General features: G+C 39.5%; 52 protein-coding genes and 1 riboswitch (1 of these 53 cut by a window edge). Of the genes, 27 read left to right on the top strand and 25 right to left on the bottom strand.

Going from position 1 to position 57,671, the window contains the following annotated elements:
* From HLV59_RS03100 to HLV59_RS03090, 3 genes are all read left to right on the top strand, one after another.
* On the top strand, window positions 1–784 hold the 3' portion of the coding sequence (locus HLV59_RS03100; protein WP_031949252.1) for an amino acid permease. It extends 677 nt beyond the left edge of the window; the window shows 784 of its 1,461 coding nt (coding positions 678–1,461); its start codon lies off the left edge, out of view; it ends in the stop codon at window positions 782–784.
* 265 nt (window positions 785–1,049) lie between these two features.
* Window positions 1,050–2,255 (top strand): RtcB family protein, encoded by a 1,206-nt coding sequence (locus HLV59_RS03095; protein WP_171429319.1) that lies wholly within the window; start codon window positions 1,050–1,052, stop codon window positions 2,253–2,255.
* 3 nt (window positions 2,256–2,258) lie between these two features.
* Window positions 2,259–2,417 (top strand): hypothetical protein, encoded by a 159-nt coding sequence (locus tag HLV59_RS03090; protein ID WP_057104707.1) that lies wholly within the window; start codon window positions 2,259–2,261, stop codon window positions 2,415–2,417.
* A 124-nt stretch (window positions 2,418–2,541) separates the two neighbouring features.
* On the opposite strand, the gene omp38 is transcribed toward HLV59_RS03090, so the two are convergent.
* Entirely contained in the window at window positions 2,542–3,600 is a 1,059-nt protein-coding gene (gene omp38 / locus HLV59_RS03085) for an outer membrane protein Omp38 (RefSeq protein WP_080027740.1), read from the bottom strand.
* A 379-nt stretch (window positions 3,601–3,979) separates the two neighbouring features.
* On the opposite strand from omp38, the gene HLV59_RS03080 reads away from it, so the two are divergent.
* From HLV59_RS03080 to HLV59_RS03070, 3 genes are all read left to right on the top strand, one after another.
* Window positions 3,980–4,495, top strand: a complete 516-nt coding sequence (locus HLV59_RS03080; RefSeq protein ID WP_031949256.1) for a GspH/FimT family pseudopilin — start codon at window positions 3,980–3,982, stop codon at window positions 4,493–4,495.
* Window positions 4,496–4,603: 108 nt separating this feature from the next.
* Window positions 4,604–5,779: a thiolase family protein gene (locus tag HLV59_RS03075; RefSeq protein WP_171429318.1), complete on the top strand. Its 1,176-nt coding sequence runs from the start codon at window positions 4,604–4,606 to the stop codon at window positions 5,777–5,779.
* Window positions 5,780–5,910: 131 nt separating this feature from the next.
* Window positions 5,911–6,354 (top strand): VOC family protein, encoded by a 444-nt coding sequence (locus HLV59_RS03070; RefSeq protein ID WP_171429317.1) that lies wholly within the window; start codon window positions 5,911–5,913, stop codon window positions 6,352–6,354.
* Between the two features lie 54 nt (window positions 6,355–6,408).
* On the opposite strand, the gene HLV59_RS03065 is transcribed toward HLV59_RS03070, so the two are convergent.
* From HLV59_RS03065 to HLV59_RS03040, 6 genes are all read right to left on the bottom strand, one after another.
* Complete coding sequence (locus HLV59_RS03065) at window positions 6,409–6,762, bottom strand: DMT family transporter (RefSeq protein WP_171429316.1); 354 nt, start codon at window positions 6,760–6,762, stop codon at window positions 6,409–6,411.
* Window positions 6,763–6,845: 83 nt separating this feature from the next.
* Window positions 6,846–7,331, bottom strand: a complete 486-nt coding sequence (locus tag HLV59_RS03060; RefSeq protein ID WP_171429315.1) for a DUF934 domain-containing protein — start codon at window positions 7,329–7,331, stop codon at window positions 6,846–6,848.
* Window positions 7,324–8,967, bottom strand: a complete 1,644-nt coding sequence (locus HLV59_RS03055; protein WP_057105102.1) for a nitrite/sulfite reductase — start codon at window positions 8,965–8,967, stop codon at window positions 7,324–7,326. Before HLV59_RS03055 ends, HLV59_RS03060 begins: the two co-directional genes overlap by 8 nt.
* 165 nt (window positions 8,968–9,132) lie before the next feature.
* Window positions 9,133–11,538: a glucose/quinate/shikimate family membrane-bound PQQ-dependent dehydrogenase gene (locus HLV59_RS03050; RefSeq protein ID WP_171429314.1), complete on the bottom strand. Its 2,406-nt coding sequence runs from the start codon at window positions 11,536–11,538 to the stop codon at window positions 9,133–9,135.
* Window positions 11,539–11,712: 174 nt separating this feature from the next.
* Window positions 11,713–12,945 carry a carbohydrate porin gene (locus HLV59_RS03045; protein ID WP_081033641.1) on the bottom strand — a complete coding sequence of 411 codons (1,233 nt, stop codon included), beginning with the start codon at window positions 12,943–12,945 and terminating at the stop codon, window positions 11,713–11,715.
* A gap of 155 nt (window positions 12,946–13,100) precedes the next feature.
* The gene (locus HLV59_RS03040; protein WP_016143440.1) at window positions 13,101–14,219 is read right to left on the bottom strand and encodes a CaiB/BaiF CoA transferase family protein; all 1,119 of its coding nucleotides are present in this window, start codon (window positions 14,217–14,219) and stop codon (window positions 13,101–13,103) included.
* Between the two features lie 210 nt (window positions 14,220–14,429).
* On the opposite strand from HLV59_RS03040, the gene HLV59_RS03035 reads away from it, so the two are divergent.
* The 5 genes from HLV59_RS03035 to HLV59_RS03015 all read left to right on the top strand — a co-directional run bounded on the left by HLV59_RS03035 (window position 14,430) and on the right by HLV59_RS03015 (window position 20,267).
* Window positions 14,430–15,440, top strand: a complete 1,011-nt coding sequence (locus HLV59_RS03035; RefSeq protein WP_002116561.1) for an AraC family transcriptional regulator — start codon at window positions 14,430–14,432, stop codon at window positions 15,438–15,440.
* 171 nt (window positions 15,441–15,611) lie between these two features.
* Window positions 15,612–16,817, top strand: a complete 1,206-nt coding sequence (locus HLV59_RS03030) for an acetyl-CoA C-acetyltransferase (RefSeq protein ID WP_171429313.1) — start codon at window positions 15,612–15,614, stop codon at window positions 16,815–16,817.
* Between the two features lie 18 nt (window positions 16,818–16,835).
* Window positions 16,836–18,971: a 3-hydroxyacyl-CoA dehydrogenase NAD-binding domain-containing protein gene (locus tag HLV59_RS03025; protein ID WP_171429312.1), complete on the top strand. Its 2,136-nt coding sequence runs from the start codon at window positions 16,836–16,838 to the stop codon at window positions 18,969–18,971.
* Between the two features lie 165 nt (window positions 18,972–19,136).
* Window positions 19,137–19,391, top strand: coding sequence for a hypothetical protein (locus tag HLV59_RS03020; RefSeq protein ID WP_004789195.1), 255 nt, complete (start codon window positions 19,137–19,139; stop codon window positions 19,389–19,391).
* A 15-nt stretch (window positions 19,392–19,406) separates the two neighbouring features.
* Window positions 19,407–20,267 carry a patatin-like phospholipase family protein gene (locus HLV59_RS03015; protein WP_171429311.1) on the top strand — a complete coding sequence of 287 codons (861 nt, stop codon included), beginning with the start codon at window positions 19,407–19,409 and terminating at the stop codon, window positions 20,265–20,267.
* Between the two features lie 30 nt (window positions 20,268–20,297).
* Here HLV59_RS03015 and HLV59_RS03010 read toward each other — a convergent pair whose 3' ends face one another.
* Together HLV59_RS03010 and HLV59_RS03005 are read right to left on the bottom strand one after the other, a co-directional pair.
* Complete coding sequence (locus HLV59_RS03010; RefSeq protein ID WP_171429310.1) at window positions 20,298–20,717, bottom strand: GNAT family N-acetyltransferase; 420 nt, start codon at window positions 20,715–20,717, stop codon at window positions 20,298–20,300.
* 12 nt (window positions 20,718–20,729) lie between these two features.
* Entirely contained in the window at window positions 20,730–21,941 is a 1,212-nt protein-coding gene (locus HLV59_RS03005) for a class I SAM-dependent methyltransferase (protein WP_171429309.1), read from the bottom strand.
* A 128-nt stretch (window positions 21,942–22,069) separates the two neighbouring features.
* Here HLV59_RS03005 and trhA point away from each other — a divergent pair, with 128 nt between their 5' ends.
* Both trhA and HLV59_RS02995 read left to right on the top strand, forming a co-directional pair.
* Complete coding sequence (gene trhA, locus HLV59_RS03000; RefSeq protein ID WP_016802594.1) at window positions 22,070–22,711, top strand: PAQR family membrane homeostasis protein TrhA; 642 nt, start codon at window positions 22,070–22,072, stop codon at window positions 22,709–22,711.
* 132 nt (window positions 22,712–22,843) lie between these two features.
* Entirely contained in the window at window positions 22,844–24,154 is a 1,311-nt protein-coding gene (locus tag HLV59_RS02995; protein WP_016143091.1) for an MFS transporter, read from the top strand.
* A 66-nt stretch (window positions 24,155–24,220) separates the two neighbouring features.
* Here HLV59_RS02995 and HLV59_RS02990 read toward each other — a convergent pair whose 3' ends face one another.
* Entirely contained in the window at window positions 24,221–24,664 is a 444-nt protein-coding gene (locus HLV59_RS02990; RefSeq protein WP_064786025.1) for a hypothetical protein, read from the bottom strand.
* Window positions 24,665–24,796: 132 nt separating this feature from the next.
* Window positions 24,797–27,517, bottom strand: a complete 2,721-nt coding sequence (secA, locus tag HLV59_RS02985; protein WP_171429308.1) for a preprotein translocase subunit SecA — start codon at window positions 27,515–27,517, stop codon at window positions 24,797–24,799.
* Window positions 27,518–27,923: 406 nt separating this feature from the next.
* Here secA and HLV59_RS02980 point away from each other — a divergent pair, with 406 nt between their 5' ends.
* From HLV59_RS02980 to HLV59_RS02970, 3 genes are all read left to right on the top strand, one after another.
* Entirely contained in the window at window positions 27,924–28,565 is a 642-nt protein-coding gene (locus HLV59_RS02980) for a peroxiredoxin (RefSeq protein WP_171429307.1), read from the top strand.
* Between the two features lie 184 nt (window positions 28,566–28,749).
* On the top strand, window positions 28,750–29,562 hold the full coding sequence (locus HLV59_RS02975; RefSeq protein WP_216606771.1) for an MBL fold metallo-hydrolase: 813 nt from the start codon (window positions 28,750–28,752) through the stop codon (window positions 29,560–29,562).
* A complete protein-coding gene (locus tag HLV59_RS02970) occupies window positions 29,559–30,140 on the top strand; it encodes a dual specificity protein phosphatase family protein (RefSeq protein WP_016143450.1) in 582 nt (193 codons plus the stop codon). The genes HLV59_RS02975 and HLV59_RS02970 overlap by 4 nt, the downstream gene beginning before the upstream one ends.
* A 145-nt stretch (window positions 30,141–30,285) precedes the next feature.
* Here HLV59_RS02970 and HLV59_RS02965 read toward each other — a convergent pair whose 3' ends face one another.
* The 6 genes from HLV59_RS02965 to HLV59_RS02940 form a co-directional block, all read right to left on the bottom strand.
* Entirely contained in the window at window positions 30,286–31,215 is a 930-nt protein-coding gene (locus HLV59_RS02965) for a DUF6929 family protein (protein WP_171429305.1), read from the bottom strand.
* Between the two features lie 89 nt (window positions 31,216–31,304).
* Window positions 31,305–32,363, bottom strand: coding sequence for an SPOR domain-containing protein (locus HLV59_RS02960; RefSeq protein ID WP_171429304.1), 1,059 nt, complete (start codon window positions 32,361–32,363; stop codon window positions 31,305–31,307).
* Window positions 32,354–33,640 carry a bifunctional tetrahydrofolate synthase/dihydrofolate synthase gene (gene folC, locus HLV59_RS02955; protein ID WP_171429303.1) on the bottom strand — a complete coding sequence of 429 codons (1,287 nt, stop codon included), beginning with the start codon at window positions 33,638–33,640 and terminating at the stop codon, window positions 32,354–32,356. Before folC ends, HLV59_RS02960 begins: the two co-directional genes overlap by 10 nt.
* Window positions 33,637–34,533, bottom strand: a complete 897-nt coding sequence (gene accD / locus HLV59_RS02950; RefSeq protein WP_016143083.1) for an acetyl-CoA carboxylase, carboxyltransferase subunit beta — start codon at window positions 34,531–34,533, stop codon at window positions 33,637–33,639. Before accD ends, folC begins: the two co-directional genes overlap by 4 nt.
* Window positions 34,530–35,333, bottom strand: coding sequence for a tryptophan synthase subunit alpha (trpA, locus tag HLV59_RS02945; protein WP_002116163.1), 804 nt, complete (start codon window positions 35,331–35,333; stop codon window positions 34,530–34,532). Before trpA ends, accD begins: the two co-directional genes overlap by 4 nt.
* Before the next feature lie 246 nt (window positions 35,334–35,579).
* Window positions 35,580–36,629: an AraC family transcriptional regulator gene (locus HLV59_RS02940; RefSeq protein ID WP_171429302.1), complete on the bottom strand. Its 1,050-nt coding sequence runs from the start codon at window positions 36,627–36,629 to the stop codon at window positions 35,580–35,582.
* A gap of 121 nt (window positions 36,630–36,750) precedes the next feature.
* On the opposite strand from HLV59_RS02940, the gene HLV59_RS02935 reads away from it, so the two are divergent.
* On the top strand, window positions 36,751–37,626 hold the full coding sequence (locus tag HLV59_RS02935) for a metal-dependent hydrolase (protein ID WP_216606753.1): 876 nt from the start codon (window positions 36,751–36,753) through the stop codon (window positions 37,624–37,626).
* Between the two features lie 8 nt (window positions 37,627–37,634).
* On the opposite strand, the gene HLV59_RS02930 is transcribed toward HLV59_RS02935, so the two are convergent.
* From HLV59_RS02930 to HLV59_RS02915, 4 genes are read right to left on the bottom strand one after another with little or no spacing between them, the layout of a single operon-like run.
* Window positions 37,635–38,630, bottom strand: a complete 996-nt coding sequence (locus tag HLV59_RS02930) for a DUF2804 domain-containing protein (RefSeq protein WP_125699713.1) — start codon at window positions 38,628–38,630, stop codon at window positions 37,635–37,637.
* A 37-nt stretch (window positions 38,631–38,667) separates the two neighbouring features.
* Window positions 38,668–39,180 (bottom strand): DUF1543 domain-containing protein, encoded by a 513-nt coding sequence (locus HLV59_RS02925; protein WP_031949277.1) that lies wholly within the window; start codon window positions 39,178–39,180, stop codon window positions 38,668–38,670.
* A gap of 12 nt (window positions 39,181–39,192) precedes the next feature.
* Window positions 39,193–40,422, bottom strand: a complete 1,230-nt coding sequence (trpB, locus tag HLV59_RS02920; RefSeq protein ID WP_002116129.1) for a tryptophan synthase subunit beta — start codon at window positions 40,420–40,422, stop codon at window positions 39,193–39,195.
* On the bottom strand, window positions 40,397–41,065 hold the full coding sequence (locus tag HLV59_RS02915; RefSeq protein WP_171429301.1) for a phosphoribosylanthranilate isomerase: 669 nt from the start codon (window positions 41,063–41,065) through the stop codon (window positions 40,397–40,399). Before HLV59_RS02915 ends, trpB begins: the two co-directional genes overlap by 26 nt.
* Before the next feature lie 126 nt (window positions 41,066–41,191).
* Window positions 41,192–41,398, top strand: a riboswitch (cobalamin riboswitch).
* 24 nt (window positions 41,399–41,422) lie between these two features.
* Here HLV59_RS02915 and HLV59_RS02910 point away from each other — a divergent pair.
* The 3 genes from HLV59_RS02910 (at window position 41,423) to HLV59_RS02900 (ending at window position 44,733) form a co-directional block, all read left to right on the top strand.
* Window positions 41,423–43,273 carry a TonB-dependent receptor plug domain-containing protein gene (locus tag HLV59_RS02910; RefSeq protein ID WP_171429300.1) on the top strand — a complete coding sequence of 617 codons (1,851 nt, stop codon included), beginning with the start codon at window positions 41,423–41,425 and terminating at the stop codon, window positions 43,271–43,273.
* A gap of 93 nt (window positions 43,274–43,366) precedes the next feature.
* A complete protein-coding gene (locus tag HLV59_RS02905) occupies window positions 43,367–43,945 on the top strand; it encodes a cob(I)yrinic acid a,c-diamide adenosyltransferase (RefSeq protein WP_171429299.1) in 579 nt (192 codons plus the stop codon).
* A gap of 74 nt (window positions 43,946–44,019) precedes the next feature.
* Window positions 44,020–44,733, top strand: a complete 714-nt coding sequence (locus HLV59_RS02900) for a glycerophosphodiester phosphodiesterase (RefSeq protein ID WP_171429298.1) — start codon at window positions 44,020–44,022, stop codon at window positions 44,731–44,733.
* 27 nt (window positions 44,734–44,760) lie between these two features.
* Here HLV59_RS02900 and HLV59_RS02895 read toward each other — a convergent pair whose 3' ends face one another.
* Window positions 44,761–45,294, bottom strand: a complete 534-nt coding sequence (locus HLV59_RS02895; protein WP_031949283.1) for an META domain-containing protein — start codon at window positions 45,292–45,294, stop codon at window positions 44,761–44,763.
* A gap of 208 nt (window positions 45,295–45,502) precedes the next feature.
* Here HLV59_RS02895 and HLV59_RS02890 point away from each other — a divergent pair, with 208 nt between their 5' ends.
* The 3 genes from HLV59_RS02890 (at window position 45,503) to HLV59_RS02880 (ending at window position 48,864) form a co-directional block, all read left to right on the top strand.
* Window positions 45,503–46,675: an acyl-CoA desaturase gene (locus HLV59_RS02890; RefSeq protein ID WP_057106957.1), complete on the top strand. Its 1,173-nt coding sequence runs from the start codon at window positions 45,503–45,505 to the stop codon at window positions 46,673–46,675.
* A 99-nt stretch (window positions 46,676–46,774) separates the two neighbouring features.
* On the top strand, window positions 46,775–48,217 hold the full coding sequence (locus tag HLV59_RS02885; RefSeq protein ID WP_081172773.1) for a protein adenylyltransferase SelO: 1,443 nt from the start codon (window positions 46,775–46,777) through the stop codon (window positions 48,215–48,217).
* A gap of 65 nt (window positions 48,218–48,282) precedes the next feature.
* Entirely contained in the window at window positions 48,283–48,864 is a 582-nt protein-coding gene (locus HLV59_RS02880; RefSeq protein WP_061874093.1) for a L,D-transpeptidase family protein, read from the top strand.
* A gap of 69 nt (window positions 48,865–48,933) precedes the next feature.
* Here the strand turns inward: HLV59_RS02880 and HLV59_RS02875 are convergent, their stop codons facing one another.
* Both HLV59_RS02875 and baeS read right to left on the bottom strand, forming a co-directional pair.
* Window positions 48,934–49,620 (bottom strand): response regulator, encoded by a 687-nt coding sequence (locus HLV59_RS02875; protein WP_031949287.1) that lies wholly within the window; start codon window positions 49,618–49,620, stop codon window positions 48,934–48,936.
* A gap of 21 nt (window positions 49,621–49,641) precedes the next feature.
* Window positions 49,642–51,300, bottom strand: coding sequence for a sensor histidine kinase efflux regulator BaeS (gene baeS / locus HLV59_RS02870; protein WP_171429297.1), 1,659 nt, complete (start codon window positions 51,298–51,300; stop codon window positions 49,642–49,644).
* 132 nt (window positions 51,301–51,432) lie between these two features.
* On the opposite strand from baeS, the gene HLV59_RS02865 reads away from it, so the two are divergent.
* The 3 genes from HLV59_RS02865 (at window position 51,433) to HLV59_RS02855 (ending at window position 55,851) form a co-directional block, all read left to right on the top strand.
* Window positions 51,433–51,810, top strand: a complete 378-nt coding sequence (locus HLV59_RS02865; RefSeq protein ID WP_171429296.1) for a hypothetical protein — start codon at window positions 51,433–51,435, stop codon at window positions 51,808–51,810.
* Window positions 51,811–52,099: 289 nt separating this feature from the next.
* On the top strand, window positions 52,100–53,902 hold the full coding sequence (locus HLV59_RS02860) for an acyl-CoA dehydrogenase C-terminal domain-containing protein (RefSeq protein WP_171429295.1): 1,803 nt from the start codon (window positions 52,100–52,102) through the stop codon (window positions 53,900–53,902).
* A gap of 167 nt (window positions 53,903–54,069) precedes the next feature.
* The gene (locus tag HLV59_RS02855) at window positions 54,070–55,851 is read left to right on the top strand and encodes an acyl-CoA dehydrogenase C-terminal domain-containing protein (RefSeq protein WP_171429294.1); all 1,782 of its coding nucleotides are present in this window, start codon (window positions 54,070–54,072) and stop codon (window positions 55,849–55,851) included.
* A 73-nt stretch (window positions 55,852–55,924) separates the two neighbouring features.
* Here HLV59_RS02855 and HLV59_RS02850 read toward each other — a convergent pair whose 3' ends face one another.
* On the bottom strand, window positions 55,925–56,803 hold the full coding sequence (locus tag HLV59_RS02850; protein ID WP_171430568.1) for a LysR substrate-binding domain-containing protein: 879 nt from the start codon (window positions 56,801–56,803) through the stop codon (window positions 55,925–55,927).
* A gap of 123 nt (window positions 56,804–56,926) precedes the next feature.
* On the opposite strand from HLV59_RS02850, the gene HLV59_RS02845 reads away from it, so the two are divergent.
* Complete coding sequence (locus HLV59_RS02845) at window positions 56,927–57,637, top strand: glutathione S-transferase family protein (RefSeq protein ID WP_171429293.1); 711 nt, start codon at window positions 56,927–56,929, stop codon at window positions 57,635–57,637.
* Window positions 57,638–57,671: the final 34 nt, after the last annotated feature.

The following is a 57,671-nucleotide window of genomic DNA, read 5'->3' as shown; positions in this document are numbered from 1 at the left end:
CGAATCAAAAGATCCAAAGAAGACGATTCCACTGGCAATCAAACAGATTTTCTGGCGAATCTTATTATTTTACATCCTATGTATTTTCATTATCGGTACTCTAATCGCCTATGATGATCCGAATTTACTACAAGCAGCTGCCACTGAAGATATCGCACTATCTCCTTTTACGTTGCTCTATGAAAGAGTAGGTTTTGCTTTTGCTGCGGGTTTAATGAATGCCGTCATTCTTACTGCTATTTTATCAGCAGGTAATTCAGGCATGTATTCTTCAACTCGTATGTTATTTAAAATGGCTCAAGAAGGCCGTGCACCAAAGTGGTTTGCAAAACTCGATGGTCGTGGCGTTCCAATGAATGCATTATATGCTACAACACTGATTGCCGCGTTTTGTTTCTTGACGACATTTATTGGGGAAAAGCAAGTATTTAACTGGCTACTCAATATGTCTGGTATGTGCGGTTTTATTGTTTGGTTGGGAATTGCGATTTCACACTATCGTTTCCGTAAAGGATATATTGCTCAAGGCTATAAATTAGAAGATTTAGCATATCGTGCCAAATTTTTCCCATTTGCCCCTTGGTTTGCATTTATTCTCTGTTCAATCATTATCTTAGGGCAAAACTATCAAGCTATTTTAGGCGGAAAAATTGATTGGTTAGGTCTACTTTCAACTTATATTAGCTTGCCATTGTTCTTGATTATTTGGTTAGGCTATAAGTGGAAAAATAAAACCAAATTGATTTCTTACGATCAAATGAACGTTAAACCTGAGCAAGATTAAAACTGATCATTAAAGGTAAATCAAAGATCAAAAGCTTGATCTTTGATTTAAAAAGCGTAAAATGCCGTTCAGATTTTCAACGGCACTTTTAAATAAGGAGGACATCATGCCAGTAGTACAAGGTAAAACAGATTAAATCATTTGGCACGATGTCAGCTCACGGACAAGTGTACAAATTCATACCACTTGTCCGAATGCTTAAATTTAGAACCTAGCATTCGCTAGGTTTTTTTATGCCTGCTCGGACAAAAATAAGAGAAAAATTATGGGCATACAAAAAATATTAAACACGGAGGCACTCTATGGTGTCCCTGTTAAAATTTTCACTCAAGACATAGATAGTGAAAGTATAGAACAACTAAAAAAAATGGCTCAGCTGCAATTCATCTATTCTCACATTGCAGTTATGCCTGATGTGCATGTGGGCAAAGGTGCTACTGTAGGTAGTGTTATTCCTACTAAACACGCCATTATTCCTGCTGCTGTAGGAGTTGACATTGGATGTGGAATGAATGCAATTCGCTTGAGTTTAAAGGCTTCACAACTACCTGATAACTTAAGTCGTTTGCGTGATGCGATCGAACGTAAAGTACCGGTTGGCTTTGCTTTGCATAAACAAGTCAAAGCGAAAGCTTCTAGCATTATTCCACTTGAAAAACGCTTAGAACCAATTATCAAAAAGCATCCTGGTCTTGTCCGAATGCTTCGGCAATTTGATGCAACATGGCAAAAACAACTTGGGACCTTAGGTGGTGGTAATCACTTTATAGAGTTATGTATTGATGAGAATCAAGATGTATGGGTAATGTTACATTCAGGCAGCAGAGGGCTTGGTAATGTTATTGGTACTTACTTTATTGAGTTAGCCAAAAAAGAAGCGCAGCATCACTTTGGCCATGTACCTGATAAAGACTTAAGTTATTTTGCTGAAGGCTCAAAAAGTTTTGATGATTATGTAGAAGCTGTAGAGTGGGCACAAGAATATGCTTTTGAAAATCGCAAAGAGATGATGCGATTAATTTTAGAAGCGATCCGCCCTCTTCTACCTTCTTTTCAAATGACAAAAGAAGCGATTAATTGTCATCATAATTATGTAAGCCGTGAAACACATTTTGGCGAAAATCTATTGATTACCCGAAAAGGTGCAATTAGAGCAGGCTTAGATGAGCTAGGTATTATTCCAGGTTCAATGGGCGCACGATCTTATATTGTTAAAGGCAAAGCAAATCCTGAATCATTTTGTTCTTGTTCTCATGGCGCCGGTCGCAAGATGAGCAGAAGTAAAGCAAAAGTTCTTTTTAATCAGCAAGATCTTATTGAACAAACTCAAGGTATTGAATGCCGTAAAGACAGTGGTGTTGTCGATGAAATCCCAAGCGCTTATAAAGACATTGATGAAGTCATGGCAAACCAGTCAGATCTCATCGAAGTCATCCATACCCTCAAACAAGTTTTATGTATTAAAGGTTAAACTATGAAAATTAAAGAAATGCCAAAGATCAAAGTCCGTAATCAAGTAGCTCTATCACCTTTACTTCACAAAGGTGGGATGCACGAAACGGAAAAACCTCGTGCCCAACATCGTAGAGATAGGCAAGATACTAAACAGCAATTAAAAAAAGGTGTTTGGTAAATATTTTAGCTAATGATTGAAAAAGATTATGAATTAGGAGATTTAAAAATGATTAAATATTTCAAAAACTGCCATAAAAAAAGCGACTCTAACGAGTCGCTTTTTTACTGTTCAAGAACTCAAATTATTGAGCTGCTGCAGGAGCTGCCGCTTCTTGACCAGGTTGAACAACTACAGTACGGCTACCAGTGATTGTCGCGAATACACGACGGTTCATAGCACGACCTTCTTTAGTTTTGTTATCAGCAATCGGTTGATCCCAAGCGAAACCTTGAGTAGACAAACGAGATGCATCAACGTTGTATTCGTTTACAAGAGCTGATTTAACAGAGTTAGCACGAGCTAAAGATAAACGTTCGTTCAACTTACGTGGACCAGTGTTATCTGTGTGACCTTCGATACGTGCAGTAGCGTTAGGGTATTCAGTTAACTTCTCAGCAACTTTAGCGATTTCTGGCTTGTATTGGTCTTTGATGTTTGATTTGTTAGTATCAAAGAACACACGAAGTTCCATGTTAAGATCTTCAGTTAACTCTTGTGGTTGTGGAGCAACTGGAGTTGGTTCAACTGGAGCAACTTCTACTACAGGAGCAGCAGGCTTCAAGTGACCACCAAGAACTACGTTTAAACCAGCAAGAGCTGTATAGTTCCAGAATTTTTCGTCAAAGTTATAAGTACCACGAGCTTCTGTACGAAGAGATAAAGCATCGTTTAAGCGCCAAAAAGCACCGAAACCAGCATTACCTAAAGTACCTTCTTCACCATCACGGTAAGCTAAACGAGCATCATCAAATTCATATTTGTAGTGACCAGCACCTAACAATACGTATGGCTTGATTTTGCTATCGTAGTTTTTAGTGATTAGATCAGAAGTAACATAGAAGTTACCGTTGATTTGTTTTTGTTTGTATTCACCGTAATTAGTGTCTACATCACCTTTTACTTGGCTATATTCAGCTTCGAAACCTAACCATGGTGTTAACTCAATACCAAGAGCTGCACCAACGAATAAATCGTCTTGTAATTCAGGTCCGTTAGTTAACTCACCATCTTTACCGCCATTGTTGTGTTGGCTGTCTTGGAAAGTGTAACCAAGCAATAATGGAGTAACAGTTACGCCAGCATTAGCAGCAGCTAATGGAGCAGCGACAAGCATAGCAAGTGCAATACGACTCAATTTCATGGATATCCTCCAGAGATAACAATTGTTGTTCAAGCTCAGCCTAAATTTATTGGCCCCTGAGATATTTTCACCCCAGTATTATTTTTAAGCTATTCACATTTGAATCATACAAACACTTGATAGACTTTCCAAGTGCTTGATAATTTTAATCAAGTAAATTATTGACAAAATTACTTACAATTTCCGTTGTAATTCGGTAATTTTTCACTCAACCAGCAAATATGAACAACTTCTTTCTTTCGCTTACGGTGATTTTACCAGTATTCTAGCATCCTGATAACCTTTATTTAATTTTGTGTTTCCTCACTACAAAAATCATTATAAATCATTGATAGAAAGCATAAAATCAAAATATTTCTTTATATATTAAGGAATTTTAATGTTTAAATCTCTCGGTTTTACGCTATTAGAACTCACTATAACGCTCGCAATTCTTATGATTATGATCACTATAGCGCTTCCTTTATATCATCAATTTATGGCTTCTGTAGAATTAAAAAATTCATCTCGACTACTCACAATTCATATACAAAAAGCCAAATACGACGCAATTCTACGACATAAGAGCGTCGTACTATGCCCAAGTGTTGATTTGTCTATATGTAATAGTAATTGGGATACAAGCCTTATCAGCTTTGTAGACACAAATCATAACCTACAGAGAGAAAGCTATGAGGAGATTTTAAGCAATATTGAACTTGACCATCACTATGGTTCTTTAAAATTTCAAAAGTTTGGAAAAAAACTAAATAGTATTGTATTTCAGGGCGACACTGGCCTTCCACGCGAATCTAATGGCACTTTTACTTATTGTTCTTATAACCAAGATAAAAACTTTAAATTAATCCTCAGCAAAATGGGACACACCCGTTTTGAAGACCTTAAAAATTGTTAGAACTCTACAGTCTAATGCAGAAGATATCTCTCTTTGATTTTTGCAATATACTGCCTAGGTTTTAAACATTTCTTATTTTGAGATTAAGAACAATCGGAGATTACAACAATGACTGACATCGTAATTGTGAATGGTGCTCGTACTGCCATGGGTGGTTTTCAAGGATCATTATCAGGACTTACAGCACCTGAATTAGGTGCTGTAACGATTAAAGAAGCAATCGCACGAGCAGGTTTACAACCTACTGATGTCGAAGAAGTCATTATGGGTTGTGTCCTTCCTGCTGGTTTAAAACAAGGTCCAGCACGTCAAGCGATGCGCAAAGCTGGCTTACCAGACTCTACAGGTGCAGTAACGATTAACAAGCTTTGTGGTTCTGGCATGAAAGCTGTTATGCAAGCCGCTGATATGATTAAAGCAGGTAGTGCTGAAGTTGTTGTTGCTGGCGGCATGGAGTCTATGACAAATGCACCTTATGTTTTACCAAAAGCACGAGCTGGCTACCGCATGGGACATGGTGAAATTAAAGATCATATGTTCTTTGATGGACTTGAAGATGCAGAAACCGGCCGTTTAATGGGTTCGTTTGCTCAAGATATGGCAAATACTCGTGGCTATACACGTGAACAAATGGATGACTTTGCGATTCGCTCTTTGAAACGTGCTCAAACAGCAATTACTGAAGGCTATTTCAAAGATGAAATCGTTCCAGTTACCGTACCTAGTCGTAAAGGTGATGTCGTTGTTGATCAAGATGAACAACCTTTAAATGCCAAGATTGACAAAATTCCTTCTCTTAAACCAGCTTTTGCAAAAGACGGTACAATTACCGCAGCGAATGCAAGCTCTATTTCGGATGGCGCGTCTGCATTAGTATTAACTTCAAGTGATGTTGCTACGCAACGCGGCTTACAACCGCTTGCAAAAATTATCGCGACAGCTTCAAACTCTCAGCATCCTTCAGAATTTACGATCGCTCCAGTTGGTGCTATCGAAAAAGTGCTTAAAAAAGCGGGATGGAATGCTCAAGACGTCGATCTTTGGGAAATTAACGAAGCTTTTGCTATGGTTACTATGTGTCCAATTGATGATTTCAAACTTAATGCAGAGAAAGTAAATATCAATGGTGGTGCTTGTGCTCTAGGTCACCCTGTAGGTTCTACGGGTTCTCGTATTATTCTTACTCTTATTCATGCGCTGAAACGTACTGGCGGTAAAAAAGGTATTGCTGCACTCTGTATTGGTGGTGGTGAGGCAACAGCCGTTGCAATTGAACTCATTTAATCCAAATTCATTATTTTAAAATCCCACTTCGGTGGGATTTTTTTTATGAAAAAACTACAAAAAATGACCCACAAAATCACTTTTAAGTTTTAACTTATTCCTTTAAACGAAAACAACAATGGACAATAACAATGCAACTCAATCACTATCTCAATTTCCAAGGTCAGGCAGAGCAAGCCTTTAATTTTTATAAATCAGTATTTGGCGGTGAATTCGCCATGTTGAGCCGTTATGGAGATATGCCCGCGCCTGAAGGTGTGACATTATCGGAAGCCGACAAAAATCTGGTTCTTCATGTTTCTCTACCAATTAATGAGTACACTGTGCTTATGGCTTCAGATACAAATGATCAGTTCTGTGTCCCTAACAGTGTTTTTACCCAAGGAAATAATCACTATATCTCGATCAATCTTGAAAAAGATGAGCAAGAAAAAGCAAAACAACTTTTTGATGCCCTATCTGTTAATGGTCAAATTGAAATGCCTCTAGAAAAAACTTTCTGGGGTGCACTGTACGGCGCTTTTACCGATCAGTTCGGTATAAAGTGGATGGTTAACTGTCAACTTGATACTTAATGTTTTCAATATCTAACTACCCTTATAGAGATACTTAGTATTTCTATAAGGGCTTTAAACATCGATATTGGAATATTGCGCAATAATCATTAAACCAACCGTAATAAAGCCGATTCCTATCCACCCAGCAATATCAATATTTTGACCAAGAAAAATCTTTGCTAAAAAAGCCGTCGCTAATACACCTATTCCAGACCAAAGCACATACAAGATTCCAGCTTGCATATACTTCAAAGCAATAGCAGCACATGCAAAAGAAATAATATACAAAACCAGAGCAATGCCCTGAGCTGTTTTATTGACTAAACCATCCCCCTTAGCAGAATAAAATGTTGAAAGAACATCTGTTGCTATAGCAAACAGTAACCACCAAGCACCGGGATTTATTTTTGAAATTAAACCTAACATTATTATTCTTCAGTTGAATCATGTGAAAATTATTCATAAAAAAAGCTGAACCGGAGTTCAGCCTTCTATATTTTAAAACTATATTAAGCACCAGTTTGATAACTTGCTTGCTGTACGGCCGTTGAAGCTTGATATGGGTTGGTAAAGTCTTGCAAACCAGCTGCCGCTTCTTGCACATCTTTACCTTCTTTAATCACAAAACTATCAAAACCTGAACGTTTTAAGTAATTTAAGACATCCTTAAATACATCGCCAGTTGCACGCAATTCACCTTTGAAACGTTGGCGACGTAATAGTGCAGCGAACGAATAACCACGCCCATCACCAAAACCTGCAAACTCAATGAAAATTGCATCAAGTTCATTTAATGGAAATGCGTGCTCTTCAGGTGAATCATTCACAGTCACATACAAAGCTTTTTTGCCTTGAATATTAGCTAATTGATCGAGTTGAGCTGTTGTTATAACAACGTCACCTTGTGGAACAACACCATCTTCAGCAATGATTTGATAAGTATTATCTGCAATCGTGCCATCTTTATAAAGCACTGGTAGAGCTGTATTAAGCATATGCACGCTCCTTAAATGGTTGAATTCCTACACGGCGATATGTATCAACAAAACGCTCACCTTCAGTACGTAGATCAAGGTAAGTATTCAATACTTCTTCGATGACATCAGGCACAGCATCTGCTGCAAATGATGGCCCTAAGATATCACCGATTGATGCATCATGGTCTGAATTACCACCTAATGTAATTTGGTAAAACTCAGCACCTTTTTTATCTACACCTAAAATACCGATGTTACCAACGTGGTGGTGACCACAAGCATTCATACAACCAGAAATATTTAGATCTAAATGACCAAGATCATAGACTTTGTCTAAGTCATCAAAACGACGTGTAATTGCTTCAGCAATTGGAATTGATTTCGCATTTGCAAGTGAACAGAAATCACCGCCCGGGCAACTAATGATATCGGTAATAAAACCAATATGTGCACGCGCCATATTTTGTTGTTCAAGCGCTTGCCATACATCGAACAAATCTTTTTGAGGCACATCTGCCAAAGCAATGTTTTGTTCATGAGTGGTGCGAAGTTCACCGAAAGTATATTTATCAGCAAGATCTGCAATAAAGTTCATTTCTTCAGTGGTCATATCACCCGGTGCGATACCTGCACGTTTTAGAGAAATCGTAACAATTCGATAGCCCTTTACTTTATGTGCATGCGTGTTGATATTGAACCATTGTTTGAATTTTGGATGCTCAGCAAATAAAGCTGTGAAGTCTTCATCTTCTAAATCTTGATAATCAAACGGAGTGAATTCTTCATCCAGTTTTTTCAAGATTTCTGGCTGAATTTTCAATGCTTCACGTGTATGTTCGAATTCAGCTTCAACTTTCTGTGCAAACACTTCAGGAGTTAATGCTTTAACAAGAATTTTGATACGCGCTTTATATTTGTTATCACGACGGCCATGCAAGTTATAAACACGGAGAACTGCTTCTAAGTAAGCAATTAAATCTTCACGTGGTAAAAACTCGCGAATGACACTACCAATGATTGGGGTACGGCCTAAACCACCACCCGCCATAATTTTATAGCCGATTTCACCCGCTTCATTACGTACGATATAAACACCAATATCGTGGAATGCAGTCGCCGCACGATCTTTTTCTTCAAGTGCAGAAACAGCAATTTTGAACTTACGTGGTAAGAATGCAAACTCTGGGTGGAATGTACTCCACTGACGAATCAATTCACATGTTGGACGTGGGTCTGCAATTTCACCTGCAACCACACCTGCATATTGGTCAGTCGTTGTGTTACGAATACAGTTACCACTGGTTTGAATGGCATGCATTTGCACCGTTGCAAGTTCAGCTAAAATTTCTGGTACATCTTCAAGAGCTGGCCAGTTTAACTGAATGTTCTGACGTGTAGATACGTGTGCATAGCCACGGTCATAAGCAGTTGAAACTTCAGCAACTTTACGTAATTGTTTAGAATTCATTAAGCCATACGGCACAGCAATACGCAGCATAGGCGCATAGCGTTGCACATATAAACCATTTTGCAAACGTAATGGACGATATTCGTCTTCAGAAAGTTTGCCAGCTAAATAGCGTTCTGTTTGATCACGGAACTGAGCAACTCGTTCATTAACCAGTTGCTGGTCGAAATCGGTATATAAATACATGGCGTATGGCTAGTAGATTCATTATTAAGGCGGATAGCATAGCGAGCTTTTATTCATCAATAAAATGCTTTTTTTGCATATTTAATAACGGTTTTATTGATAAGCTTTAATATAAATCGACATAAAAAAGCCCGGATAAATCCAGGCCCTTTCTATAAATGCTTTTTATTTGTTATCTGGTAAGGCATAAGCCACTAAATAGTCGCCCATTTTCGTACCAAATGAACCATGACCACCAGCCATGATCACAACATATTGCTTACCATTGATTTCATAAGTCATTGGTGTCGCTTGTCCACCTGCTGGTAAACGCGCTTCCCAAAGTTTTTCACCATTAGTAACGTTAAACGCACGAATGTAATTATCTTGAGTTGCACCAACAAACATGACATTACCTGCAGTAGAAATTGAACCACCTAAGCCAGGCACACCAATTTTCACGGCTGGTAACTGGAACAAGTTCGGTAAGCTGTCACGAATTGTACCAATACGTTTTTTCCATACCACTTCATGAGTTTTCAAATCAACGCCAGCTACATATCCCCAAGCCGGTTGTTTACAAGGTAAACCAAGCGGAGATAAGAATGCGCTAATTTCAACACCATACGGTACGCCGTACATTGGTTGTACGCCCTGCTCAGTTCCCGCACCTTTTGCAGTTTGCGCACGGTTTGGATCGGCAGGAATTAAACGACTTACGAATGGCAGACCAATCGGGTTCATTACAGCAACCTGACGATCAGGGTTAACTGACATACCGCCCCATTCAAATACACCTAAGTTACCAGGGAAAACTAAAGTACCGTTTTCAGATGGTGGCGTATAAATACCATCGTAATTTAGACGTTTGAAAGATACACGACACATGAGCTGATCAAGCATAGTGGCACCCCACATATCTTTATCAGTCAATTTGTCTTGTGGCGCCAAGTTCAAGTCAGAGAATGGCTGAGTTTTTGAATAATACTCGCCTTTAGTTTGTGGTCCACGTTTAACTGTTTGTGGAACTGGTTTCTCAGTTACAGGAACAATTGGTTGACCATTACGACGATCAAGAACAAAGGCATTACCTGTTTTCGTCAATACATAGATTGCCGGAACAGTTTGACCAGCTTTGTTTTTGATATCAGCTAAAGATGGTTGTGATGGTACGTCCATATCCCATAAATCATGATGGGTTGTCTGGAAGTTCCACACTAATTTACCAGTAGATGCATTAATCGCTAACATTGAGTTTGCATAACGCTCTTTCAGCTCAGTACGGTCACCACCCCAGATGTCGGGTGTACCTACACCTGTTGGTACATAAACGATATCAAGTTTTGAGTCATATGCTAAAGGTGCCCACGCGTTTGGCGAGTTATGAACAAAAGTAGTTCCTTCACCCGGCATTGCATTTGGATCTGCTGCGCCAGTATCAAATACCCAAAGAAGTTTACCAGTGTTAACGTCATAGCCACGAATTACACCAGATGGCTCTTTACTTGAGTAGTTGTCTGTTACAGAACCTGCAATAACAACTGTTGAACCAGTCACGATACCAGGAGATGTCGGGTTGTAACCGCCTGGATAAGCATATGGCATAAACTCTTGCAAGTTCACTTCACCATTTTGACCAAAGTCAGTACATGCTTTACCAGTGTCAGCATTTACAGCCACTAAGCGCCCATCATTGACCGGAACAAAAACCTTACGCGGACATTGTGTAGAGCTAGATTTCTTGCTTTGAAGACTCGTTGCAAACTCAGTTGTATTGTTTGCATCGTAGTACATCACACCACGACAAGTTAAATGCTGGAACGATTTATCCGTTTTAAGTTTCGGATCAAAACGCCATTTTTCTTTACCAGTCGCAGGATCGATCGCAATTAACTGCTGGTGAGCTGTACAGATAAACATGTTATTACCGATTTTAATCGGTGTAACCTGATTGGTCGTTTCACCAGAGTCGTTATCTGTCTTAAGATCGCCAGTACGTAAAGTCCAAGCAACTTTCAAGTCTTTTACGTTTTGGTCATTGATCTGTTTCAATGGAGAATAACGCACACCTGCTTGAGTACGACCATATGCAGGCCAATCACTCTCAGCAACACCAGGTACGGCTTGAGCAGTTTCTGGTTGAGGAGTTTTGATTTCTCCATTAATTTCTTGCGGATCATTGAAGATAGAATAAACCATCAACACGATTGCAATTGCTAAAGTTGAAGATAAGGCAACTTTACTTGATCCAAGGTTGTTGATTCCACGAGTTACAGCCGGAACCAATAACCATAAACCAAGAATACCTAAAATATCTAAACGTGGAGCAAGCGCCCAAAAGTCTGTTCCAACTTCCCAGACACTCCAGATAATGGTACCTAGCATTAATGCAGCATAAACCCACAAAGCAGTAGAAGCACGCTTATAGAGTTGCCATGCAACAATGAGAAGTAATATACCAGCTATAATGTAGTAAATTGAACCGCCTAGTGTAGCGAGCCAAATACCTCCAATTAACAGGAATAACGCCAGTAACCCAATAATAATTACGGTAAAAGTCGTTAAACCTGATCTTGAAGTAGGTTGATTCATAAACCACCTCTTATCAATCATCATTTTTATAGGAAAGATGTGCCAAGAACCTTATAGAAAAATGGCATCACCAATACATCTAAAACAAATTCAGGCATCAAGAAAAAACGGAAGGTCAGGATACTTCAATCAATGAGTTAGCCCTCGACAATCCGTTTTTCGGAATAATTACGCTTAGAATGCAGTTGAGAATTTAATACCGCCAACCCAAGTGTTATCACCATTTTTTAATGCACCAACATGACGAACATATTGCACATTTGGACGAATAGTTAACCAGTTAGTGGCATGAATACCGTAGTAAAGCTCGGTATTGTATTCAGTGTCATATTCTTTATTTTGAACATCGTTCCAATCATCATTGATATGGATACGAGCCACACCAAGTGCCAACTCATCTTGAGGACGTTGATTGAGCAAACCTTTATAGACCAAGCCTACATTTTGCATGTTATCAATTTTGTTGGTATCAGAGTCGTGGAAAGTCAGGTTGACAAAACCTGTCAAACCGCGATCTGTTTGATCAGCAGGCTGGAATAATTTTTGTTTTGCAGTTACCCACACCCCTTGTTTATGGGAGTTTTTGGTTTCATCTGCAATTTCTTTGGCATCAGCAGTACTGTAGTAATAACCTAAACGGTATTCACCCGCCATACTTTGAGCGCCTAATTTAGGTGACCAAACTACTTCAGCAGGAATAATCGCACCGTGAGAACCATCAGTACTTAAGTTAAAACCTTTGCCTCGTTCCAGATTTTCTGGGTTGTATTCATATACACCAACTTGCGTATATAAGTCAGGTTGCAAGTTATATTTAACACGCATTGCCCATTGACTTACTGGCCAGTTATACCACTGATCGCCCACCCAGTTACCGACTTGCGAACCACAAAGCGCCAAGTTCTGGAAATCACAATCAAAACTATTAAAGTCTTCACCTTCACCAAAACGACCGACTTTAACGTCTAATTTTTGATCCATGAATTTTTTCTTAATCCATAAATCTGTTAAACGCCAAGTTTGCTCACGCCCCCACACCTCTTGTGCCGAGCTTAAGTGCCCTGCTAAAGCTGGTGAATGTTCAGAAAGCGACTGCCCATCACGATAAGTTAATGTGATTTGAGCTTCAGTGTCTTGCCAACCTAAAATTTTATTTAGGTCAAAATGAGTTCCTAGTGCTAGTTGCCCCGTATAAGCACTACCATGCGTAGATGTATTTTTTGAATCTAAAATACCGGCATATTCGCCGGTATATCCAAAAGAAAAATCATAACCTTGTGCTTGTAACGCAGTGCGTTGACCGTTCCAATCACCCAACATCCAAGGACTATTTGGGTCGAATGCAGCAGCAGCTTGTGCATGCTGTATAAAAAGAGTAATTGATAAAACGGATAAACAGGAAGCCATCAAGGATTTATGTGTTTTCATGTTTACATACCTTTTATGTCTTTGTTTATAAAGGGTACGCTAATTTTATGTAAAGAAATTATTCAAAATGTTAATCGATTGATTAATCTAATAATAATCTTAATACACATTGTATGAAAAATATCCTCGACTCTTTACCACTGCCCTTCACCAAGCTTTTGACCTATAAAGGAATATCTCATTTTCGATCTTGAAAACTTAATTGGACAAGCCAATTGTGGTTCTGTATCCGCTGTATTATTTTGCAAAGGTACATCCACAATCCATCCACGTTCTTGTGCTAAAGGCGAATTTAACGACTCAGTTAGACTTAAAACAGGTTCTACACACACATCAAGATTTGTAAAAATTTCGTGCCATTCTTTAAATGATTTCGTTTTAATTTTCTCTTGAATCGCTTGTTTAACTTCCTGTCGGTCTTCTACATCCAACGAAGCGCCTTTTTGTAATAATAAAGGCAAATCAAGAGCCATTGATAAACCAGACATAAATTGTGGCTCAAGACTACCTATTGAAAGATAACGACCATCTTGAGTCATATAATAGTCATAAAAAATACCGCCATTAAGCATGCCATGCTCTGGTGCCTGTTCAACCTGTGCAGCAAGTGTCGCTGATGCGGCCATACTGTTTAGGCTAGCAACACAATCGGTCATGGAAATATCAATATATTGTCCCATTCCACTACGTCCGCGTTCGACAACCGCCGCTAAAATTGCAATGACAGCATGCAGTGAACCACCTGCAATGTCTGCAACTTGAATACCGAGCGGTGGCGGACCACTGTCTTGTCGGCCACTATATCCAGCAATACCAGCTAAAGCTAAATAGTTAATATCATGCCCAGCTCTGTCTTTATAGCTCCCTGTCTGTCCATATCCTGTAATTGAACAATAAATGAGACGTGGGTTAATTTCGGCAAGTGTCGCGTAGTCTAATCCGAGACGGCGCATCACATCAGGTCGGAACTGCTCAATGACAATATCAAACTCAGAAATTTTGGCTTTAATCAGATCAATACTCGCTTTATCTTTTAAATCGAGAACAATCGACTGTTTATTTCGGTTTAGATAGCTATGTGCCGTTGCTTGACCATTTGCGTATGGTGGCATGATTCGGATTAAATCAGGACGTGATGGAGATTCGATATGGATGACTTCTGCTCCCATATCAGCCAGATACATTGTCGCAAAAGGTCCTGGTAAGAGCGTCGAGAAATCGAGAACTTTAAGTCCATTTAATGCTGTTGTCATCGTATTTTTAACCACTATTATTCGAATTTTCTTTTATATTAGTTAAGCAAATATACTAAAACAATGTCATGTTCAGCCATTTACCTTGATCATTTCGGCAATTTAACATGTAAAAAGTGCTTTTACTCTGTTGTAAATCGCCAATTTATTTTTTTAGACGGTCATTTAGGTCAATTTAAAGTGAACATCAAAGAGACTGAAGGATTCAATATGAGTCGCGATACGATTAGCATCCACTTCGTGAATGCGGCTTTGACAGGCGTAAAACGCCTTGGCATGGATGTTGAAATGCTCCTTTCACATGTGGGTATTGAAGCGGAACTATTACGTCAACCTAAAGCTCGAATCTCACCAGAACAATACACTCGTTTTATAAAAATGTTGTGGATGGTCACACAGGATGAACACGTTGGATTTGACGTACAACCACGTCGTCTGGGCACTTTTGCCATTATGTGTCAGTTGATTATTCATGCAAAAACATTGGGCCAAGCCCTTGAACTATCATCTCAATTCTACAAATTATTTGGCGATGAATGGTCTGTAACGCTAGAACGTGACAAGCATGAAGCACGTCTCGTTCCCCTCATTCCAAAAACTTTAGATCCAGATCATTTCATTACTGAAAGTATGCTCATGATTTGGCACGGTCTAGCATCATGGTTAATTGAACGTCGTTTGCCATTAGAGCGTGTTCATTTTAGCTATCCACGTCCTGCCCATGCAGATGAATATGATGCATTATTTTTTGCACCAGTCATGCAGTTTGATGCACCGCGTACGGAAATTACCTTTGCGGCTGATTATCTTGATTTGCCAATCCGCCAAGATGAAAAAACGCTAGAAGAGTTCTTAAAAGCAGCACCTGCTCAGCTTTTAGTAAAATTCAAAAATACCAATTCGCTAACTTCTCGTATTCGTGAAGTGCTCAAAAGCCAAATTGGTGAAGAAATGCCAACGCTTAATGACGTTGCATCAATGTTGTATCTATCTCCTCAGACCTTACGTCGCCGCTTGGCTGCTGAAGGTAAAAGCTATCAAGGCGTAAAAGATGCCTTACGTCGAGATGCTGCAATTCACTTATTACTCAATCCTGAATTAACACTTGAAGATGTCGCTCAACAAGTTGGTTTTAGTGAAACGAGTACCTTCCACCGCGCATTTAAAAAGTGGACGGGTGTAACTCCAGGCTTATATCGTCAATTACACGGTTACCATTAATACTTAAATCTATTTAAGTTTCACATTTAGCCCAAGTTCAACTTGGGCTTTTTTGTATTTCTATTGGCAAAAATCATCACCTGACTGGTGCGCTTATCGTCATTGCGTTGCCTTTCAAAACCAGTACACTCAAAACACAACTAAAGTTTAAGTAATAAAAAAGGAACTGTTATGAGCGAGGCTTATATTATTGATGCCATTCGCACCCCACGCGGAAAAGGAAAAAAAGATGGCTCTCTTTACGAAGTAAAACCAATTACCTTACTCACTACCTTATTAAATGAATTACAGCAGCGCCATCAACTCGATACCTCTAAAGTCGATGATATTGTTTTAGGCTGTGTCACACCAATTGGCGACCAAGGTGGTGATATTGCTAAAACAGCAGCGATTGCAGCAGGTTGGAACGATGATGTTGCTGGGGTGCAAATCAATCGCTTTTGTGCATCAGGTTTAGAAGCAGTCAACATGGCAGCCATGAAAGTCCGCTCTGGTTGGGAAGATTTAGTGGTTGCTGGTGGCGTTGAATCAATGTCACGCATTCCTATGGGTTCCGATGGCGGACCGTGGGCCTTAGATCCGGAAACCAACCTTAAGTCATCATTTGTTCCACAAGGCATTGGAGCCGACCTCATTGCTACCTTAGATGGTTATAGCCGTGAAGATGTTGATAATTTCGCTGTGAAGTCACAACAAAAAGCGGCAGCAGCTCAGGCAAATGGATATTTTGATCAATCAGTTGTGCCAGTCAAAGACCACGCAGGTGTGGTGATTTTAGAAAAAGATGAATTTATTAAAGGCAATACCACACTCGAAGGGCTAACAAAACTCAACCCAAGTTTTGAAATGATGGGGCAAATGGGCTTTGATGCAGTCGCTTTGCAAAAATATCCAGAAGCACAAAAAGTAAATCATGTTCATCACGCAGGTAACTCATCAGGTATTGTTGATGGAGCAGCTGTAGTTTTATTAGCTTCTGAAAAAGCGGTAAAAGAACAAAATTTAAAACCACGCGCTAAAGTTTTGGCGACTGCACTAATTGGTACTGACCCAACCATTATGTTGACTGGCCCTGCTCCTGCTGCACGTAAAGCTTTAGAAAAAGCTGGGCTTACGATTGATGATATTGACCTATTTGAAGTCAATGAAGCATTTGCGGCAGTTGTTATGCGTTTTATTAATGAACTCAACGTCCCTGCTGAAAAGGTCAATGTAAATGGTGGTGCGATTGCTTTAGGTCATCCATTAGGAGCAACAGGTGCCATGATTTTAGGCACTTTACTTGATGAGCTTGAACGACAAGATAAAAAGCGCGGTTTAGCGACGCTCTGTGTTGGCGGTGGGATGGGTATTGCCACCATTATTGAACGCGTATAAAAATTAGGGATATAAAAGATGAGTGCAATTCAATACGAAAAAAATGCCGACAATATTGTCATTTTAACGCTTGATTCAACTGGTCAATCTGCGAACACCATGAATGCCGAGTTTCGTGACTCGCTCGATGAGGCAACTCAGAAACTTAAAGCAGAAACAGAACTTTCAGGTGTTATTTTCCGCTCAGCTAAGAAAACTTTCTTTGCAGGCGGTGACCTAGATGAGCTAATTCAAGTTCAACCGGAACATGCGACTGACTTTTTCAATATGGTTGAAAAGCTAAAAGGTCATTTACGTACAATTGAAACGTTAGGCATTCCAGTCGTTGCAGCATTAAACGGCACAGCACTTGGCGGTGGTTGGGAAATCGCATTAAGTTGCCATCACCGTATTGCAATTAATGACTCGAAAAGCAAATTTGGCCTACCAGAAGTCACTTTAGGTTTGTTACCAGGCGGCGGCGGTATTGTACGTATGGTACGTCTACTGGGGCTTCAAAACGCGTTCCCATTTTTAATGGAAGGTAAACAGTTTGGTGTTGATAAAGCAAAATCTTTAGGCTTAATTCATGACACTGTCGAAAATGAAAAAGAACTTTTAGATAAAGCAATTGCTTGGATCAAAGCCAATCCAAAATCTCAACAGCCTTTTGATGTGAAGGGTTATAAAATTCCGGGTGGCGATCCAAAAACGCCAGCAGTTGCACAAATTCTTGCAATTGCGCCAGCCATGTTAAGAGACAAAACTAAAGGTTGTTACCCTGCCCCTGAAGCGATTATGGCTGCCGCAGTTGAGGGCGCTCAAGTCGATGTAGATACTGCACTGCGTATTGAGTCTCGCTACTTTACTCAGCTTACAACAGGCCAAATTTCTAAAAATATGATCGGCACTTTCTGGCATGGTTTAAATGCAATTAAGTCTGGTGCAAGCCGCCCTGCCGACGTTGCAAAATGGCAAGCCACTAAAGTTGGTGTGCTGGGTGCAGGCATGATGGGTGCAGGCATTGCTTATTCAACAGCCATTAAAGGCATTCCAGTTGTACTTAAAGATGTATCTGTTGAAAATGCAGAGAAAGGCAAAGCTTACTCACAAAAGCTCTTAGATAAACGTGTTTCACAAGGCCGCATGACGGCAGAAAAACGTGATCAGGTTTTATCGCTCATCACGGCTACAGCTTCTGCTGCAGACTTACAAGATTGTGATTTAATTATTGAAGCCGTATTTGAGAATCAAGAACTCAAAGCTAAAGTCACTCAAGAAGCCGAGCAATATCTAGCACCTAACGGTGTAATGGCATCAAACACCTCAACCCTGCCAATTACAGGTTTAGCGCAAGCAAGTAAGGATGATAAAGCTTTTATCGGCCTACACTTTTTTAGCCCTGTCGACAAAATGCAGTTGGTCGAGATTATTAAAGGTAAAAATACCTCAAGTGAAACTCTTGCTAAGGCCTATGATTTTGTACAACAAATTGGAAAAACACCGATTGTTGTCAATGATAGCCGAGGTTTCTTTACCAGTCGTGTATTTGGTACGTTCATTCAAGAAGGTATGCGTTTGCTTGCAGAGGGCGTCCACCCAGCACGTATTGAAATGGCTGCCCTTAAAGCTGGCATGCCAGTTGGCCCACTCGCTATTCAAGATGAAGTGTCTTTAACCTTAACCGAGCATGTTGCCAGTGAAGCACGCAAGGCTCTACAAGCTGAAGGCAAAGAGCTACCTAAAACTTCTGTAGATGAAGTGGTTCACACCATGATTCATGAGTTAAACCGTAAAGGTAAAGCAGCTGGAGCTGGTTTCTATGAATATCCTGAAAATGGTAAAAAGCACCTTTGGGAAGGCTTGAACCGTTGGCAAAAAGATCATGATATTTCTGAACAAGATATGATTGATCGCATTCTGTTTGTACAGGCACTAGATACCTTACGTTGTTATGAAGAAGGTGTGTTAGAGTCTGTAATTGATGCCAATGTCGGTTCTATCTTTGGGATTGGTTATGCACCTTGGACGGGTGGAGCAATTCAATTCCTAAATCAATATGACACTGATAAAGCACAAAAACGCGCAGAAGAATTAGCTGCCAAATATGGTGAACGTTTTACACCGCCAGCTTTACTAAAAACCAAAGCTGAGAAGAAACAAAATATTCAGTAACTTAGTCTTATTGAATATTTAAAAAACTGCATAAACCTTACCCATATAAATATATCTTATTTATATGGGTTTTTCTTTATGACCTTTAAGATTCCTGCCACCGGCCTAAATATGCTATAAATAGACTTCATTTTTGTGCTTCTACAGCACATTCGAGAAATCCTTATGTCCGATAAAAATTCTTCCGAGTCAGCAGTTCTAGGCTGGAAATTTGTTCTGATCGTTGGTGTTTTAAGTGCGATTTTCCTTGGCTTTTTCTATTTAGCGATGAGTAATGAACCTGACTATATGCCAGGAGCACAGCGCAAAGCACAACAAGAGCAAATGCAGCAAAAAGCTGAACACTCTACAGAACAACACGCTCAACATGACGATATGCCTGAAATGGATATGCAAGAACATAAGCACTCAACTCAGTAATTAGATATTTTTCAAATGACAGATTTTTCCCGCAACGCACTGGTTGTAGAGGGTGGAGGCATGCGTGGTGCCTTTACCAGTGGTGTACTTGACTCATTTTTACAACAACAGTTCAATCCTTTTGACTTATACGTTGGTGTATCGTCTGGTTCGACTAATGTGGCTAACTACTTGGCAGGCCAGCAAGGCCGCACTCTAACGTTTTATGTTGATCACTCACTTCGTCCTGAATTCATCGATTACAAACGCTTTTTTAAAGGCGGTGATTTACTTGATTTAAAATGGATGTGGGAAATTGGTGAGCAAGAGCACCCACTTGATCAACAAAGTCTTTTTGCCAAAAATCCAGATTTTTATATGGTATTGACCCATGCCAGAACTGGACATGCGGAATATCTTCGTGCAGGTAAAGATAATTTACTCAATGCACTTCGTGCTTCTAGCTCAATTCCAGTTTTAACGCGTCATCCTGTTGATATTATGGGTGAACCTTATTTTGATGGTGGTGTTGCAGATGCCTTACCCGTTCGCTGGACGGCTCAGCAAAGTGGCGTCAAAAAACTGTTAGTTTTACGCACTCGCCCGAAAAACTACTTCAAGGCAAGTAGTCGAGGTGATCAATTCCTCGCAAAATATGCTTTTAAACATCATTATGGTTTTGCAAATAGCTTACGTAGCCGTTGTGCTCGTTATAACGCTTCAGTAGATTTTGTTCGTGGTGAAAATCCAGACCAACAAATTTTAGAAGTGTGTCCACCGCCACTTAAAAATATGGCTGGCCGTTTAACTACCAATCCGAAAAAGCTTCGCTACAGTTATGAAGTTGGTTTAGAGACTGGCTTACAGGCCATCGAAAGTTGGAATGCAATGAAATAAATCTAAATTGAGACTTCTAAAAAAGAAGTCTCAATTTAACTTCAAAACCATATCAATATGTGGAATGCCACAGTCTTGGTAAACCTCGCCTTGCACGTGAAAACCTAAAGCTTCATAAAAGGCTGTTACATAGGTTTGTGCTGAAAGCTTTAAGTAAGGCAATTTATAATGACGCGCATATTCAATAATATGCTGCATTAAAATTTTACCTATACCTTGCTTTCGATAAGACATTAAAACAGCAACACGCCCTACGCTATGCTGTGGCAACAAACGTGCTGTAGCAATAGGCTGCTCTTTGTCATAGACAATAAAATGTAGAACTGTGGTATCCAAGTCGTCCCATTCATCTTCAGGTGCAATTCCCTGTTCTTGAATAAACACTTGTTCACGGATGTATTTGGCATCTTGCCCAAGCTGTTCCCAACCACCCTCTACAATTTTATACATCCATTCACCTTCCTAGCACTTACAGCCGATATTTTCGATCGGCAACTGATCTTGCAATAACAATTCCAACGTTTGTTTTTTAATTCCGTACATTTCTTTCAATGCTTGGATTTGAGCCATAATCTTGGCGTCAGGTTGTGAAACGTTTTTGCGTTTTGTCGCCAAAATCATTTTATTTTTGCTGGTATGTTCAAGCGATACAAACTCAAAAACTTTGGTTTCATAACCATAAGCTTTTAAAAGTAACGCACGTAAAGTATCAGTCAGCATCTCGGCTTGTTGTCCAGCATGAATACCAAACTGTAGCATTGGTTGTAAAACTTCCGGACTATGTAATTGTGGACGTAACTCTTTGTGGCAACATGGTGCGCACATAATCATCGAAGCGTTTAAACGAATTCCAGTATGAATAGCAAAGTCAGTCGCAATATCACATGCGTGTAAGGCAATCATAACATCCAGCTTTTCCGGTTGATAACTACGAACATCACCTTCAAAAAAGTCTAAATGATTGAAATGAACTTTGTCTGCAACGTTCTGGCAAAACTCCACCAAATTACGGCGTAGCTCTACACCAGTAATTAATGGTGTTTTCTGTTGTTGTTGCAGATAATCATACAATGCAAAAGTTAAATAACCTTTACCTGATCCAAAATCGACAATACGTAACTCTTGTTGAGACGCATCAATCTGTTCATAGGCACTCGCAAAAATTTCGATAAATTTATTAATCTGTTTCCATTTACGAGCCATGCTTGGAATGACCTGAGCTTTTTCATCAGTAATACCCAGCTCTTTTAAAAATGCATTCCCCTGCTGTACATAGCGCTGCTTTTCACGGTCATGCGCCTGAACCGTTTGTGTCGTATTTACTGCCTGCTTTTTGCCCATATTTAATATGGCTTTTTTCTTATTTTTTTTAAGTTGAATTTCTTGAGTAGTCGAAAATAAGTTTCCTTGCTTACACTGGGTGATTAATTGCTCAATCTGTTGCAAACCTTCTTGAAATGAATAGTTTTTAGTCACATCTTGGGTCGTGTGATGATATAGAGCTGAAAGCTGTTTTTGACCATGTAGCTCTACAACGCGGAAAGTAATTTTTTCAAGCTGCGCCAACTCTCCCTTATATTGGCTCAAGATCAAACGCTCAAAAGCTTGTTGGTCAAGCATTTGCTTGATTTCATGAAAGAATTGCTGTTCTTGCTCAAAGGAGAAAACCGACACGGATATACCTGAAAAATGAAGACTCATATAAAATAGAAGTTTAAAGGGTCTAGGATTAAAAATAAAATAACTTTACGACTGTTTTGTATTTCTATACATTTGTATTTTTAATCAAAAAAATTAAAGTTATGAGTAAATCTGTGTTGGAAACTTACGATCCAAAAGAAGAACTATTTAATGCCTATAGTCATGGTGCTGGCGTTGTTATGGCTGTTGTAGCTTCTATCTTTTTAATTATAAAGGGATCTTATCTTTCAACCGCTCAGTGGATAGGTTTATGGGTATACTCATTTAGTCTAATTTTAGTTTTTACCAGTTCTACACTCTATCATTTTGCTCAAACACAAAACCTACGCTACTGGTATAAAAAACTCGACCACACTGCTATTTATTATTTAATTGCGGGAACATATACCCCGTTCTTAAGCATTGCTATACCTACGCAAAAAGCTCATATTTTACTTATTGCTCTCTGGAGCATTGCTGCAATTGGTACACTTTTCAAGTTAGTTTTTATTCATCGTTTTCAGAAAATTTCGCTACTTGCTTATGTTCTTATGGGTTGGCTTGCTGTTTTTGTTATGGATGATATGCGCACCTATCTGAGTAAAGACGCGTTGATTTTGTTAATTATTGGCGGATTAGCTTATACGGTTGGAGCATTGTTTTACGCGTTAAAAAAGGTAAGATATACCCATGCGATCTGGCATATTTTTGTGCTTTTAGGTGCAGGGGCACATTTTCTTGCAATCTATTGGTACGTAGTTTAGTCCATTTTTCACTCATATTCAGTGATCCTGAAAGAGTCATGGATGATGTTCTTTCACGCTATTCTTTGAGAAAAATACGTCTTTAAAAAGAGTAGTCATTAAAAATAAATTTTAACGGATATAAGGACTTATATGGAGTCAACCTCTGCGACTGCTGCTCCTGTAGTAGCCACTAATTCAAAAACACGAGTTTTGTTTGCAAGCTTAGTCGGTACAACTATTGAGTTCTTCGACTTTTATATCTATGCAACAGCTGCTGTGATCATCTTTCCTCACCTATTTTTCCCTGCTAGTAGTGGCAGTGCCGCAGTTTTACAATCTCTGGCAACCTTTGCAATTGCCTTTATTGCTCGTCCTATCGGTGCCGCATTATTTGGCCATCTAGGAGACCGTATTGGTCGTAAAGCCACATTAGTTGCAGCTTTACTGACCATGGGTATTTCAACCGTATGTATTGGTTTACTTCCCACCTATGCCCAAATCGGGATTGTCGCACCATTACTATTAGCTGTTTGTCGTTTAGGACAAGGCTTAGGTTTAGGTGGTGAATGGAGTGGCGCAGTATTATTAGCGACTGAAAATGCCCCAGAAGGTAAAAGAGCATGGTACGGCATGTTTCCGCAGCTAGGTGCTCCAATCGGCTTTATTCTGGCCACAGGTTCTTTCTTATTATTAAGTGCAGTTATTCCTGAGCAAGCATTCATGCAATGGGGCTGGCGTATTCCATTTATTGCCAGTGCTGTATTGGTTATTGTTGGCTTATATATCCGTTTAAAACTTCATGAAACTCCAGCTTTCCAAAAGGTTTTAGATAAGCAAAAAGAAGTTAATATTCCATTTAAAGAAGTCTTAACCAAACATACAGGTAAGCTTATTCTTGGTACAGTTGCAGCCATTTGTACCTTTGTCGTGTTCTATCTTACTACCGTATTTGCTTTAAACTGGGGAACCACAAAGCTTGGATATGCGCGTGGTGAATTCTTAGAACTTCAACTCTTTGCCACACTTTGCTTCGCCGCATTCATTCCTTTATCGGCTATTTTTGCAGAAAAATTTGGTCGAAAAACAACTTCTATTGGTGTCTGTATCGCTGCTGCGATTTTCGGCTTGTTCTTCTCTAGTATGTTAGAGTCTGGAAATACTTTAATCGTTTTCCTTTTCTTATGTACTGGCTTGGCAATTATGGGCTTAACATATGGTCCAATTGGTACAGTTCTTTCTGAACTTTTCCCAACTTCAGTTCGATATACAGGTTCAGCATTAACTTTTAACTTGGCTGGTATTTTTGGTGCATCGTTTGCCCCACTGATTGCGACTAAACTTGCTGAAACTTATGGTTTATATGCGGTTGGTTATTATCTGACTGCTGCATCACTTTTATCACTTATCGCATTCTTACTCATTCGTGAAACAAAAAATGATGATGTAAATAATCAGATTTAAAGTTTTAAAGACACCCCTACAAAAAAGCCAGTTCAAATTGAACTGGCTTTTTTATACGTAAATGAATTAATTCATTGATGCAGGATTTGCTGGAGCAACACTATTTGTTGCAACTGGCGCTGTTACATTGCTTGCTGCAACTGCTGCTGGTCCTGCTACTGCTGCTTCACCGATTAAAGCAACTTTTGCTTTTTCTTGGCTTTTTGCAGAGAGAGCTGGGTTACTTGCCACAATTCGATTAATGTTTGCTGAGTTTGCTGGAGCAATCGCTGTAGTTTGTAAAATAATTGGGCGATTACCTGTGTTACCCAACGTATAGCGAATACCTGTACGTGGACTAATCACTGTAGTATTTTCTTGCTTCACTACAGCTTGAGCCGAAGTTGGGCCTTTTGCTGCAAGTACTTTGTCAACCGTTGTCGTTTGAGGGGCTGAAGCTGCTTCTGCTGCAAAAACAAAACTTGGTACAGCAAGAACAGTTAAAAATAAAGGTTGTAATACTTTTTTCATTGTCTTTCCAACATACACTCTGGATGAGAAGTAAATAGCATTTAATGCTTAAAACTGCAAACATTATTCACAGGCTTACTACAAACATAAAAAAAGCAGAACAATTGTTCTGCTTTTTTTTGTGAAGGCAGATTAGATCTTACCGTGACATTGCTTATATTTTAATCCTGAACCACATGGGCATGGTGCATTACGGCTTTCTGGAACAGGGAAAGCTTGCTGATCGGCAGATTCATTCATGGTTTCTTGAGAAAGTGTAACTTCACCCGTTAAACCATCTACATCATCATGTTCAAAAGAAAGCTTCATTGATTCAGCTTGCTGCTGTTGTTGAGCTTCCATTTCTGCAAGCTCTTCTGGTGTTGGAATATGTACACGAGACAAATCAGTCACAACATCAGTTTTAATAATACCCAGCATATTTACAAACAGATTGAAAGCTTCTTTCTTATATTCCTGTTCAGGGTTCTTTTGCGCATAGCCACGTAAGTGAATACCTTGACGCAAATAATCCATGGCAGCTAAGTGATCTTTCCAATGGCGATCAAGAGAGTTTAAAACGAAATGACGTTCAAGCATTGCTGCCGATTCATCACCCATTTGAGCACGGCGCTGACGATAACGCTCAATCACTTCATCACTAATACGCTCAACCAAACCTTCTTCATCTAAACGACGATCTTGGTCTAACCATTCTTGAATTGGCAGCTCAATACCTAAATCAATACGTAAAGCATTTTCTAAACCTTCCACATCCCACTGGTCATGAATTGACTCTGGTGGTATAAAGTTAGCAATCATGCCTTGCATCACTTCACGATGCATTTCTTCAACGTAGTCTTTTAAGGTGTTTTCAGCTAATACTTCATCACGCTGTGAATAAATGATCTTACGCTGTTCATTATTCACGTCATCGTATTTCAATAAGTTCTTACGAATATCGAAGTTACGCGCTTCAACTTTACGCTGAGCATTCTCAATCGAACGGCTCACCATTTTATGTTCAATTGCTTCGTCTTCTTTCAAACCCATCGCACGCATCATACCAACGACACGGTCGCCTGCGAAAATACGCATCAGGTCATCTTCAAGAGACAAATAGAAACGAGAAACACCAGGGTCACCTTGACGACCGGCACGACCACGTAACTGGTTGTCAATACGGCGTGATTCATGGCGTTCAGAACCAATGATGTGCAAACCACCAGCTTGCAATACATCTTCGTGGTCTTGTTCCCATTGTGCTTTTAGATGTGCTTCATCTTCTGCGGTTGGGTTTTCAAGTTTGGCAAGCTTAGCTTTCCAGTTACCACCCAAGATAATATCCGTACCACGACCAGCCATGTTCGTTGCAATCGTTACTGCGTTCGGGCTACCCGCCTGAGCAATAATGTCAGCTTCACGCTCATGCTGCTTTGCATTCAACACTTCGTGGTGAATACCAGCTTGCATTAACTTAGAAGATAAAATTTCGCTGGCTTCAATGGTTGCTGTACCAATCAGAATTGGAGCAACACCCTGCCCACGAATATTCATAATTTCTTGAATAATCGCGTTATATTTGCCGTTACGGTTTAAATAAATTAAATCGTTTTGGTCATTACGAATCATTGGACGGTGAGTTGGAATAATCACAACATCAAGGCCATAAATTTCTTTCATTTCCGCAGCTTCAGTATCAGCCGTACCTGTCATACCTGAAAGCTTTTTATAGAGACGGAAATAGTTCTGGAATGTTGTTGTCGCTAACGTTTGGTTTTCAGGCTGAATTTCCAAGCCTTCTTTTGCTTCAACAGCTTGATGTAAACCTTCTGACCAACGACGACCCGGCATCGTACGACCTGTATGTTCATCAACAATAACGACTTCACCATCATGAATAATATAGTGAACATCACGTTGGAACAGGAAATGCGCACGAATAGCAGCAGATACATGGTGAACAAGGTTTAGGTTTGTTGCTGAATATAAGCTTTCGCCTTCGGCCAACAAGCCCATCTGAATAAGTTCTTGTTCAACAGCTTCATAGCCAACCTCAGTCATTTCAACTGAACGTTGTTTTTCGTCAATCCAGAAATGACCACCGTCTGCTACTTTTTCTTCTTTTTGCGGACGTAATTTAGGTGGAATCGTATTGATTGCAGCATAAAGTTGCGAAGAATCTTCACTTTGACCAGAAATAATTAATGGTGTACGTGCTTCATCAATCAAGATGGAGTCAACTTCATCGATAATGGCATAGTGCAAACCACGTTGTTTCTTTTCTGCTAAAGAAAACACCATGTTGTCACGTAAGTAGTCAAAACCGAATTCGTTATTGGTACCGTAAGTAATATCTGCAAGATAAGCTTCCGCTTTTTCTGATGGACCTTGCATTGAATAAATCGTACCAATTGATAGACCCAAAAACTCAAATAATGGGCGGTTCAACTCGGCATCACGCTGTGCCAAATAATCGTTCACAGTAATGACATGTACGCCTTGGCCACTCAAAGCGTTTAAATAACACGCTAGAGTACCCATAAGGGTTTTACCTTCACCAGTACGCATCTCGGCAATCTTACCTTCATGTAAGGTAATACCACCAATTAACTGAACGTCATAGTGACGCATACCCATCACACGCTTAGCAGCTTCACGACAAACTGCAAACGCTTCTGGAAGTAATTTGTCTAAACTTTCGCCATTATTATAACGTTGTTTGAATTCTGGAGTTTTTGCAGATAAGTCTGCATCGCTTAAAGCTGATATCGTCGGCTCGAGCGCATTGATTTGCTCAACAATTTTGCGCATGCGTTTGAGTTCACGCTCATTTTTTGTACCGAAGATACCTCCGATCAGACTTGCCAACATGGATAAACTCTCTAAATCTTGCTTGGTCAAATGAATAAACTTTTTCTCAGTCGTTTATTATGGTGCCAGAAATTTGAAGTACAAGGGGTTTGCACAAAACCCCTAAAAAAAATCTGATAGTTAGATGAACGGTTTTTCATTCATCTAATCTCCCCTTAATGTGCCGAGCACCAAAAACACACCATTAACGCTCATCGATTAAGCATAACTTCCGAGAAATCTAATTTAGCAAATTTACCTTAAAGTTACATTGATTAAGCACTTAAAATAATGAGTTTTAGTCATATATATTTACACTTATATAAAAAGTTCATAATAAAATATAAAAACAATAATTTTAATCATAAAGTAAATGCTGCATATTCATTCAATCGAATAACAAATTATGAGCAATTGAGGAAAGATCATGACACTACGATTAGGAGATACTGCTCCCGATTTTCAACAAGAATCGAGTGAAGGCAGCATTAAGTTTTATGATTTTTTAGGGGATAGTTGGGGAATCTTATTTTCACATCCAGCCGACTATACTCCGGTATGTACAACTGAGTTAGGTTATACAGCAAAATTAAAAGATGAATTTACGAAGCGTAATGTTAAAGCGATTGCTTTGTCTGTAGACGATGTAGAGTCGCACAAAGGCTGGATCAACGATATTAATGAAACACAAAATACAACTGTCAACTTTCCAATCATTGCGGATAAAGACCGTAAAGTATCTGAGCTCTATGGTTTCATCCACCCTAACGCCAGTGAAACTCTGACAGTACGTTCATTAGTGATTATCGATCCTAATAAAAAAGTCCGCTTAATCATTACCTACCCTGCTTCGACTGGCCGAAATTTTAATGAAGTCTTACGTGTTGTTGATTCCTTACAATTAACAGATAAGCATAAAGTTGCTACACCTGCGAACTGGCAGCAAGGTGAAGATGTCGTTATTGTGCCATCACTTAAAGATGAAGAAGAAATCAAACAACGTTTCCCTAAAGGCTATACGGCTGTTAAACCTTATTTACGCCTCACACCACAGCCTGAGCAAGATTAAAGCCTTTAAAAAGGCTTTAATCGAAGCGCAAGACAAGCGAAGCGCGTAGACAGAAGTTGTTTAAATATCACACCCAAAAAAGTCATCCAGAGTGATGGCTTTTTTATTTATGTATTGAATAATCATGGTTTTTATTGCTCAGATCAGTTATAACTCGAAGCGATTCGGTAAAAAAATAAAAATCATGATCTATAAAATTCATCATTTAAAGTGTGGCAGCATGTGTCCGGTTTGTGCCCCCTTATTTGGACAAAAAGGCTTTCGAGCTGAGGTAATCTGTCATTGTCTTTTAGTTGAAACTGATCGAGGCTTAGTGCTTATCGATACGGGCTTTGGCTTGCAAGATTACTTACATATGAAGCAGCGCCTAGGCTCATTAGTTAAACGCTTAGGCAATATTGAGCATAATCTTGAATTTAGTGCGATCCAACAAATCCAAAAGCTTGGATTTAGCCCCAAAGATGTACAGCATATCTTTGTCACTCACCTTGATTTTGATCATGCTGGCGGTATCTCAGATTTTCCTCATGCGACAGTTCATGTTTTAGCAGCAGAATATAATGCTGCGCAACTTCCAAACTTTAAGGGAAAACTTCGCTATCGAACCAATCAATATAAAGATCATCGATATTGGAACTTTGTTGAATATCAACAAGGTGAAGCATGGTTCAACCTCGAAAAAGTAAAAGGTTTTCCGCTGTTTCAAGAAGAAATTTTAATGGTGCCACTGTTGGGACATTCGGCTGGGCATTGCGGTATTGCCATAAAGCAACCAAATCAATGGTTATTATTTTGTGGAGATGCCTACTACTCACACCTAGAGTTAAACCCTAAAAATAAATTAAGATCACTTGGTTTGGTGGAAAAAACATTTGCAGAAGATAATGAAAAACGTATTTTTAACCTCAAACGCTTACAGCATTTGGCTCAACATGAACCAACGATTGAAATAATTTGTGCTCACGACCCTGATGAGCTGAAACGGTATCAAACATGAAAAAATTATCGCTCCTTACACTTGTCATCTGTATAAATTTACAAGGGTGTATGCAGCACGAAAGTATTGCCCATGAGCATCGACCACAAGATTGGGGAAGCTTAGTTTCTCAGACTCATAATTTTTATCAAATTAGTAATGATGTTTATCGCAGTGAACAACCTGATGCTGCAATGATTTCAGAATTAAAGAATAATCAAATTGGAACCATTATTAATTTAAGAGCCAAAGACGCAGATAGTTTAGTTTTTAAAAATGAAAATTTTAATCTTGTGCATATTCCTATCAACACTTGGGCAATTGATCGACAAGATCTCTTAGAAGTCATGCAGCAAATCAAAATTGCCAAGCAGAATGATCAGCGCGTTTTATTGCATTGCTACCATGGTTCAGATCGTACAGGCGCCAGTGTTGCCATGTATCGCATTATTTTTGAAAATTGGGCAATTGATGATGCGGTTAAAGAAATGAAGCAAGGTGGTTATGGCTATCATATTATTTGGAAGAATATTGACCGTTTATTTACGCCTGAAAATGTAAGATGGATTCAGCAGCAACTGTCGAATTCCTCTAGCTAAAGACTGGATTGCTTTTGTATGCAAATGCAATTATTAGGCAAATAAGTTGGCTCAATCACCAACTTATTTCTTGTTTTCATTCTTATCAATTACATCCAAAAATACACATTTAAAGATAGATAATCATTAAAAATATGATTTAACTTTATGATTTTCCCAAAGCGGTGTTGCTGAGTAATATCTTCAAAATTTCAGAATCACCACCATCACTGTCTGTCACTAATAAAAAGACTTCACCATCAGATCTCGACTCGAACCAAGTAATCCCTTCAACTTTGATTGGCAGTGTCTGTCCTTTCGCATCTTGAATCAAATGAGTCGCTAAAGCTTTACCATCAGGCGAAAACACCAAGATAAAACTTCCTAAGACAGCACCGTCATCATAGGTATTGAGTGTTTGTTCGACTGTAGCTGTAGCAACAATCAAATTTTTATCCGCTAAAAAACAAGCATCTGAAATGCCGCTTGCTGAACCTTCAAGCTCAGCTAAGCTCAGTTTGAGCGAATGTATAAGTGCATTTGCTAAGGATTTCCCTGCTTGAATTTTGATTAGATCAAAGACTAAAACCCCATGATGGAGATTTATGTTACCACGTTGAAAAATATAGAGATAACGATGGTCTGAACATATGGCTTCTATATTGAGATCAGCCCCGCCTGTTAATTCAACCTGATGCTGCAAAAAATCATAATCAACCGCTTCCAAGAAAGTTTTGACCTGATCATTAACAGGGTTATAGAGTAATGCTCGTTTTCGATTTTCTGTAGAACCCGAGCCCATCACCAAAAGCTGTGATTGTCCGTCCCAACCTATGCAAGTTAAAGCTTCAAAATCCGGCTTCTGTTCTTTGCTTAATGCACTTAGCGGTATTTGCTCTGAAGGATCAAATAACGGGATTTTTTCAAAGACCGTTGTATCGGTCATGTTCTGGGTTCGATTGATTTTTAATAAATAAGGGAGATTATCACCAACAAAATAAACATCCTCCCCCACACAAGCAACTCCAGATAGTGCGCTAATCACTGAATCATGTGCAAAAACAAATTTTTCTAATATTTTGATCGTTGTATTCATCTTCAAGCCCCCCCTATTGAATGGAACACTCCTCAACAAGAATAAAGCTTTTGAAGTGTTCCTGATTGGATTTAGGGGATGATCAGCCGTTATCGCTGATCAAGTGGCACCCAGTCAATTACCCATGCTGATTTCATATTTAAACTTGAATCAGAAGTAATTTTCTTACGAGCAGCATCTGCTGTATCACGGTCTTTTGCCGGTCCAACCATGATACGAATACCCTTACTGGTTGGGCTTGTAGTTACCTTATAGCCTTTAGCCCGTAATTTAGAAACAACCGCATCTGCATTTGCTTGGTTAGCAGCCAAAGCCACTTGAACCATCCACTTTTTATCGCCATTTTCAAGCAATTCACGCGCTTTTTCAGCTTCAGCTTTTTTCTCAGCATCCGCTTTTCGTTTAGCATCAGAGGCTTTTTTATCAGCTTCTGCTTGTCGCTTGGCTTCAGCAGATTTCTTGTCTGCTTCTGCTTGACGCTTCGCTTCCGCAGCCTTTCTATCTGCTTCTGCCTGTCGTTTTGCTTCGGCTGCTTTCTTGTCAGCTTCCGCTTGGCGTTTTGCTTCAGTTGCTTTTTTGTCTGCTTCCGCTTGACGCCTAGCATCAGCCGCTTTTTTGTCTGCTTCTGCTTGTCGTTTAGCTTCAGCTGCTTTTTTCTCTGCATCTAGTTTTGCAGTATCAGTTGTTTTATTCACCGTATTGGTTTGCTGGTTTTTAGCTTTCGCCTCACCCACTAACTCCGGTGGAATATTATCTGAACTTTCTTGAGCCGTTGTACGGCGCGCATTAATCGCAGCGTACTCTGCTGCAGCTTTACGAGCGGCATCAGCTTCAGCTTGCTGCTGCATTGCTAAAAACTCAGCTGCACGTGCCTCTTGCTCAGCAACGGCCTTTTCACGCGCACGACGCTGCTCTTCAAGCAAACGTTTTTCAGTTTCAACATCAACCGCAAGAGGTTGTAGTTGTACCATTTGCCCTTCAGTTGTCTGTTTTGGTTTAGTTTGAGTTTTTGGCGATGTGGATGCGGATGGTTGAGCTTCAACCTGTTTTATTTCCTCATTTCCTTTTAGAAGTAATGCTGCCAATAAAACACCACCTCCTAGTAAAACAACGCCACCCATCCAGCGTTGTTTGTTATTCATTGACATTCTTCCAAATACTCCCAAATCGCTTCTAAAGTATGAAACGAACCACAGGCCAAAATCAGCTGATTGTTATTTGTTTGCTCAAGCGCTGATTTAAAAGCCTCTTTGATATTGCCATATTGTTGTACTGTCTGGCCTTGCAAGGCATCATTGAGTTGCTGAATCGGTGCAGCACGCGGCACATTCAATTCAGCAATTTTCCAATGTAAAACAGTAGGTTTCAATAAATCGACTACTGATTTTATATCTTTATCTGCCAGCATTGAAAATACTGCGACAACTTCTGTGTACTGTTTATTGTATTCTAAGAAATTTCGCAATTGCTTTAACAAAAATTCAACACCATGTGGATTGTGTCCAGCATCAAAAATGACCGTCTTCCCATCCACTTGACGCTGTTCAAAACGCCCAGCTAAGCGAGCAGTTTGAATACCTTTTTCTAATGCTGACTGAGAAATCTCAAGTCCGCTATTTAAAATAGCAGCAACCGCCGCAGCAATATTTTCAATCGCTAATATACCTAACGGAAGTTTTAAAGTGGTTCCTTCCGAAGCAAAGTACCAGTTTTGTCCATCATCTGCGAGCTTATAAAAATAATCACGATTAACGGTATATAACTCTGCTTGTGTACTTTGTGCCTTATCTTGAATTGCTTGCGGTAATGGTTGCTCACCCGCAAAGATAACTGGAATATGTGGACGAATAATACCTGCTTTTTCAAAAGCAATTTTTTCGATGGTATCGCCTAACCAGTCTGTGTGATCTAGGCCAATATTAGTAATCACTGCAATGTCGGGATCAATCACATTGACGACATCTAAACGCCCGCCCAAACCGACTTCGAGCACCCATACATCACATTGTTGTTGTTTAAAAATAACAAAAGCAGCCAAAGTGGTTGCTTCAAAAAAAGATAAGCTTAAATCACAATCGCGACGAGCCTGATCGACTTGAACAAAAGCATCAATCAGACTTTGATCATCGACTTCAACTCCACCTAATTTGACTCGCTCATTAAAGCGATAGATATGCGGTGACTGATATAGCCCAACTTTATAACCTTGTGCGTTTAATATCGCAGCCAGTGTGGTTGTGGTTGAGCCTTTACCATTCGTTCCGGCTACTGTAAAAACTTTAGCATTAGGCTGGGTTACACCCAGCTTTTCTGCAACAGGAATTACACGTTCCAGTCCAAGATCTATCCCTGTAACGTGAACATGGCTCCAATAATTGAGCCATGTATCTAAAGAGTCTATTGAAAGTGGAGCTTGTTGGTTCAAGGTAAGTTCATCAATTTCGATACAAGTCGAGATACAGTATCACGTAAAGCATGACGATGAACAATCTGATCGATTACACCATGATCAAGCAAATATTCAGCACGTTGGAACGGCTCTTCAAGAGTTTCACGTACAGTCTGCTCAATTACACGTTTCCCAGCAAAGCCAATCATCGCCTTAGGTTCAGCAATATGAATATCACCCAACATTGCTAAAGAAGCTGTTACACCGCCATACACAGGATGTGTTAACACCACGATATACGGTAAGCCAGCATCTTTTAATTTTTGAATCGCAGCAGAAGTACGCGCCATTTGCATAAGTGACAACATACCTTCTTGCATACGTGCGCCACCAGAAGCTGCGAAACAGATTAATGGTTGACGTTTTTCAATTGCAAGCTCGGCAGCCTGTACAAAACGGTCACCTACAACCGTACCCATTGAGCCGCCCATAAAGTCGAACTCAAAAGCACATGCAATCATATCTACGCCATTTAAGTTACCTTGCATGGCAATTAATGCTTCCGTTTCACCAGTTTTGGTTTGCGCTTCACGCATACGATCTGGATACGGTTTAGAGTCAACAAACTTTAATGGATCTTTGGCACTAAATTCTTGACCCAATTCAGTTACAACATTATCGAAGAACCAGTTCAAGCGGTCACGAGCTTTCATTCGTAAGTGTTCATCACATTGCGGACAAACATAGGCATTGAAAGAAATTGCTGTACGTGTCACTAGTGCATGACATTCAGGACATTCAATCGTTGGCTCAGTAAATGTTGCTTTGAGAATTTGTTGCTCATCTGCGACTTCAATACCTGGAACCGGACGTTTTGTCCATGGTGTCGAAGGGCTAAGAACTTTCCCTGGTTTCACTTCTTGATTCATACTAACTCATCGAGCGCTGCTCGAAGCTCCTTGACTTTACTCACCGTCTGTTCAACAGCGTCATCCGCTGCCAACGTTGCAAAATTTTTAACGAAAGCACTACCTACAATCACGGCATCAGCAACATTACCCATTGCTTTTGCTGAAGCGGCATCACTAATACCAAAACCAACACCCACTGGAATATTAGTGGCATTTTTGATTTTTTGAATACGCGCAGCAGCTTCTGCCGTATCAAGTGTTGCTGCTCCAGTTACACCCTTAAGTGAAACGTAGTAAATAAAACCACTTGCCTGATTAGTCACATGTTGAATGCGTTGATCTGTAGAAGTTGGCGCAAGCAAGAAAATTTGGTCCATATCATGTTGTTTCAACACAGCACCAAACTCTTTTGACTCTTCCGGTGGTAAATCCACAAGTAATAAGCCATCTACACCACATTGTTTCGCATGAGAAACAAACTTCTCGTAACCAATTACTTCAACCGGATTTAGATAACCCATTAAAACAACAGGTGTTTCCTGATCCTGCTCACGGAACTCTTTTACCATGTTGAGTGCATCCAACGTATTGGTCCCTGCTGCAAGCGCACGTTCAGCAGCAAGCGCAATTACCGGACCATCAGCCATTGGATCTGAAAATGGTAAACCAAGCTCAATGACATCTACTCCTGCCGCAACCATTTTATGCAGTAACGGAACCGTTACTTGTGGCTGTGGATCACCCGCCATAACATAAGATACAAGCGCTTTACGTTGTTGGGACTTAAGCTTTTCAAAACGGGTGGCAAGACGTGACATAGGGTTGTGCTTTCCTTGAATTATTTAAAATTGAGGAGTTGTTTGTAGAAATACAAGAACATCGCATTTTAACGCTATTTTTTGTCCATTGAACAGGTCTAACGTCATGGCGATATTCGATTGTATGATTCATACAACCCATAGCGTACATTTATCAATATTTTGAAACTTTTCTCAATGATCAAAGCTTCCTATTTTCGAACCATTATTAGATCGCAGAATGAGTAAAAAATCGCCACTCAAAGTTTATTTATCAATATTTTTATGGGCGAGTTGCAATTCCCTTTTTCGTGTGAGTAAAGTTTGTCCTGTCAAATTTTTATGCGCCCGTGCAAGTGCCGACTGGTCCGAATATCCTAACTGTTCAGCAATTGTGGTGAGGCTTTCATTCTGGTGAAACAATATTTCACAGCGTTTCATACGTTCAGCATCTAAAATTAATTTAAATGAAGTGTTTAACGACTGAAGTTGGCGCTGTAGGCTTCGTACTGAAATATTCAACTCGATAGCAATATCCTCTATTTTAGGGGCTTGTTGCTTATGTTTTAAATATTCATGAACAATCCAATGTATCTGCTGAGCTAAATCTATATGTAATTTGCGCTGAGCCAATGCTTCTTCTGCCTGTTTCACCAAAAGTTGCATTAAGGTTGGGTCTGCATGACGAGGACGAACATTTAATCCTTCACTTGCAAAAGTTAATGCATAGTAAGGTTGCTCAAATGATAATTTGCATTGAAAGAAACGCTGATAGTGAACTAATGGACCACGTGAGCGGTGCACAAACTCAACATGCTGCAAGAGGAAATCATGAAAAGGAGCAATTTGTTTAGCAAGCTGTACCATAGCCGCTAAAGTCAGCTCACAAAGTATAATATTACTGGCATCAACTAACGGCCAATACAAACGGATATTAGAAGCATCTTGTTCAACTTGCATAGGCACGACTTGCTCACCGTCAATCACGAGTCGATGAAATTTCATAATATATTCAAGAACCTCTGAGAAACTGCCGCTTCGAGAAGCCATATAACCCAATACACCAAAATTGGCAGGTGTAATACAAGTTGCCATTTCCAAGGCCAAATTAGAAACTTGTAGACTAGACTCTGTCAGCTCTAAAAGTTCAAGAAAAAAATTTAAAGAAGATTGAGCATCAATAGATGAAGCTAAAATATTTTGAACTTGTCGGGCCTGAACATCCGTAAGATTTAATCCCTGCCAATCGATTCCTTTTTCTTTTAAGTAAGTATTCCACAGATAAAAATAGCCATTTGAAATCGTAAAATCCTGCATGGCTCATCCTTTTTTTAATGCCATCTTGTCGCAAACTGTATAAAAATTGGCAATAACTGTCAAAACAAAGCCGACCATTCGCGACATACTAATGAACATGTTAGATGCGAGAAATAAAAATATGAACGCACATGTTTCTTATCAAGTCGAGCCCGTGGTTCGTAAAGATCTAGATTTTCATTTAAGCGAAGCACCACGCTTTTGGTTTAATAATGATCCTTTTTTGACTCGTATGTTTGATGCACTCAGCTTAACCTTTCCCGATGGGGAGCGTTATTTCATCGAATGCGTTCGTATGTTCCGTGACAAAATTGATGATCCAGAACTACAAAAACGGGTTGCAGACTTTATTAAACAAGAAGCTCAACACGGTATTGCACATGACAAAATGAATCAGCTCATGAAAGAACAAGGTATGCCTGTTGATCAGTTCACAGCTACGCTTAAAAGAATTTTTCGTTTTGAGCTCACCAAACGCTCACCGCAATACAACATTGCGATGACGGCGGCGGCTGAACATTTAACAGCGTTAATGGCAGAAACCTTTTATAGCCATAAAAAAACTTTAGAAAATGCTCACCCCTATGTTCGAGCACTGTTTGCGTGGCATGCCATTGAAGAGATGGAGCACCGCGATGTTGCTTTTGATGTCATGAAACAAGTAGGTGAAGTTCCTGAGTCAACTCGTCGTTTCGTCTTGGTTTTTACAACAGTACTGATGTTTGGCTTTACACTCTATCGCACGAATATCATGTTGAAATGTGATGGCTTTAGTTCTAGAGAAAGATTCTTGATGAGTCTTAAAGGCTTACCTTGGTTCTTTGGTAAAAATGGCACATTAACCGCTATGAAAAGTCAATATTTAGATTGGTTTAAAAAAGATTTTCATCCAAGTCAGCATCCAGTCATTCGTCAATATCCTGTTTGGATTGAAACACTCGAAAAGACAAATGATCCTATTGCAGCTGGTGAAGCATTTTGGCAAGCAGGTTTATAACCTGCTTGTTACCATTTTGCATAATGTTGTTCTAGTAAGCCGTATTGTTCATTGCAATTGATTATATCGGATGCCTCATGTTCAATCGTGCCACTAATTTTAGCTTGCCACTGATTGAACTGACTGCCGATCATTCTTAAATTAATATTTTCGTATCTACACCAACCAATATGCACTTGTAGATTAAGCTTTTGATCTAGAGAGCTAATTTGCCAAAGTTCATCATTTACTTTTTCAAATAAAACATCTGCTAGTGGAAATAAAACTCCGTTAATCCATAAGCAGTTTTCATTACCAAAGCTTTCATTAACCCCTGAAGCTAAATTTAAACCGATACGCCGCCCTTGCTCATCCCAAAAGTTACATGAAAGCCAGAACCAAGCTGTTTCAGGTCGCAAAAAGCCACAAGTATCATCTAAAGATGCAAATGTCTTTTCATCAAATTGTACGACTTGGTTTTGTTTATTAATAAACATGCCCTCTACAGCCAGAGTGGACTGCTTTTGGGTATAAGTCCAACCGTTAATGCCTGTCGGTGTACATAAACTTAATATATCGGTTCCAGCACAAAAAATTCGAGCGCTAAGTTGAATCTCTCCATATTTTGTGACTCGAATGTACCGCACACCATTGGCATGCTGAATATCAAACTGATAAGGCGATTTAGAAAAATAACTTTGATTAAACAACGGCTGTTCATCAAGATAGGTTTTATGACCTAAAGGCTGAATGGCATTCCACTCAATAACCTGCCCTGTTTCATGATCATAAATATAGAAAAAACCATGCCCAACCCAGCCGATATCTGCAATCGCTAAACCAATACTATAGTGTTTGTGTTGAATACCGCAGAATTTAAATTTTTTATATTTTAATTGCTTACGCCAGCCTTTAAGGATCTTACCGTAAGGGGTTTTATAAATATAATGTTGTACATGAATGGTTGACGGTACAGATTCAAAACGCCCATAACGAGGCTGTCCATTTTCTTGAATTAAATCCATTTACCCACTTCCATATGAATATTAGATTTCAAATGACCTATACCACGGTCAAATACGTGTTTTCCCAAATTGTTGCAGCAAAATCGCCTTTTATTAAATGAATATAGCGCCCTGCTACACAATCTATTGCTAAGCAGTCATCAATATCAATGACTCGATCTGTATGTGCTTTTTGCCACTGCCGATCTATAAATTGTTTACCTAATTGTTTGGCAGCTACCGCATTTGGTGCAACCACAAACTCATAACGGTGAAGTTCACCGAATTCACTTGCATTATATCCGCCCAGATTAATTAAATATAATTTTAAATCATCTGCTTGTGGAGCGGCGTCTGTAAAGTGAATTTGATAATTTTGCCCTTGAGACCTAACACCAGAGAGCTTGGCCCAAGCATCAATATGTAATCCTTGAGCCTCACCAAACCAAGCCTGTTTAAGTTGAGGATAAACTTCTTCCAAAGTATCTCCTACAGCCATGACTACATCATGAACTTCTGTATTAGCACGGGCATGACGCCCGCCTAACATCACCATAAACAAACTTGGCATTGTTGTATCCTCTTACATCTCGACCATTTCTACGCCATCAATACGTGCAACTGTCATTAAATCTTTATCGCCACGACCTGAAACAGTTGCAATAATAATCTGATCTTTAGACATGGTTGGTGCAAGCTTAGAGACGTATGCCATCGCGTGCGAGCTTTCAAGTGCAGGAATAATCCCTTCGATTTTAGTTAAATCACGGAAACCTTGCAGAGCTTCTGTATCATTAATCGGCACGTATTCTACGCGCTTCATATCTTTCAAGAAGCTATGTTCAGGACCCACCCCCGGATAATCAAGGCCCGCTGAGATACTGTGTGTCTCAATAATCTGGCCCTGTTCATCACTCATCAAGTAAGTACGGTTACCGTGTAATACACCCACATGACCTGCATTTAATGGTGCAGAGTGTTTACCAGTTTCAATACCAAAACCAGCTGCTTCAACACCATACATTTTCACGTTGGCATCGTTTAAAAACGGATAGAACAAGCCCATTGCATTTGAACCACCACCCACGCATGCAACTAATGCATCTGGTAAGCGGCCTGCTTGTTCCAAGATCTGTTTACGTGCTTCACGGCCAATAATCGACTGGAAGTCACGAACGAGTTGAGGATATGGATGTGGACCTGCAACTGTACCAATGACATAGTAAGTCGTATCAACATTAGTTACCCAGTCACGCATCGCTTCGTTCATGGCATCTTTCAGCGTTTTAGAACCACTTTGTACAGGAACAACTGTAGCACCCAACAAACGCATACGATAAACGTTCATCGCTTGACGCTTAACATCTTCAGCGCCCATATAAACAACACATTCAAGACCTAAACGTGCTGCAATTGTTGCTGTTGCTACACCATGCTGCCCTGCACCAGTCTCGGCAATAATACGTTTTTTGCCTGAAAGTTTTGCAAGTAATGCTTGACCAATCGTGTTATTTACCTTGTGTGAGCCTGTATGATTCAAGTCTTCACGTTTAAGGTAAATTTGCGCACCACCTAACTCTTTTGACCATCGCTCAGCATAATAAAGTGGACTAGGACGACCTACATAGTAGGCTAGATCACGGTCGAATTCTGCCAGAAACTGTTCATCATTTTTCATGCGAGAATAGAGATTTTCTAAATCTTCTAATGCCGCCATGAGTGTTTCTGACACAAAACGTCCGCCATGGATACCGAAATGCCCTGCAGCATCTGGGTACTGTGTATAGTCAATCACATTGTTTTGCTGATCCACGTTGGACTCCTTGCATAAATCGTTCAATGAGTTGTTGGTCTTTTATACCTTTTGCGGACTCTACGCCTCCGCTCACATCTACTGCAAAAGCACCGGTAGTATGAATAGCGTCAATGACATTGTCAGGGGTTAAACCACCTGCCAAGATTAAAGGAATATCAAGTTTTGGAAATTTAGACCAGTCAAACTGATGTCCTGTGCCCCCTTTAAGCTCAGGATGCCACGCATCGAGCAATACAGCACTGGCACCAGCCATCTGATATTTTTGAATTTCAGCAATTACATCTAAATCAGGTTTAACCTGAATCGCTTTATACCAGCGTCGTTTACAATGGCGAGCTATTACCTGACATTGTTCTGGAGTTTCATCGCCATGTAGTTGTAATACATCTAGGGGAACACAATCAAGTACATCCTGAATTTCAGCAGCACTCGCATTTACAAACAAACCTACCATTTGTACATAAGGTGGAATTACTTTTGCTAATTCTTGGGCCTGTTCAATTGTTACATGTCTTGGGCTTGGCGGAAAAAAAACAAAGCCTATCGCATCTGCTCCAGCAACAACAACTGCCTGAACATCTGGCATCCGAGTAATTCCACAGATTTTTGCTCGTGTACGTTTTTGGTTTGATGGGCTCATGATCTGCCTAAACTACAACCATTTCTTAAAATAAGCGCCATTGTAATGCAATTTTTGTCCCTTGCGTAAAAGTTCTCTGGGAATTGGGCTAAATGACATTGTATGAAATAAATCGCCACTTTATACTGCGTAAAATTGGAAGCAAGTGTAAGCAATTCATGCTTTAGGGAAGCTGGTGAAAGTCCGGCACTGCCCCCGCAACGGTAACAATGTAAAGCATATTTTTTAAGTCGATATCGACTTACACCACTGCAGTGATGTGGGAAGGTGAATATGTCCATAACATGAATATGGCGCTGAAGTCCGGAGACCTACTTGTTTCATCTATCTACCCGATCATTCACGTGGGGTGAATGTATGGAGCATGTTATGTCTAAATCTTTTCAACCTACTCGTCTGGTAGGGGCTATCGCTATTGCGATGGGGTTTTCACCTGTTATTTTTGCTGAAGATACAACCAACGCAACTCAGCTTGATCCAATTGTAGTCACTGCTTCAAAAAGTGCTGAAAAAGCGAGTGAGGTTCCGGCGCGTATTTCAGTTATTGATGAAAAAACAATAGAACAAAATCCAATTGCAGATTTACCCTCGCTATTAAGAAAAGAAGCTGGCTTAACTATTCATCAAACAGGTGGTTATGGCCAAACAGCTTCTGTATTTATCCGAGGAGCTAGTGCTGGACACACTCTATTTTTACAAGACGGTATGCGTTCAAATACTGCGACTGTAGCTGGTCAAAATATTCACTTATTTGATACAACCGATATTAAACAAATTGAAATATTACGAGGTCCTGCATCAGTTCAATATGGTACTGATGCTATTGGCGGTGTAATTCAATTAATTTCAAAAACTCCTACACAAAATAAAATCTTTACGACAATCGAAGCTGGTGAGAAGAATACTTATAAATCTATTTTAGGTTTAGATTTAGCCCAAGATGGTTATTATGCTCAAATTCGTGGTCAACGTTTTGAAACAGATGGTGATCAAATTATTAGCAATGACAATCGCAAAGCTGGTTTTGATCAAAAAGGATATTCAGCTAAAGTTGGCGTTGAAAAAGAGCAATATGCTTTATCAGCTGAAATCAAAGAAAATAAAGGTACTGGAGACTTTTTTTCTTATGGCGCAGCGCAAGCGTATGATTTTACTAACCGCTTATATAATGTTAACGCCCGCCTTAATTTGACTAAAAATATTATTTGGAATACTCGTCTTTCTCAATTTGAAGACCAATATAATTTAATAAAAGCAGCGTATCCGTCAATTGTAAATACGAAGCAACAAGAGGTAGATTCAAATATTAAATGGCAATTTACACCAAGCCAAAATATTTTATTTGGGGTAGAACATAATAAAACAACTGCAGAGAAAGTAGTTGCTTATAGTGGCGATACAGGATTCGATAATTCTAATAAGACGACTGGCTATTATTTACAACATCAATATCAACATGATGGCATTAATACCCAAGCAGGTATTCGTGTAGAAGATAATGACCAATTTGGTACACATACAGTTGGACAACTTGCGGGGCGCCTTCTTGTAACACCAACCACAAGTGTATATGCAAATATTGGTACAGCTTTCCGTGCACCAGTTGTAGGACAAATTATTACGGAACCAGCTTGGTGGGGAGGAAATCCAGATTTAAAACCAGAAGAAAGTGTGTCATATGAACTTGGATTTGATCAAAAACTAAATCACGGCTTAAATGTATATGGTTCGGTTTATCAAACTAAGGTTGATAACTTGATGGTATCTTCTGCTGCAACAAATTTCGTATTTTATAATATTGATAAAGCAACCTTAACTGGGGCTGAGTTAGGTTTAAAATGGTCACTAGATAATTGGTTTATCAATGCTGAATATGCTTACATTCAACCTAAGAATGATGAAACTGATCAAGATGCGCCAAATCGCCCACGTCAAAACTTTAATATGAATATTGGTTGGGATAATGGTGTATATGGCTTCAACACTGCTTTTATTGCAAAAGGCAAAGCAAAAGATATACAAGATGTTCCAGGCTATACTACTGTTGATTTTAACGCTTATTGGCAAATGAACCCAAATGTCAAAATCTTTACTAACATCCAAAATTTATATGATACAGACTATAAGACTGCATGGAATAAAGAAGTTGGTTCATACTATATTGCCAGTGGCCGTCTTGCATCAGCTGGTGTGACCTTGAGCTACTAAGCAAAACTTTATTATAAAAATATTTTCTTAACTCCAGTTTCGGGGTAATGTTCTGACCGACATTATCCCTTTTTTATGTTCAGGATATCCATCATGGGACACCGTTTAAGCAAAATCTATACACGCACAGGCGACTCAGGTACCACAGGTTTAGGCGATGGTTCTCGTGTTGCCAAGGACGATTTACGAATTGCAGCGCTTGGTGATGTCGATGAACTTAACGCCATAATTGGGGTACTTCGTGCTCAAATCACCAATAGCCAAGTAACTGATAAGGTTGATTGGGATAAAAGCTTAAGTTTGATTCAACATTGGCTTTTTGATTTAGGTGGAGAGGTTTGTATTCCAAATTACAATTTACTCCAGCCCGTTTGTATTGAGTTTCTTGAAAAAGAAATTGACCGTATGAATGAAGATTTACCAATGCTTAAAGAGTTTATTCTGCCGTCTGGCACTTTATCGTGCAGTTACGCTCATCAAGCACGTGCTGTTTGTCGACGTGCAGAACGATCTCTGATGTCAGTACAAACTCGTGATCAAAATATTCAGGCCACTGCCCTTCAACTTTTAAATCGCCTATCTGACTGGTTATTTGTTGCATCACGAGCTTTACAGCGTGCCGAAGGTGGTCAAGAAGTGCTTTGGCAAAAAAATATTAATGAGATTATTTAAAAATAGATTAGATTAAACATGGTCTCTGCTCTATTTAAAGAGGCCATCGTCAAAATATTTCATAGAAGAAAATTATGCGCATTATTGGTCATCGTGGTGCACGCCGAGAAGCTCCTGAAAATACATTAGGTGGGTTTCAGCACATAAAGAATTTAGGTATTCGCGGTGTCGAATTTGATATTCGTCAACTTCAAGACCAAGAGTTAGTCGTTATTCATGATGACAATTTTTTGCGTACCGCCGGTGTCGATCAAATTGTAGAGCAATCAACATTGGCTCAAGCACTATCATTTGACCATCGTCAAAATTGGCCTAATTGGCCAACCTTTGAACCAACCCCTACTCTTACAGGCGTTTTAAACTTGCTTAATAACTTCGATCATATTGAAGTTGAAGTTAAAGCTGTAAGAGATATGGTGTTGGCCGAAAGGCTCGTTCAAAAGCTCGAGACTGAGTTACAAGGTTTTGAGAAAGATGTGACTATCACAAGTTTTGATCTTCAGATTCTAACCGCCTTACGCGATATCAACTCTCAATTTAAACGCGGATTGTTAGTTGAACTTCCTGTTGGGGCAACGGCAATTGAACTCGCCCATCAATATGGGTGCTGTCATATTGGCTGGCACGACCAGCTGGCAACAGATGAAATGATTCAATTGTCTCATCAAGCTGGTTTGAACATTAGTGTGTGGACAGTTAATGATGTAGAAAGAGCAAAAAGGCTGCGTGATTTAGAAATTCAGGGCTTAATTACAGATATTCCAACCACGATGTTACAAGCCTCATAAATATAAAAAAGGTGGTAAAACCACCTTTTATTTCTTTTGTGCCTGAATAAGGCGCTGTCCACTCTGATCAAGTAAATATAGCGTATTACCTACAAGTTGAAAGCGTTGAATACGTTGCAAAGCATCCACAAGCTCTGCCTCTTGAGCCAACGCACCATCACAGCTTGAGTGGCCAGCGTTTACTTGCATATCAAGTTTTTGCTGGCTGAAATTAAATGTATACCGACCAAAAATTCCATTACAGCCAGTATGGCCCGATACTGTTTTGATTGCAGAATTTAAAGAAAGTGTCGGCCACTGTGTAAAGAATTTTGCCTTATGACCGCTGATCTGGGTGATCTGCCAATCAATATCTTGAACGCCATCCGGACTCACTCTCTTTTTTACAACAGGGGCTTGAGTCTGATGAACTGTTCTTTTTGTTTGAACTTTTTTTGTATTTTGTTCAGGTGCACTTTGACATGCGGCTAATACAAGACTGATTGTGACCAAGACGCACTTCAAAGATAATTTTCTAGAAATATCAATGCTGTTCTTTTTTTTCAATCGTTGTACGTTCATTAAACAACTTCTCCTGCTTGAAAAACTCTTTGACATAGTTTAATTCTGTTACGGTTCTTTCAATACATCTGTACAATAATGCTAGTGATTCTCACTAAGCACGTGCTAATATGAAAGATAGAATAGCAATATATCTTGATGATTGGTTTTGCTATGTCGTTTTGTCTTTGTACCTTGTTTCACAAGGATTCTAGGAGCGCTGCCGGATATGACTTCCGCCCCACTCAAAGCCCCAATTAACTGGACCGCTAGCATTACCTTAATTGGTTTACCAATTCTTGCCGCAATCATAATCCCGATTTATGCGTATTATTATGATTTTAGTGTAAGCGCATGGGTAAGCTTATTTTTTCTTTTAGCTCTAAGTAGTATGGGGATTACTGCTGGTTATCATCGCCTTTGGGCTCATCGAGCTTATGAAGCGTCGTTACCACTTAAAATTCTTTTAATGATCGGTGGAACATTTGCCGTACAAAATAGTATTTTGTTCTGGGCATCTGGTCACCGTACTCACCATCGACATGTTGATGATGTTGATGAAGATCCATATTCAATTGAACGTGGTTTTTGGTATGCCCATATGGGTTGGATGATCCGCGATCATTCTCCATCTGAGCCTGACTTTAAAAATGCACCAGACCTTCTCAATGATAAATTGGTCATGTTCCAGCATAAATATTATGCGCTACTTGTAGTTGCAGTTCATGTTGGTATTTTAGGTTTAATTGGTTGGGCAACTGGCGACTTATGGGGCGTAGTCCTTTTAGGTGGTCTATTGCGTTTAATCATTAGCCATCAAGTTACATTCTTTATCAACTCACTTTGCCACATGTGGGGTAAACGTCCGTATACAGACGAAAACACTGCACGTGATAATTTCTGGTTAGCTATTGCTACTTGGGGTGAGGGTTACCATAACTATCACCACATCTTCCAATACGACTATCGTAATGGTGTGAAATGGTGGCAATATGACCCAACAAAATGGTTAATTTGGTCATGTTCTAAACTCGGTCTAGCTAAAAATTTACGTCGTATTCCTAGCTTTAATATTAAGAAAGCTGAATTAGCGATGAAATTTAAATATGCTGAACAAGACCTTGCTATTTATGGTCACGATGTAAATGCTGATATGACTCAGATGAAACAACGTATTGCTCAGGAATACGAAGCTTTTACCCATACATTAAATGACTGGGCAAAGCTTAAAGAGCAAGAGCTACAAGCGAAAAAAGCAGCGATGGCTGAAAAAATCCATAAAATGGATCATAAGCTTAAAGTTGATTTCCAATTACTTGAGCATCGTCTAAGTCATCATCGTGAGTGTTTAGAAACTTTAATGCGCAACATTAAAAAGAACACCAATGTAGTATCAGACTAAAATAAATTCTGATCTAAAATAGCTCTTTCGGGAGCTATTTTTATGCCCGCTTTTTAACTATGGTATAGTGAAATCCGCTCTCTCTATTTTGCTAAACCTATGCAGTTTAATCCACTCTATCCTTCGCTTCCGTCTAAATTATTTCATGTTCAGCAACCATCACCTTTGCGTGGTGCAAAAGCAGGACATTTTAACAGTGCCTTGGCTGATGAACTGCAATGGTCAGAAGATGATAAAAATGGATGGGTTGAGATCTGTAGCGGACAGCGTACATTCCCTGAATTTTCTCCTCTGGCTATGGTTTATGCTGGCCACCAATTTGGGCAATGGGCAGGACAACTCGGCGATGGGCGTGGCTTACTAATTGCGCAAATAATAAATACAAAGGGTCAAACCATCGACCTTCATCTAAAAGGTGCAGGCCCTACCCCTTATTCAAGAATGGGAGATGGACGAGCCGTATTACGCTCTGTGGTCCGTGAATATTTAGCAGGACATGCTCTAAATGCTTTAGGCGTCGCTTCTAGTCATGCAGTCGGTTTTACAACCTCGACTCAAGGCGTACAGCGCGAAAAACTAGAGTTAGGGGCAATGCTACTCAGAACATCTGAATGTCATATTCGTTTAGGACACTTTGAATGGATTAATCAGTACGCGCCTGAGTTGCTGTCAGAATTCACTCAAAAATGTATTGAATGGCATTATCCAGAATGCCTAGAAACCGAAAATCCAATTTTATCCTTTGCTAAAAAGGTGGTTGAGCGTACTGCAATCATGATTGCGAAATGGCAATTGGTTGGGTTTGCTCACGGCGTCATGAATACCGATAACTTAAATATTACAGGTTCAACACTCGATTTTGGTCCATATGGCTTTATGGAGCGTTTCCGTCCGAACTGGATCAACAACCATTCCGATTATCAAGGTCGCTATACTTACCAAAATCAACCGAGTATTGGTCATTGGAACTTATGGACGTGGTTAAACAACTTAATTCCTCTCGCTGAATCCGAACAAAAAGATCAGTTCAAAGAAGAGTTAGCGCGTTGTTTAGAACAATTTGAACCGATTTTTTTAGAGCACTATGGGCAAGGTTTATGTCAAAAAATGGGACTTCCCCATTTCCATAAAGACAGTCTGGATTGTAGTTTTGCTTTTTTAAGAATCTTACAAACTGAACAACTCGATTACACGCAAAGTTTTATTCGTCTTCAAAATAAAGAATACAAAGCTTTACGAGATGATTGTCTTGATACTCGACAGTTTGATGCGTTTCTTAGCCAATATGAAAGCATTCGTGAGCATCAAGATACTGATGAGCTGGATGCGAATATGCAAAAAGCAAATCCAGTTTATATTTTACGTAATCACATGGCACAGCGTGCTATTGAAGCAGCTGAACGAGACGATTTTAGTGAAGTAGATCGTTTATTTAAGCTACTTAATCATCCATACACAAGACAACCAGAGCTTGAGCAACCACAAGATTTAGGGCCATTACCAAGTGATGTTCCAGATGTAGCAGTGAGCTGTTCTTCTTAATACTTTAAAGACTAAAACTCTCTTAAATCGCTTAGGAGAGTTTCTCAAATATCAAAGAATAATATATGAAAATTATACCTATCATTATTTGTACATTTCTTATAGTTCCACTCGGAATCGCTTTTTATAAATATGAAAAATATTTACCAACTTTTATGCCAAGTCATCAAGCTCTTTCAAATAAAGAGATATTAGAACTCATCAAGACAAAGCCCATCACCTCAATTGAAGTATTTAAAAACCAACGCGTACTTCTACTTAAAAATAATGAAGAGGTAATTCGGCAATATCCTATTCGTCTTGGCTTTAATCCCAAAGGACATAAACATTTTGAAAATGACGGAAAAACACCTGAGGGAGTTTATTCTATAGATTGGCGTAACTCACAAAGTGCGTACTATAAATCTTTGCATATTTCCTATCCCGATGCGAAAGATATTGCTTATGCCAAGCAACATAATCAACCAACAGGTGGAGATATCATGATTCATGGATCTGCTCCAAAATCTTTACTCTCGATGCCTTTTAGCTCGACTTATATGCCCCATAAGGATTGGACGTTAGGATGTATCGCGGTTAGAAATGTAGATATAGATGAAATTTGGCAATTAGTACCCAATCACACCAAGATTATAATTTATCCATAACTCTTTAAAACTATCCACATTTTCTGTGGATAACATTGTGGTTATCCACAGAATAACTTTTATGAAGGCTTATTCTTCTGGGTATTCGAAGCGGTAACCTACACCATAAACTGCTTGAATCCACTCATGGCGGTTACCAGTTTCAGCCGCTTCACTAATTTTTCGGCGCAAGTTTTTGATATGACTGTCAATTACGCGATCGGCAACATCAAAGCTATCTGGATTAATGTGATCCAATAATTGTGCACGTGAATAAACTTGCCCCACATGCTCTAAAAATAGCTCAAGTAAGCGAAATTCGGTTGGCGTTAAACTCAACGATTTTTGTTGATACCAAATTCTTTGCTGAGCTTTATCAATTCGGAAAGAATCATTTTGTTCAGGCTCTGCCTTACGCTCTAAACGGCGTAAAACTGCTTGTACGCGAGCCACCAACTCTTTTGGACTAAATGGCTTACATACATAATCATCAGCACCCATGTTGAGACCTAATACACGGTCAATTTCTTCGGTACGGGCAGTGACCATAATAATCGGTAAATCTGATTGTTCACGAACTTTACGGCAAATCGTTAAGCCATCCATTCGAGGAACCATTAAGTCCAAAATCATCAAATTCGGTTTACGTTGTTGGAAACTCGCAAAGGCATCTTGACCATCATGAAACATACTTACTTCAAAACCGGCAGCTTCAAGATAATCACGCACCAAATGTGCTAATTCCACTTCATCTTCAACCAACATCACATGTTTCATGAGATATTTTTCCTTTTATATTTAACTCTGCTTTTTAAAAGTAAGTACACAACGTAAACCACCTAATGGTGAATGTTCAAAACTGAGTGTACCACCAAGCGCTTGCGCAATTTTACAAGACAAAGCCAAACCAAGCCCTGTTCCACCTGTACTACGCGTACGCGAATCATCTACGCGATAGAAACGTTCACCTAAACGGGATAACTGCTCATCACTTAAACCATAAGGACTGTCATCGACATACAAAGTCCACTCTTGAGGAGTCTGGCTCGTATGAATATGAATTTTGCCACCTGTTTCTGTATAACGAATACTATTACTAATTAAATTAACAACAATCTGTTTAAATCGATCACGGTCTAATAATAGCGGAGAACTTGTCCCTTCAACCTGAATTTCAAGACCAGCCTGCTCAAGTTTTGGTTTAAAGTTTTCAACTTCTTGTAATACCACTTCCCACGGATTAACAGAACTTAAATAACACTTAAGCTGCTGGGCATCTGCCTGTGCCAGATCTGCAAGGTCTTGGGTCAATTTTTTCAAGCTTGAAACCTGACGCATCATCGCATCTAAATGTTCAGGAGTCGCTTTTCGAATCCCGTCTTGCATCGCTTCAATTTGTGCTTGTAATACAGCCAGCGGCGTTTTTAACTCATGAGAAGTATCTGCCACCCATTGACGTCGCGACTCTTCATGCTGATGTAAAATTTCTGCCAAATGGTTCAATTGAGTTGATAAATCACCCAACTCATCATTTCGTTTAATAACAACTTGATGTTGATAATTTCCTTTCGTTAATTCATTGGTTGCATTTAATAAACGCTGAATCGGCTTTTTAAAATAAGTTGCCATTAATAGCGCTGCAACTAGACTTGAAAGTAAAGTTAAAGCATAAATTAAGAGTAAATAGCGCTTTTGATTACTAAAGAAATTAATACTCAAAGCATCTTCTTTATCTAAAACAGGTTTTAAACCTAAATATCCAACCACTTGATTGTTTAAGATAATCGGGCGAAATGACATCTGATCTGAAGAAGGCGGCTCACCTACAACAAACTGGTGCCGTGCATCATATAAAGATAAACGGGAACTCAAACCCAAACGGTCAGGCAAAGCAATAAAACGCTTTTTACCATTTTGGGTTTCAATATCTTTTAAGCTCCCTTTCTTTGATTTATTTTTATCATCACTTGGGCGAAATTGGTTTGCGCTTAAGGGGAATCTTAATCCTTCAAAGGGTTGATATTGAGAAGGTAAATTTTGCTCAAGCGTTCTTAACTCTTCATCGCTAAAAATAGTATTTTTATTTGTCGGTGCAACTTGCGGTGAAATATTAATAAGGGCATGTTCATCGAAAGAATGCTGTTGTATGGCAATATCATATTGACGACGAAGCCACCACTGCGAAAGACGATCATAGTCATCGGGAGCCGCGGTTCCTTCGATTTGTAAAATCTGTGCCTGAATCGCATTCCCCCAATCATGGTACACCGTATAGACATCGCCCAAATTGGTAATGAGACGGTCGAGTTTCTGCATTTCAACGTCAGCCACATATTTGGCAAAGTTCTTTTGCATTGTCCAGTGCAAAACACTCAAGCTTGCAGTCGCAATAAGCAATGTGGTGAGCAAGACTGTCAAAAACAACCGTAATGCAATGGGAACACGTAGAACGTTCAAAAGCACTCTCTCATTTTTACCCTATATTTCGCATTGTAACCAACAACGAAAAGAAAAACTCTCCATTGTTTCTACATCTTTATTATCTAATCTTTAACCCATCAGTAAACACAACATTAAAAGGCTTTAGATATGAAAATGACGGCAAAAATTGCATTATTCAGTGCGGCAATTGTAACAATGGGAAGTTTAGCGGCGTGTCAATCGACGACTCAACCACCAAAGCCAGAGCGTGGAATGATGCAAGATGGTCCACGTGAAGGCCACCACCGTATGAAACATCGTGAGTTCACACCAGAACAAAAAGCAGCATGGGAACAGCACCGTGCAGAACGTCAAGCTCGCTTTCAACAAATCCAAAAAGCATGTGATGGTAAGGCCAACGGACAAGCAGTAAATGTTCAAGTTGGAGATAAGACACTTGAAGGTACTTGTAACCTTCGTTTTGAACCAAAGCGCCCTCAACCAGCAGTTAACGCCCCTGCTCCTGCATCAGCTCAAGTAAAATAATTCTAAAAATCATAAAACAAAAGGCGCCTATAGGCGCCTTTTGTTTATACATAACTGTTTACGATTTTGACTATTTGTATCATATAAACATAACCAAAAGTGTTTACACTCAAAGCACTTAGCTAGTTTAAGCATTTTTTTCTTGACTTTGCAGTCACAAAGTAAAGGTCCTGAGGTGCTTGTGCAGTTATGCAAGTTGTTGCACGATGTAATAGTCCAAGGTGCCTCATGGCACATTCTCATAGATTAAGATTATAACTCTGGTTTCACCAGTATTGAGGAACCCGATATGCCACAATACAAAGCGCCCTTACGTGATATGCAATTCGTTTTGCATGAATTATTAAATGCTGAAGAACACTATGCAAAATTACCTGATTTCCAAGGTAACGTAAGCCGTGAATTGGTTGATCAATATTTAGAAGCTGCGGCAGACTTTTGTGAAAATGAACTTTCTCCTTTAAACCAAGTTGGCGACCGTGAAGGTTGTACTTGGAATGATGGCGTAGTTACCACTCCAACAGGCTTTAAAGAAGCTTATCAAAAATATATTGAACTTGGCTTTCCGTCTTTATCAGCAGAAGAACAATACGGTGGTCAGGCTTTACCTAACTCTTTAGGTATTGCAATTTCTGAAATGGTTGGTACAGCAAACTGGTCTTGGGGTATGTACCCTGGCTTGTCTCACGGAGCTGTACGTACATTAGAACATCACGGTTCTGATGAACAAAAAAATACTTATTTACCAAACCTTGTTTCAGGTGTTTGGACAGGTACGATGTGCTTAACTGAATCTCATGCAGGTTCTGACTTAGGTATTATCCGTTCTAAAGCAGAACCAAATGCTGACGGTAGCTATGCAATTTCTGGCGAGAAAATCTTTATCTCTGCTGGTGAACATGACATGGCTGAGAACATCATTCATATCGTTCTTGCTCGTTTACCAGGTGCACCAAAAGGTACCAAAGGTATCTCATTATTCATCGTTCCTAAATTCCATGTAAATGCAGATGGTACTGTGGGCGAGCGTAATGCGGTTCGTTGTGGTTCTATCGAACACAAAATGGGTATTCATGGTAATGCCACTTGTGTCATTAACTTTGACCAAGCGAAAGGTTACTTGATTGGACCTGAAAACCGTGGTTTGAACTGTATGTTCACCTTCATGAACACAGCACGTATTGGTACTGCTGTTCAAGGTTTAGCCGCGTCTGAATCATCTTTCCAAGGTGCGTTGACTTACGCGAAAGAACGTTTAGCAATGCGTTCACTTTCTGGTCCTAAAGCCCCAGAAAAAGAAGCAGATCCTATTATCGTTCACCCTGCTGTTCGTAACATGCTTTTAACTCAAAAAGCGTTTGCTGAAGGCGGTCGTGCTCTTGTTTACTTACTTGCTCAATACGCTGACGTCGTTGAAAAAGGCGAAACTGAAGAAGAGCGTAAGTTTGCTGACAACATCTTGTCTTTATTGACTCCAATTGCAAAAGCATTCTTAACTGAAACAGGTTCTGAATCTGCTAAGCATGGTGTACAAGTCTTCGGTGGTCATGGCTTTATTTCTGAGCATGGTATGGAGCAAATTGTACGTGATACGCGTATTGCTTGCTTGTATGAAGGTACAACTGAAATTCAAGCACTTGATTTGTTAGGTCGTAAAGTATTGCAAACTCAAGGTGCAATGCTACGTGACTTCACTAAGATCATCCATAAATTTGTAGAAGCAAACAAAGACAATGCTGCTATGAAAGAATTTGTTGAACCGCTTGCGGCTCTTAACAAAGAATGGGGCGATCTAACGATGCAAATCGGTATGCGTGCGATGCAAAACCCAGATGAAGTCGGCGCTGCCGCTGTAGATTACCTGTACTTCTCAGGTTATATCACTTTAGCTTACCTATGGGCTCGTATGGCGCTTGTAGCACAAGAGAAATTAGCAGCTGGTACAACTGATGTTGACTTCTATAATGCGAAAGTAACTACTGCTCGCTTCTACTTCAAAAAAATCTTGCCACGTGTTCGCTCACATGTAGATGTTATTGCTGGTGGTCTAGATCCATTGATGTCATTAGACGCTGAACATTTCGCTTTCTAACCATAGTTAGTTGCGATATGCAATGTTAAAAAACAAAAAAGGACTGCTCAGTTTTGACGGTCCTTTTTTTATAAAATCAATGATAAATTTACACTTTAAATTCTATATCCATTTCGTTTTACAGGATATCTAGCACAGGCCAATGTGCACAAAAAAGGTGAACGATTATGCCAATTTACAATGCTCCTTTAGCTGATATGAAATTCATCTTAAATGATGTATTCAAAGCAGAACAATTTTGGCAGTCTAATGAGAAACTTGCTCATGTAGATGCTGCAACAGCTGAAGCAATTTTAGAAGAAATGGCTAAATTTGCTCAGAACGTGACTCATCCATTAAACCGTACCGGTGACGAAGAAGGTGCTCGCTATGAAAACGGCGAAGTATTCACACCAGCTGGTTTTAAAGATGCATTTCGTCAATATGCAGAAGGTGGTTGGATTGGCTTAGGTGCCGATGAAGAATGGGGCGGTCAAGGCATGCCAAAAATGCTCACCGTTCTTTCTGATGAAATGTTATTCGCGACTAACCCATCATTTATGCTCTACCCGCTTCTTTCAGTGGGTGCAGGTATGGCTTTAAGCAGCTACGCATCTCAAGAGCAAAAAGAAACGTATTTACCTAAGATTTATTCAGGTGAATGGTCAGGCACCATGTGCTTAACCGAGCCACATGCCGGTACTGATTTAGGTATTATCAAAACTAAAGCAGAACGTAACGAAGACGGTACTTACAACATCACAGGTACTAAAATCTTTATCACTGGCGGTGACCATGATTTAGCAGAAAACATTATTCACTTGGTACTCGCTAAAACTCCAGATGCCCCTGCGGGTTCACGTGGTATCTCGCTATTTATCGTACCGAAATACCTTGTAAATGAAGATGGTTCTTTAGGTGACCGTAACCATGTTGGCCCAGGTTCTATTGAACATAAAATGGGTATTAAAGCATCTGCAACTTGTGTGATGAACTTTGATGGAGCAAAAGGTTTCCTCGTTGGTAAAGAGAACGAAGGTCTTGCTGCTATGTTTGTCATGATGAACTACGAACGTTTATCAATGGGTATTCAAGGTTTAGGCGCTTCTGAATTTGCATATCAAAATGCTGCTCAATACGCGACTGACCGTTTACAAGGTCGTAGTGCAGCTGGTGTTCAATCACCAAATAAGCCTGCTGACAGCATTTTAGTCCATGGTGATGTACGTCGTATGTTGTTAAACGTACGTGCAAACAATGAAGCATCTCGTGCTTTTGCAGTCTATGTAGGCCAACAACTCGATATCACTAAATTCTCGACTGATGCAGCAGCAGTGAAAAAAGCCAATGACCGCGTTGCGCTTTTAACTCCAATTGCAAAAGCTTACCTCACAGATACAGCATTCCAAGCAACTTTAGATGCTCAGATGGTGTTCGGTGGTCACGGTTATATTCGTGAATGGGGCATGGAGCAATGTATTCGTGATCTTCGTATTGCTCAAATCTACGAAGGAACTAACGGCGTTCAATCTCAAGATTTAATTGGTCGTAAAACCATTAAATGTGGCGGTGCGTTCATTGCTGAATACATCACTGAAATTCGTGACTTTGCAAATGACTTAGATACCGATTTGAACTTCATTAAAGATGCAACTTTAGATGCTGCAACTGAAATCGAAGCAATCACTCAGTTTATTATTGAGCAAGCTGCTGAAAATGTAGAGTTCCCGAACTCGGCTGCTGTTGATTATTTACATGCAGTGGGTCTACTCAGCTTCGCGTATATGTTTGCAAAAATTTCAGCAGCAGCAAAAGATAAGTCGGGTGATTTCTACCAAAACAAACTTGCTTTAGCGCAATACTTTGTTGAACGTATCTTGCCTGATATTGATGCGCGTATTGCAAAAATTAAAGCTGGTTCTAACTTGATTATGGGCTTTAGTGAAGATTACTTTACCAATCAAGCTTAATTAATCTTTTTCATAAAAAACGTCTGAATAATCAGGCGTTTTTTGTTTCCAACAATAAAAAGTAGAATACCTTTTAAGTTTTTAATTTCTCGACCAAGAAATCGGCAGTAATATTTACACTAGGCAATAACCCTCGCCTTGTTAACATAAGCAAACTGGTCGTTACATGACCAGCAGACCAATCTGGCAGAACATTCATTAAGCTCCCATTTGCTAATTCATTAATACAAAAAGTTTCAGGTAAAAGCGTAATACCGATTCCTCTTTTTGCAGCTCCCTTCAAGATTTCCGACTCATTCGCCACAAAGCGAACATTTGGCCTTACGACTTCTTTCTGACCATGTATATTTTGAAAATGCCATGGATTCATTTGTAAGTCAGGCCATAAACCTTCATGTTTGAGCAAATCTTTTGGGGTATGAATAGGAGCGACATTCATTAAGTATGTAGGCGCTGCAACAGCAATGATTTTATCGTGTTTAAGTACACGTTGAATTAATCCAGAATCCGGCAATGGTTGAAAATGGCTACGGATCACGATATCAAAGTTTTCACTCATGACATCAACATAACGATCCGTTACTTCTATTTGCAATAATAATTTAGGATAACGTTCTGCAAGTTCAGGCAAACACTCAGATAAAAGATATTGTGCAATCGGTACAGAAGCACTCAACCTGACTACACCACTTGGCTCTTGTTGTTGTATTAGTAAATTTTCTTCTGCGTAACGAAATTCATCGACCGCATTTTTGGCATGTTGATAAAACAGTTTTCCTGCTTCACTTAAGACAAAACTACGTGAACTACGATGAATTAAGGTTAAGCCTAGCTTATTTTCTAATATTGCAACACGCTTACTAATCGTTGATTTAGGTAAATTAAGCTGTTTAGATGCGGCAGAAAATCCTTGATGCTCTACAGCAACGACAAAAAGATAAACATCATTCAAATTTTGTCTAAGTCGCATTTTTCAATGTCCATATATGTAGACAATAAGTTTCATAATACCTGACTACTAGAAACTTTTCTGCCGACTTAAGATGATTTTACACATCACAAAAGAGTAATCATCATGTCAACTTTTACTTTATTTTATGGCGTCCCTTCTGGTTGTTCATTTGGTTCCATTGTTGCGTTGGAATGGTCAGGTTTGCCCTATCAACTTTGTAGAATCGAGATGCCAGCTCAATGCAACACCGAGGAATACCGCCGAATTAATCCAATGGGTGAAACGCCTGCTCTGCTCTACGACAATGGCAAAGTTTTAACGGAAAGCATGGCGATCTTGAACCATATCATGGCAAAAAGCTTGAATGCGGCTTTTCACTATGAACAAGGAACAGAACAACTTAATATGTTTAATCAGAAACTAGCTTTTTTGAATACGACTTTATTCAATGCATTTAGCCCACTCTGGTATAGCCTTGAACATTCTTCATCAGAAGGTAGTAAACAAGCATTGCGTGAATATGGAGCAGCCCAAGTTAAAAAAGCATTTACAGCTTTAGAAAATAGCCTGATAAATCAAACTTGGCTAATGGGCGATCAATTATCTTTTGTGGATGGCTACTACGCTGGTATCTCACGCTGGTTAAAATATCATGATGTTATTGATATTGATCAATTTCCAAACTGTAAACGTCTTTATGAACAATTACAAAATGAACCAGCCGTAAAATTCGCACATGCAATTGAGCAAGAACAGCCTCCTGAGAGTATCGGTCATTTTTTAGGTCATGTTTCACTTAATGAAGTGATTCAACAATATACAAATTTGAAATAGGCTTTCCGTTTTATAGTGAAAATAACCTTAACAC

Origin of the sequence: Acinetobacter lactucae (genome assembly GCF_013122135.1) — a bacterium.
In the GTDB taxonomy this organism is placed as follows: Bacteria; Pseudomonadota; Gammaproteobacteria; order Pseudomonadales; family Moraxellaceae; genus Acinetobacter; species Acinetobacter lactucae.
Note: the sequence above shows the minus strand (reverse complement) of the source record. Positions and strands in the feature narration are given on the sequence as shown.

Excerpts from the sequence above, each read along its gene's own strand:
- HLV59_RS03095 (WP_171429319.1), top strand. The coding sequence starts at position 1,050 with ATGGGCATACAAAAAATATTAAACACGGAGGCACTCTATGGTGTCCCT.
- HLV59_RS03090 (WP_057104707.1), top strand. The coding sequence starts at position 2,259 with ATGAAAATTAAAGAAATGCCAAAGATCAAAGTCCGTAATCAAGTAGCT.
- omp38 (WP_080027740.1), bottom strand. The coding sequence starts at position 3,600 with ATGAAATTGAGTCGTATTGCACTTGCTATGCTTGTCGCTGCTCCATTA.
- HLV59_RS03080 (WP_031949256.1), top strand. The coding sequence starts at position 3,980 with ATGTTTAAATCTCTCGGTTTTACGCTATTAGAACTCACTATAACGCTC.
- HLV59_RS03075 (WP_171429318.1), top strand. The coding sequence starts at position 4,604 with ATGACTGACATCGTAATTGTGAATGGTGCTCGTACTGCCATGGGTGGT.
- HLV59_RS03070 (WP_171429317.1), top strand. The coding sequence starts at position 5,911 with ATGCAACTCAATCACTATCTCAATTTCCAAGGTCAGGCAGAGCAAGCC.
- HLV59_RS03065 (WP_171429316.1), bottom strand. The coding sequence starts at position 6,762 with ATGTTAGGTTTAATTTCAAAAATAAATCCCGGTGCTTGGTGGTTACTG.
- HLV59_RS03060 (WP_171429315.1), bottom strand. The coding sequence starts at position 7,331 with ATGCTTAATACAGCTCTACCAGTGCTTTATAAAGATGGCACGATTGCA.
- HLV59_RS03055 (WP_057105102.1), bottom strand. The coding sequence starts at position 8,967 with ATGTATTTATATACCGATTTCGACCAGCAACTGGTTAATGAACGAGTT.
- HLV59_RS03050 (WP_171429314.1), bottom strand. The coding sequence starts at position 11,538 with ATGAATCAACCTACTTCAAGATCAGGTTTAACGACTTTTACCGTAATT.
- HLV59_RS03045 (WP_081033641.1), bottom strand. The coding sequence starts at position 12,945 with ATGGCTTCCTGTTTATCCGTTTTATCAATTACTCTTTTTATACAGCAT.
- HLV59_RS03040 (WP_016143440.1), bottom strand. The coding sequence starts at position 14,219 with ATGACAACAGCATTAAATGGACTTAAAGTTCTCGATTTCTCGACGCTC.
- HLV59_RS03035 (WP_002116561.1), top strand. The coding sequence starts at position 14,430 with ATGAGTCGCGATACGATTAGCATCCACTTCGTGAATGCGGCTTTGACA.
- HLV59_RS03030 (WP_171429313.1), top strand. The coding sequence starts at position 15,612 with ATGAGCGAGGCTTATATTATTGATGCCATTCGCACCCCACGCGGAAAA.
- HLV59_RS03025 (WP_171429312.1), top strand. The coding sequence starts at position 16,836 with ATGAGTGCAATTCAATACGAAAAAAATGCCGACAATATTGTCATTTTA.
- HLV59_RS03020 (WP_004789195.1), top strand. The coding sequence starts at position 19,137 with ATGTCCGATAAAAATTCTTCCGAGTCAGCAGTTCTAGGCTGGAAATTT.
- HLV59_RS03015 (WP_171429311.1), top strand. The coding sequence starts at position 19,407 with ATGACAGATTTTTCCCGCAACGCACTGGTTGTAGAGGGTGGAGGCATG.
- HLV59_RS03010 (WP_171429310.1), bottom strand. The coding sequence starts at position 20,717 with ATGTATAAAATTGTAGAGGGTGGTTGGGAACAGCTTGGGCAAGATGCC.
- trhA (WP_016802594.1), top strand. The coding sequence starts at position 22,070 with ATGAGTAAATCTGTGTTGGAAACTTACGATCCAAAAGAAGAACTATTT.
- HLV59_RS02995 (WP_016143091.1), top strand. The coding sequence starts at position 22,844 with ATGGAGTCAACCTCTGCGACTGCTGCTCCTGTAGTAGCCACTAATTCA.
- HLV59_RS02990 (WP_064786025.1), bottom strand. The coding sequence starts at position 24,664 with ATGAAAAAAGTATTACAACCTTTATTTTTAACTGTTCTTGCTGTACCA.
- secA (WP_171429308.1), bottom strand. The coding sequence starts at position 27,517 with ATGTTGGCAAGTCTGATCGGAGGTATCTTCGGTACAAAAAATGAGCGT.
- HLV59_RS02980 (WP_171429307.1), top strand. The coding sequence starts at position 27,924 with ATGACACTACGATTAGGAGATACTGCTCCCGATTTTCAACAAGAATCG.
- HLV59_RS02975 (WP_216606771.1), top strand. The coding sequence starts at position 28,750 with ATGATCTATAAAATTCATCATTTAAAGTGTGGCAGCATGTGTCCGGTT.
- HLV59_RS02970 (WP_016143450.1), top strand. The coding sequence starts at position 29,559 with ATGAAAAAATTATCGCTCCTTACACTTGTCATCTGTATAAATTTACAA.
- HLV59_RS02965 (WP_171429305.1), bottom strand. The coding sequence starts at position 31,215 with ATGAATACAACGATCAAAATATTAGAAAAATTTGTTTTTGCACATGAT.
- HLV59_RS02960 (WP_171429304.1), bottom strand. The coding sequence starts at position 32,363 with ATGTCAATGAATAACAAACAACGCTGGATGGGTGGCGTTGTTTTACTA.
- accD (WP_016143083.1), bottom strand. The coding sequence starts at position 34,533 with ATGAATCAAGAAGTGAAACCAGGGAAAGTTCTTAGCCCTTCGACACCA.
- trpA (WP_002116163.1), bottom strand. The coding sequence starts at position 35,333 with ATGTCACGTCTTGCCACCCGTTTTGAAAAGCTTAAGTCCCAACAACGT.
- HLV59_RS02940 (WP_171429302.1), bottom strand. The coding sequence starts at position 36,629 with ATGCAGGATTTTACGATTTCAAATGGCTATTTTTATCTGTGGAATACT.
- HLV59_RS02935 (WP_216606753.1), top strand. The coding sequence starts at position 36,751 with ATGAACGCACATGTTTCTTATCAAGTCGAGCCCGTGGTTCGTAAAGAT.
- HLV59_RS02930 (WP_125699713.1), bottom strand. The coding sequence starts at position 38,630 with ATGGATTTAATTCAAGAAAATGGACAGCCTCGTTATGGGCGTTTTGAA.
- HLV59_RS02925 (WP_031949277.1), bottom strand. The coding sequence starts at position 39,180 with ATGCCAAGTTTGTTTATGGTGATGTTAGGCGGGCGTCATGCCCGTGCT.
- HLV59_RS02915 (WP_171429301.1), bottom strand. The coding sequence starts at position 41,065 with ATGAGCCCATCAAACCAAAAACGTACACGAGCAAAAATCTGTGGAATT.
- HLV59_RS02910 (WP_171429300.1), top strand. The coding sequence starts at position 41,423 with ATGGAGCATGTTATGTCTAAATCTTTTCAACCTACTCGTCTGGTAGGG.
- HLV59_RS02905 (WP_171429299.1), top strand. The coding sequence starts at position 43,367 with ATGGGACACCGTTTAAGCAAAATCTATACACGCACAGGCGACTCAGGT.
- HLV59_RS02900 (WP_171429298.1), top strand. The coding sequence starts at position 44,020 with ATGCGCATTATTGGTCATCGTGGTGCACGCCGAGAAGCTCCTGAAAAT.
- HLV59_RS02895 (WP_031949283.1), bottom strand. The coding sequence starts at position 45,294 with ATGAACGTACAACGATTGAAAAAAAAGAACAGCATTGATATTTCTAGA.
- HLV59_RS02890 (WP_057106957.1), top strand. The coding sequence starts at position 45,503 with ATGACTTCCGCCCCACTCAAAGCCCCAATTAACTGGACCGCTAGCATT.
- HLV59_RS02885 (WP_081172773.1), top strand. The coding sequence starts at position 46,775 with ATGCAGTTTAATCCACTCTATCCTTCGCTTCCGTCTAAATTATTTCAT.
- HLV59_RS02880 (WP_061874093.1), top strand. The coding sequence starts at position 48,283 with ATGAAAATTATACCTATCATTATTTGTACATTTCTTATAGTTCCACTC.
- HLV59_RS02875 (WP_031949287.1), bottom strand. The coding sequence starts at position 49,620 with ATGAAACATGTGATGTTGGTTGAAGATGAAGTGGAATTAGCACATTTG.
- HLV59_RS02865 (WP_171429296.1), top strand. The coding sequence starts at position 51,433 with ATGAAAATGACGGCAAAAATTGCATTATTCAGTGCGGCAATTGTAACA.
- HLV59_RS02860 (WP_171429295.1), top strand. The coding sequence starts at position 52,100 with ATGCCACAATACAAAGCGCCCTTACGTGATATGCAATTCGTTTTGCAT.
- HLV59_RS02855 (WP_171429294.1), top strand. The coding sequence starts at position 54,070 with ATGCCAATTTACAATGCTCCTTTAGCTGATATGAAATTCATCTTAAAT.
- HLV59_RS02845 (WP_171429293.1), top strand. The coding sequence starts at position 56,927 with ATGTCAACTTTTACTTTATTTTATGGCGTCCCTTCTGGTTGTTCATTT.